The organism is Flavobacterium sp. FlaQc-48 (assembly GCF_044007335.1).
Lineage (GTDB): Bacteria > Bacteroidota > Bacteroidia > Flavobacteriales > Flavobacteriaceae > Flavobacterium.
The window spans coordinates 1-57,671 of the sequence record NZ_JBIPCR010000026.1 but is presented as its reverse complement, the minus strand read 5'-3'; the positions used below and the strand labels follow the sequence as shown (position 1 = coordinate 57,671).

The following is a 57,671-nucleotide window of genomic DNA, read 5'->3' as shown; positions in this document are numbered from 1 at the left end:
GACGTTGTACCTGCTCCTCCGTTGATAGACTGCATTTGACTATCTGTTAAGACAGTAATAACTTTTTTCTTTAAATTTAATTTTTTCATAATGATTTTTAAATTAGTTTTTTGTTATACTATAATCCTGGAAATGGTTTTAATCCTGTATCTCCACCTGGAAACGGAACTGGCTCTTCAACAAGTACCGGAGGATTACAAGCATCATTCATTAAACAGGTAACACCAGCTCCTTCGGATGCGGGAACGCATGGTTTTTGGCTACAACATGCAAATCCGGAACATCCTGAATAAGATGTCGTACCAGCTCCACCATTGATAGACTGCATTTCGCGATCTGTCAAAACAGTGATAACCTTTTTCTTTAAATTTAATTTTTTCATAATAATTTTAATATTAGGTTTTTTTGTAATTATAAAACATCTGACTAATCTTATTTATTCAATCTATAAATCACGTGCACTTGATTTATCTTGAATTTATTCGTTCGTAAGATATTTAGCCCAATATTATAAAAAAAAATAAACAGAACTATTCTTAATTTATAAGTAATTTATTATATTCACACCTATTTTTATAGAAAATATGAATAAAATTGGGATCAGAATTAAAAGAATAAGAATCGAAAAAGGTTTTTCTCAGGAAAACATGGCAACTGAACTGGGTTTAACTCAGCCATCCTATGCAAGATTAGAAAAGGAAGGTGCACAAATTAGTATTAATCGATTAATTAATATTGCTAAAATATTAAATACCTCTGTTTCTGATTTAATAGACGAAAGTATTTTAAAAGTAAAAGATGAAAAGCATTCTGAAAATCTTGAAATAAATAAAGAATATATAGAAACATTAAAAGATGAGATTCGATTTCTGCGAAAATTAATAGAAAGCAGAGAAGTATTAAAATGATCTGTTACATAAAGAATTTGATAAGTTTAGTCTAAAGATAGATTCAAGCAATACTTTGATAAACTATTTTGTCGATATTTCCGTTCGATATGAAATCAAACCTATAAAATATGCAATAAAAAAGACTGCTCAATTGAACAGTCTTTTTTGTTTTAATCAAACTAATAAGTTTAAGCCATAAACAAAGCTCCTTTATTGTAATTGTATAACACCAAATCATAAGGCACTAAAAGTGGCGCTACCTTTTCTGTAGCAGCATTGAATTTGATTCCGTTATGTTTTCTAAACAAATAAATCTCTTTTAGACAATTTGATAAACTTTGATGAATTGAGGTTGTAAATAGTGGCAATGGCTTATCTCCTGCCAATAAATCAATTTGATAATTCGAACTGCTTTTAGACAAATTGTTCCCTATAATTCTTATTGTAAATGTTGTCGATTTTCCGTGTTGTTCACTCTGATACTGTACTACCATAATTTTATTATTAAAGGTTAGAATATTTTTATGATTTAATTTCACAATGCAAATTGATGAATTAAAGTTATGAAAAAAAAGCAAATTCTTAAAAAATACAATCTTAATTGTATATTATTTTTTTTATTGGGAAAAATGACAAAATCAGGACGTAAAAAAACCCTAATGAATTACGGTTTTTAAAGCATTCACTAAATATATTTAATTAACTTTTTCAATGATTGTAAAATTCATTCATAAGCACGGTTAATTTGGGGCAACACTTGTCGTTTCTTTTTCTGTCTTCTCCTCTAATAAAAAAGGAGCTCCTTTTTCATTCAGCATAGTCATATTTAATGAGTCCAGTAAGATTAAGTTTTTAGCAACACTTCCGCTAAATTTATTGTACGAAAGATTTAATTCTGACAAATGATGTAGTTGTTCTATCTCAGTTGGAATTTCACCTTCAAAATTATTACCAAACAAACTCAGGTTCTCCAATACATCAAAGTTTAGTATTTCTTTACTCAGAGTACCTGATAATTTATTGTTATTTAAAAGCAAAACACGCATAGTCCTAATCTTATACAGGGAATCAGGCAAATGCCCTTCAATTTCATTATTAAATAACGAAAGTACCTCAAGCTTACCTAATTTATCCATTTCTGATGGCAATTCGCCGGAGAATTTATTAGAAGAAAAATCTAAAAACCGAAGTTCTTTTAAATTATAAATAGCTTTAGGCAATTGGCCCTGTAACTTGTTTTTATGCAAATCCAGCTTCACTAAACGAGTCAAACTAAAAAAATCGGCCGGTAATTCTCCTTGCAGGTTATTATCTGCTAAATTGAGCGCAATGACTTTACCATTTTCAATCTGGACCCCGTACCAGGTTGCTATCGAAAGCGACAGATCCCATTTTATTTTCCATTGTGTTCCATTGGTCGCATGGTTTAATTGTATTAGCGCGTCTTTCTCCTGATCTGAAACAATATCTGCAAAAATATTAAGAGAAAAACCCAGTGCTAAAAAAAGAGTCAGGAGGCTTTTCATAAAATTTAGTAACTACGTTGTATCTGGCTAAAATTAGATAATTACTCCATATAATGCACGTTGTGTCGATAAAGTGTTGATAAATACCTGAAACGTATTATTTTTACTACTTTTTAAAACAAGAGAAACATTATTCTTTTTTGATTAATTTTGAGACAACTAATTATAAAAACCTAATATTATGCAAATTAACTATTTTACATTCCTCGTTGCTGCCATTGTAACTTTGGCGGTAGGCTTTGTCTGGTATCATCCAAAAGTTTTTGGAACAGTCTGGATGAAAGAAAATAATTTTACACAAGATGATCTTAGAAAAGGCAACATGCTCAAAATATTTGGGTTTACTTACCTTTTCTCTGTTATGATTGCAATGACCTTAATGTGGCTTACTATTCATCAATCCGGTGCAGTGGGCATGGTTGGCGGCCCTCCTTTAATTGCCAGCGCAAAACCCTCTTTTCATGCTTTTATGGCTGATTACGGAACCCATTACCGCACTTTTAAACATGGCGCACTTCATGGTTTTATGTCGGGTTTATTTTTTGCACTTCCAGTCATCGGCATTAACGGATTATTTGAAAGAAAGTCGTGGAAATATATTTTTGTTCATGCGGGTTTCTGGGCGCTTTCACTCACTTTAATGGGCGGCATCATCTGTGCATTTGCATAAATTATCACTATTAAACCCGTTTGAAATAGAAACGCAAACGGGTTTTTCTTAATAATAACTTAAAGGAACCAAGTTCTTGCAAATATTATCTAATTTTGAAAAAATTAGCTCACACTCTTGACTACAACATATTCTTTTCAAATTTACAACAGCGCATCATTACTACCTTTAGAATGGAACTCACTGGCTGTAAATAACATTTTTTTGACGCGTGAATACCTGGAAGTACTGGAGAATTCTTCTCCCGTAAATATGGTTTGTCATTTTATTGGAATTTTTAGCGAAGAAAAACTTGTCGGGATTGTTTTAACACAATTTTTATTTGCCGAAAAACTGGAATCTTTTGGCGAACGCGACCAGTGCTTAAAAACTTCTGTTCGTAATTTTGCGCTTAAAAACTTTGCTTCACACGTATTGTTTATTGGCAACAATATGCTTACGGGACAAAATGCCTTTGCTTTTGATGAAAATATAAAGGATTCAAAAGCCATCAAAACACTTCATAAAGCCATTAACCAGCTTAAAAAAGATTTGAAAGCGATGGGGAAAAAGGTTCACATTACCAGCATAAAAGATTTTACTGCAAAAGAAATTGAACCTTTGCAGGCTGAGTTCAAAAACAATTATACGTTCTCGACCCAACCCAATATGATTTTTGAAATCAATGAAAACTGGAAATCTGAACAGGATTATATTGATGCTTTATCAAAAAAATACCGGGATCAGTACAAGCGTGCCCGAAAAAAATCTGACGGAATCGAAAAACAAAAAATGTCTTTGTCTGATATTAAGCAGTACGAAGATGTTATTTATGATTTATATTTTCATGTGGCTAAAAATGCGCCGTTTAACACTTTTTTCCTGGCCAGAAATCATTTTAGTTTTTTTAAAGAAATCATGAAAGATGACTTTCTTTTTTATGGATATTTTTTAGATGAAAAACTAATTGGATTTAATACGCTGATTAAAAACGGAAATGTAATGGACACCTATTTTCTGGGTTACGACGAAACAATCCAACGCGAGAAAATGTTATACCTCAACATGTTGTACGACATGATTGCCTACTCGATCAATCAGGGTTTTACCGAAATTGTTTTTGCCAGAACTGCTCTTGAAATCAAAAGTTCTGTTGGAGCAAAACCTGTAAAAATGTACGGTTTAATTACCCACAGCAATGCTTTGATCAATCATAATATTGCCCGTTTCTTTAATTATCTGGAACCAAAAACAGATTGGCAGGAACGTAATCCATTTAAATAATAACTCTGACCAATAATTAAAATCAATATCGCTTCTCTGGAGCTATACCCTATTGTGATGTAATTTTTTATACATATTGCACCCTTCCGGGCTAATTCTAAAAGCAACTCCGTAAAAGTGCAATATGTTTAGAAATATAAAATTCATGTTTTCAGTCCCATCGGGGAGACATCGCAAAAACTTTGACTAATTTCATTTTCATTTTACGGAACAGCAATTTTCATCTGCTTATGCAAAATATGTATTTCTAAATTACTTTGGGCCCCGCAATATTCCCCGTCAATTTGAAAACTTACCGGATAATCGGTTGTAATATCGGCTTTATCTGTTGAAATAATTACAACGTCATCAGAATCGATTGGCATATTGCCCGTTATGATTTTTCCAATTAATAATAAATCCAGGTTTTTCAGGATCACCAGCTCAAACTTACCATCATTCATCAATCCATGCGGATTAATGACAACGCCGGTTCCGTACTTTTGAGAATTTGCAATTACAATCATTCGTGCGGTATGTTCGACCGTTTTATTATTGGCAGAAATCGTAGCGACAAAGGGTTCGTTAGATTCTTTTAAGGTGGTAAATGCCTGCAAAGCATAACCCCAGATTCCTCTTACGTCGCTTTGTTCGTAATTCTTAACCAAATCTGCATTGAGTCCTATATCACTTAAATGAATGCTTTTCTTGCCGTTGATGCAAATCATGTCCATTTCGATATAATGATTCAGAAAGGCTATTTTCAGGTTCTCTTCAATTGTTGCAGGCAAGTTCAGGTCGACAGATAAGCCATTTGCAGAACCTGCAGGCAAAACACCTATTATTACATCAAATTGTTCCACAGCTTCTGCAACCATTTTTATGGTTCCGTCTCCACCGGCAACAACAATACGTTCCGGCTTATGTTGATTATACAATGTTTGTATTGCTTTTTGATCGCTTTTACCTGTAGTTTCATAAACTTCCAAAGCAAAATGATTTGTGGTTGCAAACTCCTGTACAGCCTCAATTAAATCTGATTTATCCAGATCTCCTGAAATAGGGTTTACAACAAATATGATATTCTTTTTCAAAATTTTATTTTTAAAGTCAATTAAAATAATTAATTTACAGCATCCATCTATAAATATACGCAATTAATGAAACCAATTTTACAATTATATCGGGGTTATGCCAATGAAGAAGAATTAATTGTAATGGGACATGTTTTTAAAAGAACGTATGATTATGATTTTCAGAAGAAAAACTTTAAAAATGCGACTTCTATTATCAATCAGTTTAGAATAAAGACACTCGAAAATTTTGACATTTACTTAAAATGCGGCAATCAGGAGATTCACACCAAAACATTAGATGACGGTTATTTTAAGTTTTGTATTCCGCTTGAAAAAGAAACACACTTTGGATGGATGGAATACGAGGTAAGTATAAAAGACGAAAATGAAACCATTACTTCAAAAGGCAGTTTTATCAGGCCTCATAAAGGAAAACTTGGAATCATATCTGATATTGACGATACTTTTTTGATCTCGCACACTCAAAATTTCTTAAAAAAAATATACATTCTTTTATTTAAAAACGTCAATGACCGTAAGGTTTTTAAAGATGTTGTACCGCATTATCAGGCTTTGAGCTCTGCAGGGCGAAACAATAAAGAAGAAGAAAATGCCTTTTTTTACGTTTCAAGCAGCGAATGGAATCTGTACCGGTTTATTGTAAAGTTTACCAAAATCCATCATTTACCAAGGGCTGTTATTCTGCTCAAGGATATTAAAAGGGGCGTTACTGATTTTTTTATGAGCGGACGCGGAAATCATGACCATAAGTTTGATAAAATAAAACATGTTTTAGAGTTTTATCCTAATCTTAAATACGTTTTATTGGGCGATGATTCACAACATGATCCTATTTTATATGAACGAATCTGCAAAATATTTCCTGTAACGGTAAAAGCCGTTTATATCAGGCAAACCGGCAAACATCAAAAAGAAAGCACTAAAAAGATCTTAAAAAACATGGAAACCCTGGAAGTTTCTGTTTGTTACTATAAGGACAGTAGCGAAGCTATTATGCATTCAAAATCTATTGGTCTTATTCCATAAATTTTCGGGGAAAATGTCTCTAAAGTACCATTTTTGGCACGCAGATGATGCGGATCTTAAAGGAGGTTTTCGCATGTTCTTATTCTTATTTTTTTATTTCAAACGAATCGGGACTAAAACTATAGCCAACAGACGAAGTACATCGAACCAGAAGTTCCGTATAAACATAAATCCCGCTTATTTAATTTCTAAGTAAAGTCAAAAAACTAAACCTGAAACAAAAAAAAACTCAAAACCTTATTTTTTAGCCCGGATTGAAGAGGAAAGCCCGAAGCAAAAAAATGGCATTTCCTGTTGAAAAAAAGCGACTGAAAGAAGCTCTTTTTGCAACATTAGAAATGCCGTTTTTTTGTGAGGACTTGAAACGAAAAGCTGGATTAGCTCCTAAATCAAATATTAAGCATTAAAATTATCTATCTCTTCCTGAACGATTTCCCAGTCCAGAAGCAATTGATCCAGATCTTTTTTCTTTTTGTTGTATGCGGTGAAAAACGAAGCGTCTTCGATATGTTTGTCATAATTAGAAAGCAGCAATTTATCGTCGTGCTGAATGTCTTTTTCTAATTGTTTGATTTGACTTTCGACTTTACTCAAACGGTTTTGAAGTGCTTTTCCTTTTTTCTGATCTTCGTAGGATGTTTTATTACTTTCTTTTGGAGCGGCAGCTTTTGCAACATCTTTTTTCTCAACTTCACGCATGTTTTCAAGATTGCGCTGCTCTAAGAAATAATTGATATCCCCTAAATATTCTTTGATTTTTTGATCTTTGAATTCGTACACGATATTTGACATTCCCTGAAGAAAATCCCTGTCGTGAGAAACCAATAATAAAGTACCTCCAAATTTTTGAAGTGCAGCTTTAAGAACGTTCTTGGATTTAATATCTAAGTGGTTCGTAGGCTCATCCATCAACAAAACGTTAATAGGCTGTAATAGCAATTTACAAAGTGCCAAACGGTTACGCTCACCTCCTGAAAGTACTTTTACTTTTTTCTCGACATCATCGCCACGGAATAAAAATGAACCCAGCATATCACGAACTTTAGATCGGTTGGTGTCTGTTGCAGCATCTTCCATCGTTTGTAACAATGTGATTTCGCCATCAAGATATTCCGCTTGATTTTGAGCAAAATACCCCAATTGTACATTGTGACCTAATTTGATGTTTCCCTCGTATTCGAATTCGTTTACAATTGCTTTAATGAAAGTAGATTTTCCCTGGCCATTTTGCCCCACAAAAGCAATTTTGCTTCCGCGTTCTACCAATAAATCAATATCTTTTAAAATAACCTTATCTCCGTAAGCTTTTGTAACATGCTCAGCTTCGACTACTACTTTTCCCGGTTCTTTTGAAACAGGAAACGAAATATTCATTACTGAATTATCATCTTCATCAACTTCAATTCTTTCTACTTTATCTAATTTTTTAATCAACGATTGCGCCATTGAAGCTTTTGAGGCTTTTGCACGGAATTTCTCGATTAATTTTTCTGTTTCTTCAATTTTCTTAGCCTGATTCTTTTGAGTTGCCAATTGTTTTTCACGAATTTCATGACGAAGCTCTAAATATTGAGAATAAGGTTTATTGAAATCGTATGCTTTTCCTAATGAAATTTCGATTGTACGGTTGGTCACATTATCCAAAAACATTTTATCGTGTGATACAATCACAACTACTCCGGGATAATTACGCAGGAAACTCTCTAACCAGATGATACTCTCAATATCCAGGTGATTCGTGGGCTCATCCAGAAGCAATACATCATTTGACTGTAATAATAGTTTAGCCAATTCGATACGCATTCTCCAGCCTCCTGAAAAAGTTTCGGTTTGGTTATTGAAAACTTCTCTTTTAAAACCTAATCCTAAAAGAATTTTCTCTGTATCCCCAACATAATTATAACCTCCTAAAAGCTCAAAACGATGTGTATACTCAGATAAGTCTTCGATGATTTGGGTATATTCTTCACTTTCATAATCGGTTCTGGTCACCAACTGATGATTGATATCTGCCAGCTTTTTTTCTACAACTTTAATTTCAGTAAAGGCTTCATAAGCTTCTTCTAAAACTGTTCTTCCACGTTCAAAATCAATATCCTGACGTAAAAACCCCATTCGGATGTCTTTCTCCTGAGAAATAACTCCTGAATCAGGAGCAAAATCTCTTGCCAACATTTTAAGCATTGTCGATTTACCTGCTCCGTTTTTGCCCACAAGACCTACACGGTCGCCGGCGCCTAAACGAAAAGTAACTTCTTCAAATAAATATGTTCCCCCAAAAGAAACCGAAAGATTGTGTATATTAAGCATAATTTCTTGACTATTATTACAGGAAGTAAAGGTTTTAAGTACATTATTTACTTTACTTTTTGAAAGTGCAAAAGTATGATAATTAATTGAAGTTTTGGCGGTCGTTTTAAAAACAAATAGATACGGCGGTTTTTACTCCATAAATCCCTTTTTTGAGTTTCGATATTATTAATTCTGTCAACAATAATCATAAAAAAAACGGATGGAAAATCATTTCGATTCTCCACCCGTTTCTATTGTACTACAACTTTTGTTTTATTCTGCTTCTTTTGGTTCCGGTAATAAAACTGACCAAAGTACTGATATAACCAAAATTCCTCCAATAACGATCAATGAATAGATTGAATCGATATGATAAAATGGAGCAATAATCATTTTAACCCCAATAAATGAAAGGATAATAGCCAATCCGTATTGTAATTTGCTGAATAGGTGAATGAAATTATCCAACAAAAAGAATAAAGCTCTTAAACCTAAGATGGCAAAAATATTAGAAGTATAAAGAATAAACGGATCATTTGAAATAGCAAAAATTGCCGGAATAGAATCTACTGCGAATAGTAAATCTGTAAACTCAATTACCGCTACAACTACTAAAAGTGGCGTTGCTAATTTTTTTCCGTTTTCGAATGTAAAGAATTTATCTCCATCGTATTTATCGCTAACACTGAAAAACTTTCTGATTAATCTTGCTCCTCTTGTATTGTTATAATCTTCGTCATCATCTTCGTCACCTGCAGACCATGATTTGATCCCTGCATAAACCAGGAATAATCCAAAAGCAGTCATGATCAAATTAATATCATATTTGAAACCTTCTATTCCGGCAAGACTTAACAGTTTGTTCAGGTAAGTCAATTCAATTAAGAATGCTCCTGAGAATATAAAAATAGCTCTTAAAACTAAGGCTCCAATAATTCCCCAAAATAAAACTTTATGCTTGTTTTGATTGGCTACATCAAAGAATTTAAAAACTAATATGAATACGAAAAGGTTATCTACAGAAAGTGCTTTCTCAATCCAGTATGCAGACTGGAACTCATAAAATTTGGCAGCCCCTGCAAAGTGATAGATCAAACCACTAAAGATCATTGCTAAACTTATCCAGACTAATGACCAGGTCACTGCTTCTTTATTGGTCACGACATGACTTTTCTTGTTGAAAATTCCCAAATCTAATAATAACATGATCACTACAGCGACCGCAAATACTATTATTAATCCTGGATGTTCTGAAAAAATAGGGTGTTGATTCATTTTTAAATATTAATTAGGTTAAATTTTAAATTATTTATTGGCCATTGTAACCACTATAACTCTGCCTCCTTCTTCTTTCGAAAGCAATATTTTTTTACCATCTGTAAGCTCCAGCATTGTCCCGACAGGAATTTCTTTGTCTTCGGTAACATCTTTTAATGAGGTTAGTTTTTGATTGACAAACACCCACTTATCATTGTAAAATGTAAAATAACCAACCGGCACTTTTTGTTCTGCCGTAAGCTTTTCATTTCTGGCAATATTACGATTAACGTGCCATTGAAACAAGTATTGATCATTATAAACCATCAATCTGTGATTTTCAGGTTTCCAGACGGTTTCCTGAAACTGATAATACAGGTCTAAAACCGGAAGTGTACCTTTGTGCGCCGTATTGCAAAACGGGCATCTTGGTGTATTGGTGTTATCAAAAACATACCATTTTTGTTCGCAGGAAACATTATGGCATTTTTGCATTAAATCGGTTGTTTTGAGCAATGCAATCTCCCATTCTTCGGCATTTGGTCTTTGCATCGGATTGTGTAACCCATCTATGAAAACTTTATCGAACAGGGTTTTTAAATAAGGCCCGGTAATCGTGTAGGGTAACTTTGTAATATCTGCCCAGGGTAAATCCCATTTCGAAACCTGATTGAGTTTGGGTCTGTTTGTTGGATCTGCCGGATGTTCGATAAACATGGCTTTTTCACCCATAGATAACAAATCATCTTTTTCAGTATCAAGATCGTGTACCTTTCCTCCTTTTAACGGATGCCTGTGCAGTAAAAACATATAAATTAAAACCGGTAAAGCGTGCAGATCGGTTAATCTGCTTGGCAACTTTCTATTCGGGTCTGTTTTGTTCAGGTGTTTGGTCGAAAGAACTTCCGGAGCGATAAACTCCGCTGTTCCTATTACTTCGGCCGGAAATAAACCCGGAACCACTAACCCGTCCAAGTCGATCATACAGGCTGATTTACTGACCGGATCTATTAGAACATTATTGTACGACAAATCAGAATGCGCCAATCCCATGGCATGCATCTTTTTTACACCTCGGGTTAAATTAACACAAACCTGAAAATAACTCAGCCAATCGCCCAATTCTGATTTGGCAACACGAAGCGGAAAATGTGGGTTTCTAAATTTTGAACCTGCAAACCATTTTCCGTTCTTTTCTTTTCCCTGAATTAAATCACTGGTTTCGTATCCTTTTTTAAAGAAAAATTTAGCATCATAAATCGGGACGATGATTCCCGTTAACCCTTTATGCTCGATAACATCTGTTGGCCATCGGTACACTTCGTTCAGATAATAATCCCCCGCATCTCCATTTTGAATCTGGGTTAAATATTTATTGGTGATTCTTTGTAACCTTTCTTTTTGATTGAAATCTAATTTATCCCTAAAAATAGCTACAACATATTTTCTGTCCGGACTAAAATAAACATCCTTTACACCACCGCGCATAGGCTCGCCATTATCAACAAATTGATAGGACTTTGCGGTGTCATTAATTGATTTTACTGTAATCGTACTCATACTTAATAAATTATAGCAAGGGTTCTGTCATCGTGATTTCCCGGACTCCAAAAATCCATCCAGTTCGAAAGCTGCTGTGCAATTTCAGTATTTTCTTTATCAAAATCAACTTTAATTCCATCATCATTTTTCCCTTTTAAATCTTCGAGAAATTCATTCCATTTTTCTATTTTTTCCAAATTGGCTTCAACGACAAATTTAGGATCATAAATTCCGTCTGTCATCAGCATTAAATAAGAGAAATCATCAACCAGTTTAAAACCAAATCGTGTTGAAAATTTATCACTTTGAAAAATTTCCGGCATGGTAATAAAACGTGTTCCGCCGCCAAAATCACCAACATCAAGCCAGTTCATTAATTTGATTTCGGTGAGCTCTTTATTTAATAGTCCAATGGGACAATCGCCGATTCCGAACGTTAAAATGGCATAACCAAAATCATATTTCTTAACCAAAGCAAAAATTAAAGTCGCATGAAAATTTTTTAGCTCTGTTTCGCTCTTTATCGCAAATTCTTCTATTTTCTGGTGTGCAAAATGTGCTGCTTTAGAAAGGTTTTGATATACAAAGTGACTTATTTTTTTTGATGTTTCATCGGTTACTTTTTGGTGATGTTCTGCTAAAACCTGATCAAATTCCTTTAAAATTTCAGCATTTAAATTTTCTTCAAAATATTGAACAACAGAATTACAGGCTAAATCTGAACCTTTTCTCGATAATTTTGCAGAACCTGCACCATCTGAAACAGCTAAAACACTCCATCCAATTTGTTTTAGATTTTTAAATGCAAAATCATCTTCTCTAAAAGAGCCTGCGTTGGCATGACTTCTTCCCCTTTTAGAAGCTATTACAATATTTTTATCCAGGAACTTATCTAAAACGGCAACGTTATCCGGTTTCCAGAAAGGATCACTTTTGTCACTTTCCAGGTTCTTCCACAACGATTTTGGATCTGGATTTATAATGAGTGTTAGTATTTTTTCATTTAAAACTGAATCTTCGGGTTCGCCTTCAATTCTAAATAATATTCTTATTTTTAAATCTCCGCTTATTTCAGGGATTCCAATTAATTCATCATTCTGATTAAATTCAAGACCTGTATTTTCTAAACCTTTAATTTCAAAGGAGATAATATCATTCCAGCCCAAAGTATTGAAATCAATCTTTGCCTGATATTTTTTATTTACTGTGCCGTTTGGTATTGAGACCGTTTGTGTCAAAATATCGTCAATTCTGTTTTTCAATATCCAATTCTGCATAATCATTTTTTGGTTTTCCTGAATTATTTTTACTGCATTAACATTTTTCTCACTGGATGCAAATGCAGCAAACAGAGCGGCTTTATCCGAAGAAATATCAATTTTCTTTTGGGATAAAAAAGACTGAATATATCTTTTGGTTTCCTCCATGAAATTATCCTTGCGTTCTGTTTACATCAAATCCTCCTTCACCACTACAACCGTAACTTCCCTGATTGTTACACCACGGACAGGTACTTATATCTTCATCGCCAATACAATGTATTTTACCGCAAACACAAACTGCAAAAGCAATCTGATTGCCACAACACGGACAAGTTGGCCCACCGATAAGTTCATCTGTATTTACTTTGTTATTGAAGTTTCCTGAATCTGCCAGCTCAAAATAAGCATTATCAACCTGATAGGCACCTACTAATTTGTAATTTTTAGACGATAATTCAATTCCGGCATAAATAGATTCCGCAATGGTTTTGCGGTATTTCATTAAATACGGTCTTTTTGTATTCTGACATTTTCCGTTTAAAACCACAAAATTGTCGTCGACATATTGACGATTTGGGGTTTCCTTGGTTAAATCTATTTTTGAAAGTGTTTCCCCATCTAATTTCGCCAGTTCAAAACCACTCGAATTATTTTCGACACTTATGCTGCTTGTTTTTATGGAATCTGTTACCCATTTAAAAAACTCTTTGTACGATTGTACATTGGTATTTTTAAAGTGAAGTACATTCTCTGTAAGTTCGCCTAATAATTTTGTATCGGTTTCGCTCCCAAAAGAGACCGCAATTAAATTGGCTGTTCTTTGCCAGTTTTGTTTCCATTCGTTTATGGCTGCCTGACTGTCATCTGTAGGTACTCCGTCTGTAAATAAGAATACGATAGGTTTCCAGTCGCCTTTTACCTCGTAAGTGGTTTTAACAATATTAGTTCTTAATTCATACATTAAATGTCCTAAACCTTTGCTTAAAGAAGTACCGCTGCCAATTGGAAATTTTGGCGGATAAAAACTCACGATTTCCTGCAAAGGCACTAATGTTTTAGGCTGACCGGCAAATACTATAATGGAAACAAAAACAGTTTCCAGAGCATGCGGATCTGTTTTTAATGCCTGAATAATGGTAGCCAGTCCTTCTTCAACCTGCTGAATAGGTTCTCCAACCATTGATTCCGAAATATCGATTAGAAAGTATATGGGTAATCTTCTCATTTTAAAGGAAATTTAATAACATTAAAAAAATAATTAAAAGTACAATCTGCGTCATATCAACCGCTAAACCTACACCAACCTGAAAGGGTTTTATCATTGTTTTCAGGAAATTGAATACGGGCGAAAAAATACTATTGAAAAAATCAAAAATATTCCGGTATTGAGGATTTAACTTGTCTTTGTATGGTAATAATTTCGAATACAAAAACAGACCAACAATTAAAATCTGAATAAAAATTTTTATAAGATGCATTATGAAACTGCTTTTATTAATTCGTTTGCAATTTCTTTAAATACTTGTTTCTCTTTAGCATTTTTAGTGGCGTAACCATATACAGAGACTCCATTATTTACTTCCATAAAATTAATAGAGAATGACGTTCCGTAGCATTTGTTTCTTCCGTTAAATGGAATATCATGCATTATTTTAATGTAGGCACAATTTTTACGCACTATCACATCCTTAATATCAAAATCTTTCTTAAGATAGTTTTGTTTTAAAGTCTGTTCTACATTTTTTATTAGGAAGTTATCTATTCCGGTTGTTTCATAACATATCGTCAGATTATCAATACTCATACCTTCTAATTTTTGCTCTGTAGTAAGTTCCATTGCCGCAAACTCACCTTCTTTTCCTTCGTAATAGGCTTCATCTGCTGCTTTGGCTACTTTAATCAGTATCTCTGAAAATGTAATTATATTATCAAGCATTTTTTATAGATTATATTACAACTGTTATTTCGCTGGGCGGAGGCGGCAACATCACACTTTCTCCTGTTCCCTGGCTTTTATTTCCTTGTTCGATCGTTTCAGAAACCCATTTAAAAAATTGTTTCAATGTGGAGCTATCAGCTGATGCTAAATGCACAACATTGTCGGTCAATTCTTTTAAAATATCATCATTTGCCATGTGTCCTGCTGCACAACCTACAACAGCGCCAAAACTCAGGTCTCGTATCTCTCTGGTTTTCTCTCTGTAAAACTGAATATCAGAAGGTTTTCCATCTGTAAAAACAAAAAGTAAAGGTTTCCAGTCTCCTTTTTGAGTTGCGGAACCTTTTATAACATCTTTCTTAACTTTTTGAATCACAAAATCCAAACCGGCTCCGGTATTTGTTGGGCCACTTTGCGGACAGGTAATTTCAGGAAGCTGAAAGTGAACCAATTCTGTTAAAGGCACTATTTCTTTTACTTCACGATCATAGGTTATAATACTAATCCAAAGGGAATCCAGCGCCTGAGCATCTGAACGCAAGGTATTAATCATTCCGCTTAAAGCATTATTCAAGGCCTGGATTGGCTCTCCATACATGGAACCTGATGTATCTAATAAAAAATAAACGGGTAGTCTTCTCATAACTTTAAAAATGATTTTAATAAATGGAATTACTGAACTTTAAAAATTAGTTTTAGAAATTCACAGGCATACCTGATTGGTACAGCTTTTCTAAAAAAGATGCAATACAAAAAAATTTATTGAATTAAAATGGTATTATAAACTCCGCCCAGCTGAAATTTAAACGACTATGTTTAGTTCAGATGGCGGCGGAGGTAATTCTTTTAAATTTGTAAATTCTTTACCAAAGTCTTCTACTTTTGTTGATGTTACTCCAATAGAAGCTGTTACCCATTGAAAAAACTTTCCAATACTGGAACTATCGGCGGTATCAAGACTTACTACATTATCTGTTATTCTTTTTAAAATAGCGGTGTCTGCTCCACCACCTGCAGCACAGGCAACTGTAAAAGCTACTTTTGCTTTTTTAAATTCATTAAGACCACTTTCCCAATTATCTGTCGGAATTCCGTCAGTCATAATAAAAACCAATGGTTTCCAGTCTCCTTTTTGCTCTGTTGTTGTTTTGGCAACTTCAGTTTCTATCTTTTGGGCTACTAGTTTCAATGCATCTCCAAGAGCGGTTACTCCGGTTGCTTTAAGATCGACCATTTGAAAAGAAGCCAAATCGGTTAACGGAATAATTTGCTGCGCTGTCGTATCGAAGGTAATGATGCTTAAAAAGGCTGTTTCAATGGCTTGCGGATTTTGTCTTAACGAACTAATCATCATTTGAACGCCATTTTTCACAGCTTCGATAGGCTCACCGGTCATTGATCCGGATGTGTCTAATACTAAATATACAGGCAGTCTTCTCATGGTTATACTTTATTTATACAGGAATATTGTAAGTTGGTGTTTCAGTAGTATTGTTATCCTGATTAGAACTTTCAATACCATTGATATTATATGTATTTGTATTGGCCTCAGGATCATGTTGCGTTAAATGGCTCATAACAGCCTGAGTCAAATCTTTACCACCCACTACGTGATGATAGGCTGAACCTATGGTGTAAATAGGTCCCCACGGAAATCCCCACCAGCCAACAATTAAATTAAGAAACACATAACCATAAGAATACTTAAATGTATTTTCATCTGGTCTGATAAAATAAATATCTGAGCTTCTCTTTAAGGTCATTAATACGAATGAAACAGTGTATGGAAACACCACAAATTTACCTCCCTGATAAACCAGGTCCCGCACCTGCGAAACTCTTAGCCCTTCTATATTCCTGATTTCCATTACAGGTAAGACTGCACTATTTTATGAATAGTCTGTCCTAAGAATGTATCATCTGTTGGGTCACCAATTGCACTGAATTTCCATTCTCCATTGCGTTTGTATAGTTTTCCCATAATGATGGAACGTTTGTTTACGTATTGTGCATCTGCAGATACATTGTACGAAGCAAATTCTGAAACTACTCTTGTCGGAGTCCCTTCATACATTCTGATTTTGGCATAAGGAATTTGAGAGAAATCTTCTTTTCCTGCATTATTTAAAAAGAAAAATATCTGAGTCACTTTGGCATCCACTTTAGAAAGGTCGACAGTAATAATTTCATTATCCAGACCATCATCTCCACCTGTATCACCCGCAAGGTCATCACCAGTGTGTTTTAAAGCACCGTCAACACTCAATAATTTACCTTTTGGCAAACCAAATTGTTGTAACACTTCTACTCTGTATAAAGGAGAATATAGATGATCACAAAGTTTATTCTGATCATCAATTAATATACAACTTAAATCTAAGTCAATATCAATTACATTTTTTGATAATCCTAAAAATCCTTTTTTTTCAATTGCTCCCCAGTTTACACCAACGCAGAAATTAGTTAATGTTTCACCGCTTGATTTTCTTAAATCAATTTTTTGTCCTTTGGTTAAGTTAATTGCCATGGTTAGTTACTAATGTTTATAATTAATTAAATTTATTTAAATAATCCTGTAAGCCGCCTTTCATTCCGATACCAACAGCCTCAAATTTCCATTCGTTATTTCTTTTGTAAATTCTTCCAAACTCAACTGCTGTTTCAATAGAAAAATCTTCATCAAGTTCGTATTTCACTAATTCAGTATTGGTTTGATCAAGAATTCTGATGTATGAATTTCTGATTTGTCCAAAGTTCTGTCTTCTTGTATCAGCATGATGAATCGTTACAACAAATGAGATTTCACTAACGTCCGGAGATATGGTAGACAAATCAATTTGAATCTTTTCATCATCTCCATCTCCTGCACCTGTTAAATTATCTCCTGTATGAATTACGGATCCATCAGGCGATTTTAGATTATTGTAGTAAACAAAATGGTTATCATTTGGAATTTTTCCATTAGCCCCAACTAAAAAAACCGAAGCATCTAAATCAAATCCTTCTCCTGTACTACTTGAATTACTGTCCCAACCCAGTCCTACAGTAAATTTTGGTGCATCAATACTTTGTCTTTGACCTTTTTCTAAATTAATTGCCATTTTATTTATCTTTTACTTTATATTAATATTTAACATTGTTTTTAAAATATTCGTTTGCTCGTCGACATTTTGTAAATCTTCTAAAAAGTCGACCGACGATATTTTATTTAAATAATCTTTTAATACCTCTTGTACACTTTCCTGAAGAGACGTTTTAATAGTGCTTAACTCTAATTCCAGCAAAGTATTTTTCTCCTGCAATTGCGCTATAATTTCTTCTTTTGCAGAATTATTTTTTGAAAAGTCTACTTCTTTTTCCATGTCTTTTTCGATGAAAGAAAAAGATTTTTCGTTTCCAACAAAAATGAACTTATCGTTAGAATCTCTAAATTCGTAAACTTCAATGATTTCATTATTACAGACTAAACCACATAAAAATTTAATCTTAAAATTGAGTATGTTAAGTCGGCCTAAAAGCTTTTTTTCAAACTTAGCATACTTGTTTTCATAATTTTTTTTATCGCCCGAGGTTAGCTTTTCATATTGATCAATACTAATCTCCCTGTAATATTCTGATTTAATTCCATCAGAGAAGGCTATGATATCGTGCCAGTCAAAAAAACTATTATTATCTGATGCAAAAATCTGATACAGTTGTTCAATTTTCTTTGCCATCTTTTGGGCATGGTCCCTTGTTTGTTCAGAGAATTTTTCTTCTCCAATTTCAAACTTCAGTTTCGATATGATATCACTATTGATATATATTTCATCTGAAACGAGATTGTACTGCTGTTCTTTAGACTTTTTAATCTTTTGAAACAAATCAATCAGACTATTTGTAAACTGAATATGGAACAATTCCAGTTTATTAATGTCTAATGTCTGGTTCTTCTGAAAAAGAGAATGAATTACTTTTGTTCTTACCAAAACGCCAACAAAGTCCTTGTGGTTAAAAAAATTGGACAACAATTTTAAAACCACAAGTTTTCTGTTACTATCTTTTATTATTTGAACGTACCTTTCCTCTTCCTCTTGCATTCAATTTATTCCTTCCTTATTCTATTAGCTTACCACTCCTTTTCTTAATTCTGTTTCAAGGCTTTGCAATCCGGCATCCAGCTGTCTTCTTGTTTCTGCTCCCTGATCGTGAATTTGTTTTACTTCGGTTAAAGTATCTATTAATGATTTTGTAGTCATTTTTAAAGTTTCTAAAGACACTACCGTTTTTTCATTTTCTTTAGCTACCTCAATACTGTTTTGTTTTAACATTTCAGCATTTTTCTGCAAGATCGTATTGGTTGTTTCGGATACCCTTCTTTGAACTTCAATATTTTGTTTTTGTCTTTGAAGTGCTACTGCAAGAGTCAATTGGTTTTTCCAGACTGGCATTGTAGTCGTCAGGATAGACTGTGCTTTTTCAGCAATAGAAGTGTTGTTGTTTTGTACCACACGAATCTGCGCTAAAGACTGCAGTAAAATAAAACGGACAATTTTCATATCGGCCAGACGCTTGTCCAGACGATTGATAAAATTTCTTTTATCTGAAATTTGATAATCCTGATACTGTGTTGGGTTTCCTTCCATTACGGCCAGTTCTTCTCCCAATTCCTTAAAGCGAATCTGACCTGCAATAATATGTTTTTCCATTTCTTTAATAAGACCAACATTACCGTCAAACATCGTTTGAAGTGCACTGTTATCTTTTGCAGAATTGATCATTCCGGCCTTAACTTTATTACTGATTTTATCAATATTAACCGTAATTTTATCGTATTGCTGGAATAATTTTTTTACATCTATTACTAATTTATTCAGCAAGGGAACTTTAGACAAAAATCTTTTAAAGGGGCCCTGATCAAGCTGATCAACATCTACATAATTCAATTCTGTCAACAAATCGTTAATCAAAGTCCCAACTTCCCCAGAGTTGTAAGTTCTGACGTTGGTTAAAAAAGTATCACTTTGTTTTGCGATAGAATTCTGAATTTCAGCTCCGTAGTTTAGGATCGAATTCGCATCATTTTCGTTTAACTGATTTGAAATCGATTTAAAACTATTTACTTCCGCTTCTGAGATTGAAGTTAAATTCACATTCCCATCTTTGTCAATCAAAGCGGTATTTTCCTGAGTAACTAATTGATTTTCTTCCATTTTAGTTTATAGATGATTTTGTTGAATTGTAACGATAGTCTGCTCTAACTTTTTATCATTGGTTGGAACTCCAACTGCACTAAATTTCCATTCGTCATTTCTTTTATAAAACACTCCTAAAACCATAGAAACATTTCCGGCAAAAGTTGCATCGTTTGCAATATCAAAACGTGCAAATTCCTGGCTAACTCTTGTAGGTGTTCCTTCGTAAATACGGATAGAAGCAAAAGGGATATCTTTAAAATCCTGTCCTCTGAAACTGTTTATAAAAAATGCAACATGGTTTGCTGCCGGCGTTAATTGCGAAAAATCTAAAGTAATCACTTCATTGTCTAAACCGTCATCTCCATTTAAATCTCCTGTTAAATCATCTCCGCTATGTTTAATAGCACGATCATTTGATATTAATTTTCTGAAATTTACAGAATCAATATGATTTTTTTTATCATCATAAATGGCACAACTTGCATCTAAATCTACCGCTTCTTTTTTGGTCCCAAAAAGTCCTTTTTTCTGAATTGCACCCCAGTTTACACCAACACAAATGTTTTGTAGTTTAGTACCGTTACTTTTTTCAAGATTTATACGTTGTCCTTTTTCTAAATTAATTGCCATGTTTTTAGTTGTATTTATTTAAATAATCTTCTAATCCGCCTTTCATTCCAACGCCCATTGCTTCAAATTTCCATTGACCGTCTTTATTGTAAATTCTTCCAAATTCAACTGCAGTTTCAATAGAGAAATCTTCTTCCAGTTCGTATTTAACCATTTCAGTATTATTGCTGTCATCTACAATTCGGATAAATGAGTTTCTGACTTGTCCAAAATTTTGTTTTCTGGTTACAGCATCATGAATTGTTACTACAATACAAATTTCTTTTACAGCAGGGTTTATTTTAGTCAGGTCAATTTTTACCTGTTCATCGTCTCCGTCTCCGTCTCCGGTTAAGTTATCCCCTGTATGAATAACGGCATCGTCCGGAGATTTAAGGTTATTGTAAAAAACAAAATGAGCATCAGATATAATCTTTCTGTTGTCCCCTAATATAAAAACCGAAGCATCAAGGTCAAAACCTGATCCTGTACTGCTATTGTTGGTATCCCATCCTAAACCAATGGTAAATTTTGGTGCGTTTATATTTTCGCGTTGTCCTTTTTGTAAGTTGATAGCCATAGTTTTAATCTATTTTTATTACATTAATATTTGTTTTATATTCTAAAATCTGGTGATAATTGTTGCTTATCGCCAAATGAAATAATTCATCACTTTTTTTAGAAGAAATATTACTCACTAAAAAACCAAACTCCTCTTCGTTCAAACTTAAAATGAATTTTACTATTCTGGTATTGTATTGAAAATGTTCACTATTGATCACCGAAATGATGTCTTTAACATTTTTAATATCAAAATAATTATAATGGTTTTCAATTTTAGGATGAATGTCCTTATTAGCGAGTTCAGCGAAGTAAACAAAAATAAAATCTCCCTTTACATGATACTGATTCAATATCTTATTTACCGTATGTTCATGACTGCCCGTTATTTTAATGTCATCTACAAAAATGCAGAGTTTATCGTTAATAAAATTGCGATCGATATAATACGTATCATTTGATATAAGATTCACTCTTTCGTTAAAATCTAAATTCCCATAATCGGTAACATAAGTCTGATTTCTGTAGATCTTGGACTCGATACTGGCTTTTTTACCGTTTTTAAACAAAAAGCTGTTTAGTTCTTTTTTGAAATAATAGCATAAAAAATTTGAAGCCGTTGGTATTGACAAATACGGACTTGGTAAAATAACAATCTCTTCATCAGAAAGAAGTAAATCCCTAAACTGATCTACAAATCCGGCAAATAAATCTTTGGCAAATTTTTCAGCATAGAATTTATCCCCAAACTTAAACCGGCTGTATTCTTTCTCCTCAAACGGACAATTATCTTTTTCAAGAATTTTATGTAAGCTATAACTTTTATTCACTTTTAAATTTTTAATAGGTGCGCTTCAAATCCAAAATTGACTGCGCCATTATAATCTGCAATACTGTTATCACCAATATGCAGCACTTCATTTTTCAACACTTTTTTAGATTCATTCAGCTGATCAAAAACCAACTGAAAAATTTCTTTATTTGGTTTTGAGAACCCTGCTTCATCAGAATAAATCTGAAAAGAAATAGAATCTGTCAACTCATAATAAGACAGCAGTTTTCTTAAACTTTTTCCTTTTATGAACCCTGTATTACTCAATATATTAATTGACTTTCCCTGTTCTACTATCTCTTCAAACTGAAGCTTAATCTCCGGAAAAATCAATTCTGGCTTATAATTAAAAAACAAGGCTTCTGTCTGATCATAAAACTCAGCCAATCTCTCTACTCCGTTTGAACTTAAATCTACTTCGAGAGCGCCTAAAATTAGGTAATAAATTTCATACGTACTTAAATTTAACCCTGTTTTTTCGTTAATGTTATTGCACAAAACGTCATAATACCGCACTACCTCGGTTACTTTTTCGATTGGTGCATTTATTTCAAAGAAATCTTTAAATAATAAATTTCTCTTTTGTTTAAACTCAGGATTAGATCGTATTAACGTCAACCATAAATCAAAGGAAAGATGGTGATATTTGTTGTAATTTAATTTCAAAATATGCTTTTAAATATCGAAACATAGTGTTCCTAATGTGTATAATGATACGGCTTTTACTTCGCTGTATTACTTTATTATTTCTCCGGAATAATATTTTTCAAGAAAGAATCCTAAATCTGCTTTATACCCAATCCCTGAAGCTTCAAATCGCCATTGATCATTACGTTTATACAACCTTCCGAATTCAACTCCAGTCTCCACTGAAAAATCTTCATCTAATTCATATTTAGCAATTTCCTGACCATTAGCATCATCCACAATTCTAATATAGGAATTTCTAACCTGACCAAAATTTTGTCTTCTTCTTTCAAAATCTTCAATAGTGACCACAAAAAGAATTTCCTGTACATTGGTATCAATCTTACTTAGGTCTACTTTTATTGCTTCGTCATCGTCACCGTCACTATTTCCCCCTGTCGGATCATCACCGGTATGCTCTAATGCACCATCAGGAGATGTTAAATTATTATAAAAAACAAAGTATTTTTCGCCTAGAAGTTTACGGTCACCATTTATCATTATAGCAGAAGCATCCAGATCAAATTCGTGCCCTGTTCCTTCATTAGGATCCCAGCCCAGGCCTACAGAAATTCTGGACAATCCAATATCAATTTTTTGTCCTTTTTGTAAATTTATTGCCATTATTATAAATCTTATTAAATTTTAAATTATACAATGATACAAAAAAGCATACTAAGTAAAAATGAGGGTTTCCGTAAAAGCAGAAATATTTATTAACAAATTGATGATTTCAGGCAAAAAAACTACCAGAACACTAAAAACTCTATCACTTTTTTCGAATAAGAGTTACAACAAATAAGTATCTTTGCATCTCATCTGCTTTGTAAGATTTATAATTAACAATTCCATCAATATAAGAAAAGGGATTGTTACCTGAAAAAAGAAAAAAATCTTCGATATCACATCAAATAATACTTATACGAATGTTCAACCAAGGATCAAAACTAAACAGCATTTTAACAGGAAGTTGTCCGAGATGCCAAAAAGAAAGCATGTACTCAGACCGAAATCCTCTTCACTTGACTAAGGTGCTAAAAATGAACGAAAATTGCAGCCACTGCGGATTAAGATATCAAATTGAACCTTCATTCTTTTATGGTGCAATGTATGTCAGTTATGGATTAAATGTAGCGGTTGGAATCGCGGCATTTATCATTTCTTTTGTCTTTTTGGGAGCAAGTATAGAAGAATCTTTTATAGCGATAGTGGTAACCTTAATTCTACTGTTTCCATTTGTTTTGCGACTTTCCAGAAATTTATATATTAATATGTTTGTCTCTTATGATCCTAAGGCCGGTCAAAAGTAAGGGTCTTTAAATATTTTTTATGAAATCGCTGAATATTAACTTCAGGACTTAGCGGAATTTCATTTTCTACAAGATCAAACAGCGCTTGCGCCATTGCAGGCCCAAGCATTACACCCCGCGTACCTAAACCGTTAAGAATATGAAGTGATTTGCGTTCATGATGTGTCCCTATTAAAGGCCTTCTGTCTTTAACCGTTGGCCGGACTCCCGCAAAATGCTTTACGATTTCAAAATCACAGGTTATAATCTCTTTTATACGCTCGAGAAGTTCTTGTTTTCCTTCTTCAGTTGGCAGATCTGTTTTATCCTGCCAATTGTAAGTGGCTCCTACTTTAAAAAGATTATTACCCAGAGGCAATATAAAAACACTGGTATTAACAATAACATCCATATCAAGATCGGGAGCTTTTATGATAAACAATTCTCCCTTTGTACCATCTAATGGTAAATAGTTGAAAAACGGATTTTTGTGCAAACCGAAACCTTCTGCAAAAATAACATGGCGCGCTTTGATGTTTTTATACTGAATTCCAAAATCAAAAAACTCAATTAAACAACTGTCAAAAAACTCTTCTAACAATAAATTATTATCTGTCAAATATTGCTTGTAACGATCTAACAACAAAGCAGTATCAACATAACCGGTATGCAAAACTTCACCATAATCGTATGGGGAATCTATACTATTGTATTTTTTAGAAATTATTTTTGTGGATAAAAACGGAGCCAAATTTTTCTTGTCTGAAGCAGCAAACCAATTATTCTGCTCTTCTATCGAAAAGAACTTCCTTAAAATAGGGAGTTTAAAATTAAATTTTGTCTGTAGTTTAGCTTCAACCTGATCATAGAACTCATTCATCAGGATTAATTGCTCTTGCGCATCCCAAACTTCACTAAATCTCTTTAAAATCACCGGATTATACAGGCCTCCTGCTATTCTTGATGAATTTTGAGACTGGTTATCTACCAGTAAAATAGATTTATTGTTTTGAAGTGCAATTTCAGCAAATGAAATCCCTGCTAGTCCAGATCCGACAATTAAGTAATCAAGCATTGTAATAATAGATAAAATAAAAAAACTCTTACTACAAAGGTAGTAAGAGTTTTTGTTATAATGTAATACAGTCCCCTAGTAGTTCCACATATCTTCTTCGAAATTACGAATCTTCTCTTTTACTCTTTCGGATTCTAACAATTGGCTTTGAGCATTATCTTTCATATAATCTTTAATCTCACGATCACCGTACATATTTTCTTCCTTGTAAATTATGGCATTAAAATGCCTAGAATTTAAAATCTGATCAAATGAAATAGGCATTGCCGAATTACTATCATTAAAAGCTTTTGCTTCATTTAAAACGTCACGGGCATTCGGAAAGAAAACCCAGAACAATTCAATAAAATCTTTTTCATCGCTATTCATCGTGTACACATCCGGAGTTACAGGACAAATTCCAAGGAGCCGATATTTCAATTCACTTTGACGTTTATCAAAATACCAATATCCTTTAATTTTATACTGAGAAACATCAGCAGCAGTAAGATCTTGTTTCAAAATGTATTCTGCCGGTACTGTTCTTGTTGGTCCAACCGTTTGATCTACATACGAGACAACTTTCTTTTTACCCGTACCTGTAACTACCTTTTTCTTTACAACACGTGTTTTGTAATCATCAGGATATTGATTAATAAGTTCTCTGCCGGCATCTGTAGTATCAATCCGGGATAATCCACCCTGAATATCTTTCAGTGATTTCTTAGTATTAAAATAACTATCAGCATAGACCTCGGTTATTTTACCCTGTTTTATTGCTTTGGTTAAAACATCATACAGCGAGCGCCTGTCACGTCCAATATTGGCCGTATCAACCGGATAATACAACGGAAAATTAATCTTTTCATTCAAATCAATAATCTCCCAGGTAGTTTTTCCCATCAGCACATCACGATCATCTACATAGCCATACGACAAAGGCTTATCATTATCAGAAATTTCCCTCCCGGCTGACTTTTTACCAATTTGTTCAGCCGTTTTTGCATTAAGTAAATTAGGCTGTGCATAACACATAAAACCTCCTGCAATAAAAACAATAACTACTAAAAAACTTCTCACTTGCACCATAACCTTATCATTTTAAATGTCATAAGGTAAATTTACGCATAAAATTATTATTTTTCTTACATTCGATTATCAAAATAAATTAAAGAACAATTTTAAATGATATTCACAACTTAAAAACAGGGTATTAATTAATTGCAAAATCATATATAAAAGAAAAAGCTCTTACTACACAAGGCAGTAAGAGCTTTTCTTATAATGTAATTCAGATACTTAGTAGTTCCACATATCTTGTTCGAAGTTACGAATCTTCTCTTTTACTCTTTCAGATTCCAACAATTGGTTTTGTGCATTATCTTTCATGTAATCTTTGATCTCACGATCTCCGTACAAGTTTTCTTCTTTATAAAGAACAGCGTTAAAACGTCTTGAATTTAATATCTGATCGAATGAAATTGGAAGCGCAGAATTACTGTCGTTAAACGCTTTTGCTTCATGTAATGCTTCTCTCGCATTAGGGAAGAAAACCCAGAATAACTCAATATAATCTTTCTCGTCACTATTCATTGTATAAACATCCGGAGTTACAGGACAAATTCCAAGCAAACGATATTTCAGTTCACTCTGACGTTTGTCAAAATACCAGTATCCTTTAATTTTATATTGTGTAACATCTGCCGAAGTTAAATCTTGTTTCAGAATATATTCTGCAGGTACCGTTCTTGTTGGACCAACAGTTTCCTCAACATAAGAAACAACTTTCTTTTTACCTGTACCGGTCACTACTTTTTTCTTCACAACACGTGATTTATAGTCATCCGGGTATTGGTTGATTAATTCTCTACCGGCATCCGTTGTATCAATACGAGATAATGCACCTTGAATATCTTTCAAAGATTTTTTAGTATTGAAATAACTGTCGCTGTAAACTTCAGTTATTTTGCCGCTTTTAACAGCTTTCGTCAATACGTCATAAAGTGAACGTCTATCAGAACCAATATTAGCCGTATCTACCGGAAAATATAACGGAAAGTTGATTTTTTCATTTAAATCAATGATTTCCCAAGTAGTTTTCCCCATCAAGATATCTCTATCATCTACGTAACCATAAGCTAAAGGCTTATCGTTATCGGAGATAAGTTGCGCAGGAGTTTTAAGTCCTATCTGAGCAGGTGTTTTCGCGTTTAGCAAATTAGATTGCGCATAAGAAGAAAAACCTCCAGCGATAGAAACAATAGCTATTAAAAAATTTCTTACTTTCATCATGATATCATTATAAGATATTGAATGTAGTTTTACCTACTTTATTTATTGTATTTCATAAATTACCGGAGCAGTTCTTGGCAATAAATAACTACCAGCTCCAACAAGTTTAGTTTTAATTTCAGAAATAGTAACCTGATCTCCTTTTCCAGCTCTTGAAAGAATTGATTTACATTGAGCATTCAATTTATTTCCAGAAACTACCACTGTAGGTTGTCCTGCAATTTTTAAATTAAATCCAACAACATCTAAACCAACTTCAAAATCAAAGTCAAGTAATTTAGCGCCAATAGTAGCAATTTCTAAGTTAGATTTAGGTCCTTTTACAACACCCATTTCTCCTCTAATTGTTCCTGTTGGACCAGGAATACCTTTAATTCTGAAAACTTTTTTATCAGATACTGCTTTACCATCAGGTAATTTAGCCGTAACATTTATTGACACTTCAGTTCCTGAACCCGGGCTCATTTGGTATTTTCCGCTTCCTGTTTTTGTTAATCCTGGTGCAGACGCAACAACATCTTTATCAGATACTCCTGCAAATGAAATTGTTAACGGGTTAACAACACCTCTATAAACCACATTCATTTTATCAGCAGAAATAGTAGCTGAGTTTGGTCTTGGTACTACAACATATTTTCCTTCAAATTTAAGTGGAATAGTTTTACCATCTTCTAAGAATGTAAACTGTCCATTAATATTTTGCTCTCCAATACCACCAGCTGTCATCGAGATGATCGCTTGTCCGTTAGCATCAATTTTTCCAGGTCCGGTGAATGATGTAGGTTTTGTATTTTCGTCATAACGACCTAAAACCACTTTACCAGTTACAGGATCACCCTGAAAATATGCGTTTTTATCTAAAACTACAATTGCTTTATAGTTGCTGTAAGACGCAGCAGCAACAGCCGCTTTTCCTAAAGCACGGCTATAAACATCAGATTCTACTTTTTGAACGTCATTTTGCCAAGCAGAAAGCTTTGCAGCTGAAGCGATAGCAGGAAATCCTTTAAAGTGATAAGCTAAGTATTTTTCTTTTATACCTTCTTTGTTTTTTACATCAGAAACATCAAATTTTTTCTCAACTTCAGAAATAATATCAGCATATTTTTTATCTGTACCTAAAGCAGCTTTAATATCTGATTTGTATTTTTCAATTTTAGAAATGATCTGATTACCTTTTGCAGTGTAACCATCTCCTGTAAACCAATCATCAATATTATCACCTCTGTCCATAGACTCGTAAGGTAATTTTCCAGTTTCTTTATCAATTTCGAAACCTTTTACTGCTTGTGTTTTTAAACCTCCAATGTAAGTATAAAAATCTTTTGTAATTGCTTCAACTTTGTGAGCAGTTACTGCTGCCTGAGCAAATTCTCCTTTTGCCTCAGCTGCTTTTTGATCTAAAGATGTTAATAAATCTGCATTTGTTGTAACTGAAGAAGTATTAGCTGCTTCAAATTTTTCATTCATCAAACCAAAAGCCGAAATAACTTCTTTTGATACGTTCATTGCCAACATTGCGATGAAAACCAGATACATCAGGTTAATCATCTTCTGTCTAGGGGTTAATTTTCCTCCTGCCATTTTTTCTAATTAGTTCTTATTAATAAATTTAATATAATAGTTAAAAACTAATTATCCTTTGTTACTCATTGCAGAAAGCATACCACCGTAAACGCTGTTTAAAGAAGCGATATTAGCAGTCATTGATTGCATTTGTTCTTTTAATTTAGAAGCATTTTCAGCGATTTCACTGTTTGCCTGTGCATTTCTTGAAGCACTTTCTAATTGAACTTTGTATAAACTGTTCAATGATTCCATTTGCGCAGCAGCAAGAGACATTTCTTCAGCATATTTCTTTTGTCCTGCAATAGAATCTACTGTTGGAGAAATTGCTTTTGCAGCTCCTTCGAAGTTTTTGATAGAGTTTCCTAAACTTGACATCAATTCTCCGTCAATTTTAGCTTCTTTCAACATAACATCTAATTTTTGAGACAACAATCCTTGGGCGTCAGATGGAGTTTCAACTTTGTCAGTTTTTTTTCTAGCCTGACCATTAGCTAATTCAGGGTAAACAAGAGTCCAGTCTAATTCGTCTTCAACTGGTTCGAAAGCAGAAAGAGCAAAGATTAATGCCTCAGTTACCAATCCTAATGATAACATCAAAGTTCCTGTTAATGGTCCAATCTCAAAGTGAGTAATTTTGAATAAAGCTCCAATAATTACTACTGCCGCTCCCATACCATAAGCGAAATTCATTGCTTTTTTACTTAATAATGCCATAATACTTTTTTTTAGGTTTTAATTTTAAATAGATTTGATTTGGTTATTGAATTGAATTTAATTATTTACTTTTCTTTTTACCGCTTCCGGTTGTTTGGGTTCCCATGTAATCCTGTACAGTTCTGAAACCAATATAACTCCTTGCAGAATCTGCATATTCGTGGTCACGTGTACTTACTTGTAAGAAGTAGGCAACATCTTTCCATGATCCTCCACGAACTACTTTTCTTTGATTGTTTCCGTCAATTACGTTAGGGTTCATAGTAGAAACGTACTCATAAGCATTTGGATTGTAAGCTGAATCTGTCCACTCTGAAACGTTTCCTGCCATATTGTATAATCCGTAACCATTTACTTCGTAAGACTTAGCTTCTACTGTATACAAAGCTTCATCAGCAGCGTAATCTCCTCTGCTTGGTTTAAAGTTTGCTAAGAAACAACCTCTGTCACTTTTAGTGTAAGGACCTCCCCAAGGGTAAGTAGCAGATTCCAGACCTCCTCTTGCAGCATACTCCCATTCTGCCTCAGTTGGCAATCTGAATGCATTTACTAAATCACGTCCTTTTTTCTTAGATTTAATGTAGCTGTTTTTGTTCAAGGTTCTCCAGGCACAGAATGCTTTAGCTTGTTTCCATGTTACTCCTACTACAGGATAATCTCCATAAGCTTTATGCCAGAAATAATCATTGTGCATTGGCTCATTATATGAATAAGCGAAATCTTTGATCCAAACGGTTGTATCAGGATAAACGCTAACTTGTTCTGTTTTAACGAAGTCTTTTCTTTTTCCAACTTTAGCTTTTGCAGCAGCCTGAATATCCATCCAAGAATAACGGAATTTCAATTTATTTACATCAATTGTTCTTAAACCATTGTATGATTCTTCAATTGGCAAATACATAGAATCCATTACTTCAGCGTAATACTCATCCGGATAAGCTTTAGTATCTTTAATTAACTTCACTTTTTTGTTTAACTTTCTTCCAGCATAAGGATCGTCTTTTGTTCCTACACTATAATAGTTATCATACATATATTTATCATAAGCCGTCATTTTGTCCGGCTCTGAATCATTAAATGCATAATCTGAAATACTACCGCCCTTTTTACCTTTATCACCAGTCGATTTTTGTCCGGTTTCATCAGCTAAAATTGCAAGACGTACTCTCATTGTAGAATCTTTTACCCATTCTACGAACTGACGATATTCGCTGTTAGTAATCTCAGTTTCATCCATGTAAAATGAACGAACTGTTACTGTTTTAGTCGGAGCATCTTCTACATTAGCTAAATCAGCATCTGATTTACCCATAATAAAAGACCCACCTGGAACCAATGTCATTCCATAAGGCTTTTCAGGATGCCATTTACCTCCTGTAACACCAACCAACTCACCTTTGTCTCCTGACTTACCACAGCCAATTACTAGTGTTAACATTGCTGCAAATGCAATAAACTTCTTCATATAAATTTGGGATTATCTATTCATTATTATACGTCCGTAAACGTATTTATTATTTATCTAAAAAACAATACTAGTTGCGAAATTTATTTTACCGTTCAAAAATAATGTTAAATAAAATAAAAAAAAAATATTTCATCGATAAACTAACACAAAAAATCGACGTAAAACGTTAAATTTTATACTATATATTTATTTTCCTACTAATTTTTATTAACAATTTTTTAGAAATTTTAAAAAATTATGATTTTCGCTAAAATTTTGCGCTATAAAGCATTTTTTCGCTGTGCTTTCCACCATCGTTCTGGCAATTCCTGGTTACAAGCGCTCAAATATTCGTCGTAAGAACACGGTAATAACGTGTTTCTTTTTAATTTATTGTGACCATTAGATTCAAACGGAATTTCGATCCACCAACGATCTGTTTTGTCACTTTTATAAAAAACAAGTTCTTCCTCTTCGAGCGGAACAATATATTTTAAATACGTTGCTCTGCTACCAAATGGATATTCTTTAGAACGATAATGATATCCTTCTATAAAATACCAGATCATTTGGGCAATAATTACCGCCTCAGGTGCCGTACTATGATGATTAAAAATTCCAAAACAAGAAACTTTATCACTAATTCCTGCATATCTGGCTAACGAACAAATCTCTTTTCCATTGAAACCATTTGGCTCAAAAGACACCATATTACCTGATTCTGATGATTTTACCGAATTTAAATCAATACTAACCAAATCAGCATCCCTAAAAACAGGTTCTGCCAATGCAATATTGTTTGAGATTTCACCTAAACGATAGGCATCAAAAAATAATTTCTCGATCAGATCAATCTCTTCCTGTGAATTATAATAGGTCTGATACCCTACATTACAATAGTTAAAAAGATTATTAGGTTCATCTATAATAATTTTAGTCAGATAAGAATTAGCCGAAACTGTTTCATTCTCTTTCCCAAAATCAAACTTATTATCTACTGCAACCATGTTTACCATTTGCTCTAAATCATCATAAGCACGATACAAAGCATAGGTCAAATCCTGCGAACCTCCCAGGACTATAGGAATTACTTTATTCTTAATTAATGCAGACGTTACCTTTTTTAATGCAAAGTAAGTATCCTCTACAGAATCACCTGGCAGAATATTTCCCAGGTCAGCAATAGAAGCATCCCAGTTTCCGGGAAACATACTATACAATCTCTTGCGAACTGCATTTAAATTAACCTCGTTAATCACATTGCTGTTACGACGATCTTCTAAAACGCCAACGATCGCAATTGTAATTTTACTAATATCAGGAAACTGATCTTGTGTATGCAAAACAATCTTGCTACCCAATTCTTGTGAAGACAACGAATCAATGAATTTTAAAATCCCTTCATTAACTGGTTCTAAAAAATCAAACTCCATTTTTTATTTCTTTTTAGCAGCTGTTTTTTTAGCCGGAGCTTTCTTTGTGGTTGCAGCTTTTTTTGCTGGTGCCTTTTTTGCCGGTGTCTTTTTAGCAATCATTTCCTGAACTTCTGCTAATGTTAATTTTGTAGCATCAACATCTTTACTTAATTCAATTTTAATTTTACCTTTTGTAATAACCGAGCGGCCCCAACGAGCCTTTTCAACCAAAATCCCTTCGTCTTCCCAATTGTGAAGTACTTTATCTATATTTTTTTGTAACTTATCTTCAATTAGTTCTTCTACTTCCTGTTGTGATAAATTATCGAAATTGTATTTTTTACTTACATTGATAAAAATACCGTTCCATTTGATGAACGGACCAAAACGCCCTACACCTTTTTGAACCCCTTCGCCTTTGTAAACTGCTATTGGCGCATCTGCAATGGCTTTTTCGTCAATTAACTCCTGCGCTCTTTCTTTAGACAAACTTAGAGGATCTTCTCCTTTTGGCAATGAAATAAACACACTTCCGTGACGAACATAAGGACCGTAACGACCATTACTAACTTCAACTTCTTCTCCTTTATATTCCCCTAAGTTTTTAGGCAATAAAAACAAGTTCAATGCTTCTTCCAGCGTAATGTTTCCGATATTCTGATCAGACATTAAACTGGCAAACTTTTTATCTTCATCGTCTGCTTCTCCAATTTGAGCCATTGGACCAAATTTTCCTAAACGAACTGAAACCTGTCTTCCGTCAGCATCTTTTCCTAAGATTCTTTCTCCGCTTTCGCGCTCTGCATTTGCTTCAACCTCTTTTACATTTGGGTGAAATTTATTGTAAAACTCCTGCATCATGATCGCCCAGTCGATATTTCCTTCGGCAATTTCATCAAAATCCTGCTCTACTTTTGCAGTAAAGTTATAATCTAAAATATTTCCGAAATTCTTTACTAAGAAATCCGTAACGATTGTCCCGATATCTGTTGGAACTAATTTCCCTTTATCTGAACCTGTATTTTCTTTAAGCAGCTTTTCCCCTACTTTACTATTTTGTAATGTAAGTTGGGTATAATTACGTTCCTGTCCTTCAAGAGTTCCTTTTTCAACATAATTTCTGTTGATGATAGTCGAAATAGTTGGTGCATAAGTAGACGGACGTCCAATTCCTAATTCTTCTAATTTTTTTACCAGCGAAGCTTCTGTATATCTTGCCGGAGGTCTTGAGTATCTTTCGGTTGCTGTAATATAATTATTGGCCAGTTTTTCGTTTACTTTCAAGGCAGGCAACATTCCTTCCTGTTCTTCCTCATCATCATCGTGACCTTCTAAATATACTTTTAAGAAACCTTCAAAAAGTAAAACTTCTCCTGAAGCTGTAAAAATTTCATCGTGATTATGCGCTTCGATTTTTACATTTGTTCTTTCTAATTGTGCATCACTCATTTGAGATGCCAATGTTCTTTTCCAGATCAAATCATACAAACGAGCCTGGTCACGATCGATATTTACCGTGTGACGTGACATATCAGTCGGACGAATTGCTTCGTGCGCTTCTTGTGCTCCTTTGCTTTTATTGGCAAAAGTTCGGGGCTTTGAAAATTCTTTTCCGTATGATTTTATGATTTCAGCTTCAGCGGCATCCATTGCATCTTTAGAAAGGTTTACACTATCGGTTCTCATATAGGTAATAAGTCCCGCTTCGTATAAACGTTGTGCAAGTTGCATGGTGATTCCAACTGGCAAATACAATTTTCTGGCTGCTTCTTGTTGTAAAGTAGAAGTTGTAAAAGGCGCTGTTGGTGATTTTTTGGTAGGCTTAGTTTCTAAATCGGCTACCTTATATTGTGATCCGATGTTTTTATTTAAAAAATCTTCGGCTTCTTTTTTAGTATTGAAGTTTTTTGGCAATTTGGCTTTGAAAGCTTTTCCTGCTTCATTTACAAATTCTGCTACAATTGAATAACTTGCAACTGCATTAAAGTTTTGAATTTCGCGTTCTCTCTCTACGATCAAACGAACTGAAACTGATTGTACACGACCTGCAGACAAACCTCCTTTAATTTTTCTCCATAAAACCGGAGACAGTTCATACCCTACCAAACGGTCTAAAACACGACGTGCCTGTTGTGCGTTTACTAAATTATAATCAATTTCTCTCGGGTTGTCGATTGCTTTAAGAATCGCAGACTTTGTAATTTCGTGAAAAACAATTCGTTTCGTTTTTTTAACATCTAGTTTTAGTTCTTCCGCCAGGTGCCATGAAATAGCCTCCCCCTCGCGGTCCTCATCACTTGCTAACCAAACCATTTCGGCATTCTTAGATAGTGTTTTCAATTTGCTGACCAAAGCTTTTTTATCCGGAGAAACTTCATATTTAGGTTTAAAACCATTCTCTACATCTACTCCTATTTCCTTTGATGGTAAGTCAGCTATATGTCCGTAGCTAGACTCTACCTGAAAATCACTTCCCAGAAATTTCTCTATCGTTTTCGCCTTTGCAGGTGACTCCACTATTACTAAATTCTTTGCCATTGCTCTATTTTTCTGCAACAAAAGTATCTATTTTTTTTAAATATCAACCTCGTGAATGCATTTTTGAGTTATTTTAATATTATGTTTCCTAAAATTACAGATTTATCTGTATTCGCACTTATTATATATATAGGTATAATTTTAAAAGGTTTATAACCGAGAAATGTTCTTTTTAAAACCCTAAATCCCTGGCCCGGATTACTTCACTATATTTCATTTTAAGCGGAGTTCAGTGAATTTCATTTAAAGTAAAAAGCCCGGAGTAAAAATGCAAAAGTTTCTTGTTTTAAAAAAGCAACCAAGGGAAGCTCTTTTTAAAACATTAGGACCTTTGCGGTTTTTATGAGGACTTGTAACGGAAAGCCGGAAATCGCTCCTTATTATTTTTATTGCAGATTTTAGAGTTAAGATTTTAGATTTTCATAGCAGCTCTTAAAAAAAACTTGTCTTCAGCTACATTTCAACAATCTAAAATCTAAATCTAAACTCTAAAATTTCTTTTCTGCCATCTTGTCATCTTTATACCTTTTACGTTATCTTTGCACTTTGAAATTATACAATGGAAAAGATTATTGAAGAAAGCAAGCAGGGTGAAAGTCTTGTTTTAGAAAATAAACCTGAGAATACTAAAAAACTTTTTATAGAAAGTTACGGTTGTGCGATGAATTTTTCGGATAGTGAAATCGTAGCTTCCATTTTATCCATAAACGGATACAATACGACACAAACTCTTGAAGATGCCGATTTGGTTTTGGTAAACACCTGCTCGATCCGGGATAAGGCGGAACAAACTATTCGCAAACGTCTGGAAAAATATAATGCTGTAAAACGTATTAATCCAAAAATGAAGGTGGGCGTCTTGGGCTGCATGGCCGAGCGTTTAAAAAGTCAGTTTTTAGAAGAAGAAAAGATAGTAGATCTTGTTGTTGGGCCTGATGCTTACAAAGATTTACCTAATTTACTGGCAGAAGTTGAAGAAGGTCGTGATGCCATCAATGTTATTTTATCGAAAGAGGAAACATACGGAGATATTTCACCTGTTCGTTTGATGAGTAACGGAATTACAGCATTAGTTTCGATCACTCGTGGTTGTGACAATATGTGTACGTTTTGCGTTGTCCCATTTACACGTGGCCGCGAGCGTAGCCGTGAACCTCAAAGCATAATGTCTGAAATTCAGGATTTATGGGACAAAGGTTTTAAGGAAATTACACTTTTAGGTCAAAATGTTGACAGCTATCTTTGGTACGGAGGCGGCTTGAAAAAAGATTTCGTAAATGCCTCAGAAATGCAAAAAGCAACTGCCGTTGATTTTGATCAGTTGCTTGAAATGGTTGCAATTGGATTTCCTAAAATGCGTATTCGGTTTTCGACTTCTAATCCTCAGGATATGCACGAAAGTGTATTGCATGTTATTGCGAAACATCCAAATATTTGTAAACACATTCACTTACCGGTTCAATCGGGAAGTAACAGAATCCTAAAAGAAATGAATCGTTTGCATACCCGTGAAGAATATATGACTCTGATTGACAAAATCAGAACAATTATTCCGGATGCTTCGATTTCACAGGATATGATTGCCGGTTTCCCAACAGAAACAGAACAAGATCATCTGGATACAATGAGCTTAATGGAATACGTAAAATACAATTTTGGTTATATGTATTCGTATTCTGAACGCCCGGGAACTTTGGCCGGAAGAAAAATGGAAGATGATGTTCCGGAAGAAACCAAAGCCCGAAGATTACAGGAAATTGTCGATTTGCAACAAAAACATGCCTGGTACAGAAGCGAGGAATTCGTGGGTCAAACGGTTGAAGTTTTAGTCGAAAAAGTTTCAAAAAAATCAACTGAGGAATTTTCAGGAAGAAACTCCCAAAGCATCACGGTAGTTTTTCCAAAAGAGAATTATAACATTGGAGATTTCGTAAACGTAAAAATCGAAAGCTGTACTTCAGGAACACTAAAAGGAAAAGCAGTTGGGCTGAGTAGCATGAATTAAATTGTTTCAGGTTTCAAGTTTCAGGTTATTTGTGTAACTTGAAACATTAAACTTAAAACAAAAATATAAGCACGAGGTTAAAAGTTAAATTTCAGTTTTTAATGAGAAGCTGAAACAAACAAAAACTTGAAACAAAAATTTACATGGAAACAGTTCAAGCAATAAAACAGCGATTTGAGATTATTGGAAATGATCCAAAATTAAATCGCGCCATTGAAAAAGCCATTCAGGTTGCTCCTACTGATATATCAGTAATGGTAACCGGGGAAAGTGGTGTTGGTAAAGAAAACATTCCAAGAATAATCCATTCGCTTTCTCACAGAAAGCATGGTAAATATATTGCTGTAAACTGTGGAGCAATTCCGGAAGGAACTATTGACAGTGAACTTTTTGGTCACGAAAAAGGTGCTTTTACAGGTGCTACAAGCACACGTGAAGGATATTTTGAAGTAGCAGACGGCGGAACTATTTTTCTGGATGAAGTTGGTGAATTACCCCTAACAACACAGGTTCGTTTGCTTCGTGTACTTGAAAATGGCGAATTTATAAAAGTAGGTTCGTCTCAGGTTCAAAAAACCAATGTTCGAATTGTAGCGGCTACAAACGTAAACTTATTCAACGCTATTGAAAAAGGAAAATTCCGTGAAGATTTGTATTATCGTTTAACTACTGTCGAAATTACTTTACCCCCTTTACGCGAAAGAAACGAAGACATTCATTTATTATTCCGGAAATTTGTTGCCGATTTTGCGCATAAATATAAAATGCCTCCGTTAAAGTTAGATGATGATGCCGTACAGCTTTTGCAAAAATTCAGATGGAACGGAAACATTCGTCAGTTGCGAAATGTAGCAGAACAAATTTCGGTTTTAGAAACCAATCGCGACATTACGCTTGCTACTTTACAATCATATTTACCAACTGAAGGGACTAATTTACCTTCGGTAATTAGTGATAAGAAAAAAGAAAGCGACTTTAGCACTGAAAGAGACATTTTGTACAAAGTTCTTTTTGATATGAAAAGTGATTTGAATGATTTAAAAAAACTCACTTTAGAATTGATGAAAAACGGAACAAAAGTACAAGACATCAATCCCAATTTGATTCAGAAAATATACGGCTCACAGGAAAACGACAGTGAAATAGATTTTGAAGAAGAACCAGGAACAGCTGTGATGACTCCGGCAACGCGCGAAGACAATTATCAGATGCAGGACGATAATTATTTGTTTGCCGAAACGATTGAAGAGGAAGAAGTATTACGTTTAGAACAAAAAGAAATCGAAATGATCAAAAAATCATTAGAAAAAAATAAAGGAAAACGAAAAGCAGCAGCTGATGAACTGGGTATTTCGGAACGAACTTTATACCGAAAAATTAAACAATTTGACCTATAATTAAGAAATTCCAAAAAAAACAGATTCCAAATTGCTTCGCCAGCGACCGGTCCAAATAGTTATATTTGAAAAAAAATGGAATTTTATTACTACAATGATTTTATGAAAAAAATATATTCTTTATTAGCCTTAATGAGCCTCTTTTTACTAAGCGGCTGCGGAGTTTACAACTTTACAGGAAGAGCAGGGCAAATCGACGCCAAAACTTTTCAGGTTAATTTTTTCCAGAATAATGCCGACCTGATCGAGCCGGGAATCGACAGACAATTTACATTGGCTTTGCAGGATTTAATTCAAAATCAAACCAATTTGAATTTAGTAAGCAATAGCGGGGATTTGGTTTATGAAGGAGAAATTATCGATTACAGAATAACCCCAATGACCGCAACTGCTGTAACAACAGGCAGTGAAGCGGGGGCAGCTCAAAACCGTTTGACGATTCGTATAAATGTTCGATTCACTAACAAAAAGAAGGAAACAGATGATTTCGAAAAATCTTTCGAATTTTATTATGATTTCGCCGGAAACTCGTTACCAACACCTGCCATCTTAAGTACTGCGATTCAGACTATTTTTGAGCGAATTACACAGGATATATTTAATGAGTCCTTAGCCAAGTGGTAAAATAGTGCTGATTTGTTTACTAATCACAGACAATGGGTTTTATAAACGATTAAAAAGAACAGACAAAGATTTAAAACAAGAATAAAAAATGAATGTTACTGATTATACCTACTTAATGAACAAACCCGATGCGATCAGAGAAAAGCAGGCGGACGCATTAGGAAGTGTTTTGAATGAATTTCCGTATTTTCAAAGTGCCAGAGCATTACGATTAAAAGGACTATACAATCAAAATAGCTTTAAGTATAATTATGCCTTAAAAGTTACAGCTGCCCATACCACTGATCGTGCAGTTTTATTTGATTTTATCACTTCAGAGGCTTTTACCTCTATTCAGAGTGAGTATTACGATCAAAAGTTAAAAGATCTTTTAGAAATTAAAGTTTTTGACAGTGAGATCGTTTCATTTGAAGAAATCAGGAAAACAGGCGAAATTAAAATCGACCCAATCGAGCAGTCTATTCTGAATTCGATAAGAGAAGCGACAAGTACAACTTTTGAAGAACCTGTAAAAATAGCAGAGCAACCAATTGAGTTAATCGATGAACAATCCTTTTTAGATTCTTTTAAAGAAGTGACAACTGTAACTTTTGAAGAGCCTGCAAAAATTGAAGAGCCTAAAATTGAGCCCATTACAGTAGAATCTATTTTAGATTCGTTTAAAGAAGTGGCAACAGTAACTTTTGAAGAACCTGTAAAAACAGACGAACCTAAAATTGAGCCAATTACAGAGCAATCTATTTTAGATACTTTTAAAGAAGTAACACCAACAACTTTTGAAGAACCAGCAAAAACAGAGGACAACTTAATTGTTGAACAAACCATCTTAGACTCGATCAAAGAAGCTTCAACAGTTACTTTTGAAGAACCTTCAAAAATTGAGGAGCCAAAAACTGAACCTATTGCAGAACAACAACCTATTAAAGAAACTATGCCTACCTTTTTTGAAGAAATAGTCGAGGATGAAATTCCGGAAGTACAAGTTGATCCTATAGAAGAATCTGTATTAATTTCTATTAAAGAAGCTACAACAGTAGTTTTTGAAGAACAAAAAGCCAAAGAAGAAGCAAAAACGGAAGAAGAACCAAAAGAAATGGAGGTTCCGGAAACAGTAAAAACTGCCGAAGAAAATCTCGAAATAGGAAAACCATTGGATTTTTCTGTCAATGAAAAACATTCTTTTCAGGAATGGCTGCAACTATCCAGAACTGAACCTATTGACCGAACTGATGACGTTTCGAATGATAACGTCATGCCAACAGTAGCTGAAGCTGAAAAAATAGAGGAAGAGAAAAAGAAAAAGGCAGAAATAATCGATAAATTTATCGAAACAAACCCAAAAATTTCACCTATAAAACAGACTGCAATTACCCCTGCAGTACAATTTGACCTAAATAAAGAAGATAATTCTTATTTAATGACAGAGACTTTGGCCAGAGTATATTTGGAACAAAAAAAATATACAAAAGCAATACAAGCATATGAAATATTAATTTTGAAATATCCAGAAAAAATTAGTTTCTTTGCAGACCGCATTTCGGATATAAAGATTTTACAACAAAATAACAATAATAATTAAGCAATGAGCACATTTTCAATTTTTTTAGTTTTAATCACAATAGTTTGTTTTCTATTGATCGTAGTAATCATGGTTCAAAACCCTAAAGGAGGCGGATTATCGTCTACAATTAGTGGAACTCAAATGTTAGGCGGAGTACAAAAAACGACAGACTTTTTAGACAAAAGTACCTGGACATTGGCTACTATTTTGATTGCTTTAATTTTACTTTCAAGCTTAAGCTTTACAGGATCATTAAACGATACAGGATCTAAAATTATTGAAAAAACTGAAGCGCCTGCAACTACGCCAGCTGCTCCAGTGCAACAAACACCTGCTCCGGCAGCTCCTGCAGCAAAATAATAAATTTAAAATAAAATTAAAATGCCAGCCTGTCAAAGCTGGCATTTTTTTTAAGAAATAATGTCAGTTTTAAGAGCATGGCACAATTTCTGAAAGTTAACAGAGCATAAAAAAACGTATAACTATAATAATATAAAATCATGGCCTTAAACATTAAACCGCTTTCAGATCGCGTACTTATCGAGCCTGTTGCAGCTGAAACTAAAACTGCCTCAGGGATTTTTATTCCGGATACTGCCAAAGAAAAACCACAAAAAGGAACTGTCGTTGCAGTAGGAAACGGATCTAAAGATCACACTATGACCGTAAAAGTTGGTGATACTGTTCTTTATGGTAAATATGCCGGAACAGAATTAAAACTGGAGGGAACTGATTATTTGATCATGCGTGAGGATGATATCCTTGCAATTATCTAAAAAACAAGTATTAAGTTCTGAGTACTAAGAATTAAGACTGCGGTAACTTGAAACAAACAAAACTTTAAACAAAATTTAAAAAAATGGCAAAAGATATAAAATTTGATATTGAAGCACGTGACGGATTAAAACGTGGTGTTGACGCATTAGCAAATGCTGTAAAAGTAACTCTTGGACCAAAAGGTCGTAACGTAATTATCGGAAAATCATTTGGTGGACCAACCGTTACTAAAGATGGTGTTTCTGTTGCAAAAGAAATCGAATTAAAAGACCCATTAGAAAATATGGGCGCGCAAATGGTTAAGGAAGTTGCTTCTAAAACTAATGATCTGGCGGGTGACGGAACTACAACTGCTACAGTTTTAGCTCAGGCTATCGTTAAAGAAGGTTTAAAAAACGTTGCTGCAGGAGCAAATCCAATGGATTTGAAACGTGGTATCGATAAAGCTGTTGAAGCTATCGTAGCTGACCTTGCAAAACAAGCTAAAGTAGTTGGAAGTGATTCTGATAAAATCAAACAAATTGCTTCTATCTCTGCAAATAATGACGAAGTGATTGGTGAACTAATCGCTACTGCTTTTGCAAAAGTGGGAAAAGAAGGTGTTATTACTGTTGAAGAAGCTAAAGGAACTGACACTTTCGTGGATGTTGTTGAAGGTATGCAGTTTGACAGAGGATATCTTTCTCCATACTTCGTAACAAACCCTGAGAAAATGGAAGTTGAATTAGACTCTCCATACATCTTATTATACGACAAAAAAGTATCTTCTTTAAAAGAATTACTTCCGGTTTTAGAGCCAGTTGCTCAATCAGGAAAACCATTATTGATTATTGCTGAAGATGTTGACGGAGAAGCTCTTTCAACTCTTGTAGTAAACAAATTGAGAGGTGCCCTTAAAATTGCTGCTGTAAAAGCTCCTGGTTTTGGAGACAGAAGAAAAGCAATGCTAGAAGACATCGCAATCTTAACTGGCGGAACGGTAATTTCTGAAGAAAGAGGATATACTTTAGAAAATACAACTATCGAAATGTTGGGAACTGCAAAAAGAGTTTCTATCGATAAAGACAACACTACTATTGTAAGTGGTGCCGGTGAAGCTGACATTATCAAAAACAGAGTAAACCAAATTAAAGCTCAGATGGAGACTACTACATCTGATTATGATAAAGAAAAATTGCAAGAACGTTTGGCTAAATTAGCTGGTGGTGTTGCTGTTCTTTATGTTGGTGCTGCTTCTGAAGTTGAAATGAAAGAGAAAAAAGACAGAGTAGATGATGCTTTACATGCAACTCGTGCTGCTGTTGAAGAAGGAATCGTTGCTGGTGGTGGTGTAGCATTATTAAGAGCAAAAGCTGCATTAGCGGATCTTAAAGCTGACAACGCTGACGAAGCAACCGGAATTCAGATTGTATCCCGCGCTGTTGAATCTCCATTAAGAACTATTGTTGAAAATGCAGGCCTTGAAGGTTCTGTAGTAGTAGCAAAAGTAGGTGAAGGTTCTGGTGATTTTGGATACAATGCCAAAACTGATGAATATGTAGACATGCTTAAAGCAGGAATTATCGATCCTAAAAAAGTAACTCGTGTAGCATTAGAAAATGCTGCCTCTGTTGCCGGAATGATCCTTACTACAGAATGTGCATTAATTGATATTAAAGAAGAAAGCGCTGGCGGAATGCCAATGGGTGGCGGTATGCCGGGAATGATGTAATCGTTCTTTACTTCTTACTTATAAACGCCAGATCTGATCTGGCGTTTTTTTTTTGCCGCAGATTTTCAAAGATTAAAAAGTTTTTTTTTCTCCACGACACAAGCGATAATGAACGGACAAAGTAATTTCACGCATTTTTACGAATTATTTTTTTAAGCCTTATCCATAAAATTAGCACTAATCTGTAGTAGCTTTTAGCTTTTAACGAGCCAAAGTTTTTCTTTAGTTTAACATTCTCTTTTTAATTAAAAAATCGTTTATCAGTAAATTTGCAGTTCTATAAAATTGCAAAATGAGAAAATTCACAACTCACCTATTACTTTTTACATTCTTACTTCTTACCACCTTTTCATATTCTCAAACCAATAAAGATGCTTATGTCGTTTTAGTTTCTATGGATGGATTTCGCTGGGACTACCAGAAACAGTTTAATCTCCCAAATCTAAAACAAATTGCAAAAGAAGGTGTTCATGCCAAGTCAATGAAACCTTCCTATCCCAGTAAAACTTTCCCGAATCATTATGCTATTGTAACAGGGCTTTATCCGGATCATCACGGTATTATTAATAACGTCTTTTATGATGCACAACTAAACGAATCGTTTTCATTGTCATCGAACGCCAAAAATGATTCACGCTTTTATGGTGGAAATCCCATTTGGAATGTGGCCGAACAACAAGGCGTAAAAACAGCTTCTTTCTTTTGGCCGGGATCTGATATTGACAAAAGAAATCCTGGTATTTATAAAAATTACGACAATAAAATTCCGTACGGAGCCAGAATTGATACGGTTCTAAAATGGCTACAGCTTCCTGAGAAACAACGTCCGCATTTGATTACTTTATATTTTGATGAACCCGATCATACCGGACATAATTTTGGACCGCTTTCTCCCGAAAATAAAAAAATGGTCATTAAAATGGATTCGATTATGGGGCAATTATCCCGAAGATTAGATCAATTGGCCATTAGAAAACAGATCAATTTAATTATTGTTTCAGATCACGGAATGGCGGATATTAGCAACGATAAAAAAGTAGCGGTTCTGGATTACCTAAAACCGGAATGGTTGGGTTATAAAGATGTAATCAATCCTATTATGAGCCTTCAGGCAAAACCGGGTTATCAGGATTCTATTGCAAAAGCTTTAAAAAAAGTACCACATATTAAGTTCTGGAAATCCAGCGAAGTTCCTAAAAGATTGCATTACGGAACTAATCCGCGTGTGCATGATTTTGTTATTGAAGCCAAAAAGGGGTATAGTCTGGCAAAAGACAAAACTCAAAATATAAAAGGCGGAACGCACGGTTATGATAATAACGAGAAAGACATGCATGCTATTTTTTATGCAAAAGGCCCGGCTTTTAAAGTAAACAAAGAAGTAAAAACGTTTCAGAATGTTTCGGTTTATCCTTTAATTGCACATATTTTAAACCTTAAAATTGATGACGTAGACGGGAAGTTTAGAGAAGTAAAGAATATGCTGCTAAATTAGAGAATGCATTAATTAGATAATTTGTCAATTGCATTAATTGTAGACAACATAAATAGACTCCAGCTTTAACTGGAGTTATTCGATGAGGCAAAAAAAGGCTTTAGCCGAACTTTAAAGTTTGGCTAAAGCCTTTTTCATAGCTCATTTATTCCTCCAGTTAAAACTGGAGTCTATCCAACATTACATATATAGAATAAATTCAAATTTGACGTTTTTCATTATTTGACATCAAACATATTCTATTGTAAATAAACCATCTAGCGCATTAATATATTTCCTAACTTTAATACATCTTACAAAAAAAAGTCTTTATTGCTGCATTCAAAATTCTAAACAAATGAAAAAAACATTTACATTATTCATCATTCTTATTTTAGTTAGTTGCAAAAAAGAAGTTACAAATCCTGCCGATGCTATTTATTTTGACGGTGATATTATTACAATGGAAGGCGACAAACCCAATTATGCAGAAGCTGTTGCAATAAAAGATGGCAAAATCATTTTTGTTGGATCAAAGTCAGAAGCAGAGAAATTTCATGGCGATAAAACCCAACTAAATGATCTAAAAGGCAACACACTACTTCCTGGGTTTATAGATGCACATGGACATGTTTGGAATGCTGGTTTTCAGGCTGTATCTGCCAATTTACTTCCGGCACCAGATGGCACTGGCAATGATATCCCTACCCTTATTTCCTTACTAAAAGAATGGAATATTAAAAATCCAAAAGCAGTTGGTAAATACGGCTGGATTGTTGGTTTTGGTTATGACGATGCTCAATTGAAAGAAAAACTCCCTCCTACTGCTGATGATTTAGACAAAGTATCTACAACAGTTCCTGTATTAATTATTCATCAATCAGGGCATTTGGCCGTTATGAATCATAAAGCTTTAGAATTTGCAGGCTATACTTCAGCTTCAAAAGATCCCGCCGGCGGTGTGATTCGAAGAAAAGAAGGAACCACGGAACCCAATGGTGTTCTTGAAGAAATGGCCATGTTTATTCCGTTATTCAAAATAATGGGAACGTTGGATCAGACTGCGAATGTAAAAATTGCCGAAGCAGGAATTGCTGCTTACACCAAATTTGGATTTACAACAGCGCAGGAAGGCCGCGCCAGCAGTGATGCCTGTAACACTTGGAAAAAACTGGCTGATGAAGGTAAACTTACTATAGATGTTGCCGCTTATCCGGACATTCAAAGTCAAATGGCATACATGAAAGCAAATGGAGTTCAAAAAGAATATAAAAACCACTTTAGGATTGCCGGTGTAAAACTTTCCTTTGACGGATCTCCACAAGGCAAAACGGCCTGGTTAACTAAACCCTACAAAGTTCCGCCACCCGGAAAACCAAATACTTATGCAGGCTATCCCGCTTTTCCAAAAGAAAGTGACGCTATCGCTTTGGTAGATTCAGCTTATGCTAATAACTGGCAAATTTTAGCACATTGTAATGGGGATGCTGCTATTGATGAATATATAAAAGCAGTGCGAAATGCCACTAATTTATACGGAGCAAAAGACCGAAGATCTGTTGCTATTCATGCCCAAACAGCACGTTTTGATCAGCTTGATTCTATGAAAGTTCTAAAAATTATACCTTCCTTTTTCGGAATGCATACTTATTATTGGGGTGATTGGCACAGAGACGAAACTTTAGGAAAAGAACGAGCTTATCGCATTTCGCCAGCTGCAACGGCATTAAAAAAGGGAATGATTTTCACAGAACATCATGATGCACCTGTGGCTTTACCTAACAGTATAATGATATTATATTCGACCGTAAACAGAATCAGCAGATCCGGTGATGTTATTGGTCCCCAAGAAAGAATAAGTCCTTATGATGCTTTGCGATCTATAACGAGCTGGGCGGCTTATCAATATTTTGAAGAGAAAACAAAAGGCTCTATCAAAACAGGAAAGCTAGCCGATTTTGTTATTTTGGATAAAAATCCGTTAAAAGGCGATCCGAAAAAAATAATTGATATTCAGGTTTTGGAAACTATTAAAGAGGGAAAATCAGTTTATAAAAAAAATTAGGAATGGGATCATTAGAGAATGTGCCAATTAGAAAATTAGATAATTTGTCCATTGAATTAAATTGTAGATAACATCAATAACCTCCATCTTTAGCTGGAGTCTATTCAAAAAAATTTCATTTTTAAGACACCGTAATTAATTATCTAATTGGCACATTTTCTAATTATCGAATTAAAACCCTGTCGAAACAGAAACCGTTTTCCAGTTCTTTAAATCCTCCTGAACAGTTTCTATTTTTAGGTTTGCCATATCATATGCATCTTGTCCTAAGAATAAATGCAAAGGAGGATTTTCTTCGTGGCTAATTTTTATTAAAGCTTCTGCTAATTTTTCAGGATCTCCCGGTTGATTTTGGTTGATATCGTCTTTGTGCGCACTTTCAGATTGTCTTACCTCTTTATAATCTGCAATTGGATTTTGAGGCAATAATAACGAACTGTCTTTTAAGAAATCAGTTCTAAAATAACCCGGATATACAATAGTGGCATTGATCCCGAATGGTTTTACTTCTGCTGCCAATGATTCTGTTAAACCTGCAACTGCAAATTTTGTCGAACAGTAAATTCCCCAACCCGGAAAATTACCCGAATAACCCCCAACAGATGAAATATTAAAGATTTGTCCCGATAGATTGGCACGCATATACGGAACCGTATTTCTAATTACGTTCAACAATCCGAAAACATTTACCTCATAGTTTTTTCTGGCTTCGGCATCTGTTAATTCTTCTAATGCACCTAATAATCCGTAACCTGCATTGTTTACTAAAACATCAATTGTTTTAAAATGACTTACGGCTACTTCAATTGCATTTTTTACACTTCTTTCATCAACTAAATCCATTTCCAGCGGAAGAAAGTTTTCTGATGGATTTCCAAGTACTTTAATCAAGACGTCTTCACTTCTTGATGTTGCAGCTACTTTGTAACCTTCATTCAATAATTTTTTAGCCAATTCTAATCCAAGTCCTTTTGAAGCACCTGTAATAAACCAAACTTTGTTATTTTCCATGATTTTAAATTTTTACGTTTTAATTACAGGACAAAGGTATTGGCGAAGTGCTTCTAAAAAATTAAAGGAATCAAACAAGAAGTTACAAAAATCAAATAATTTCAGTCACGCGATAGGTTTTAGGTGAAACCTGAGTGTTTTTCTTGAAAAAATTAATAAAATGAGACAATTCTTCAAAGCCAAGACAAAACGCAATTTCATTAATATTCCAATTGGTTTGTTTCAGCAGTATCATCGCTTCCTGAACAATCCTTTCGGATATAATCTGCGAAGTGGTTTTTCCGGTCGTTTCTTTTAGAGCTTTATTGAGATGATTCACATGAACATTTAACTGATTCGCAAATTCTGAAGGGGATCGAAAGTTAATTTGCTGCGAAATAGATTCAATAGGAAACTGTCGTTCCAGCAATTCCATAAATAAAGAAGACACTCTTATTGTAGCATTCGATTTACTGTATAATGAAGCAGTTACCGTTTGAGTTTTCAGCGCGAGATGTATAATTTCAAAAACCAGATTTCGAAGCACATCATATTTAAAGGCATAATCTGAGTTGATTTCATCAAACATTTTGAGATACACCTTTTTTAAAGACTCTGCTAATTCTGTTGAGACCGGAACAATCGGATTTCCTCCGGGCTGAAACAAAGGATATTCTTTTAAATTCCCAAACTGACTAAAAAAAGCATCGGTAAAAATGCAGAAAAATCCGGTTTGATTTTCATCAATATGTTCCCAACTGTACGGAATTTGAGGATTGGCAAAAAACAAAGCCTGATCTTCAATCGATACAACTTTATCAGCATAATGTACTTTGTTCTTCCCTACGATCAGACTTATTTTGTAAAAGTCCTTTCGGGTATAAGGCAATGGATTACAAGTGCTTCCGATATAGTCATCGAGTTTAAAAACATTAAAATGTCCGATTTCTTTTTTAAGGTTCTCAGGCATTCCTTTTATTTTCACCGTATAAAAATCTTCGAGGGTTTCTTTCAGTTTCATGTGGCAAAGTTACAAAAATCAATCTTTCTAATTAAATAATCTGGCAATGAGAAAATGTGATAATGATAAGGCGATACAGAAAACAGGAAAGAATCTTTGATTTGGTATTAATCAATTTTCTAATTAACTAACCACTTTATATGTAGGATCTTCAATCACATTTACTTTAATTACGGCTTCGGCATTTTTAAGTAATGTAATACAATCCGGACTTAAGTGTTCCAGTTCGATTACTTTATTGATCTCACTGTATTTCCTGGTCAGATTATTCAACGCTTCAATTGCCGACATATCTGCAACACGGCTTTCTTTAAAATCGATAATCACATGTTCGGGATCGTTTGCAATATCAAACTTTTCTGTAAAAGCAGCAATTGAACCAAAAAACAACGGTCCGTAAATGTAGTAATGTTTTACTCCTGCTTCATCGATAAAATGTCTTGCGCGAATGTGTTTGGCACTTTCCCAGGCAAAGACCAAAGCCGAAATGATTACGCCAATCAAAACCGCCAAGGCCAGATTGTGCAGCACAATAGTAACCACAGCAACTAAAATACCCACAAAAATATCATGTTTGGGCATTTTATTGATGATCCTGAAACTTGCCCATTCAAAAGTGGTAATGGCAACCATCATCATTACGCCAACTAAAGCCGCCATGGGCAATTTACCAATTACGGGGGCTCCAAAAAGAATGATGATCAAAATCGTCAAAGAAGCAATAATTCCCGAAAGTCGGGCCCTTGATCCCGCCGACAGGTTCACTAAAGTTTGGGCAATCATTGGGCAACCCCCCATTCCGAAAAAGAAACCGTTTAAGATATTCGAACTTCCCTGAGCGATACATTCACGATTGCTGTTTCCGCGTGTTCCTGTAATCTCATCAACCAGATTCAGCGTAAGCAAACCTTCGGTTAAGCCAACCGCGGCAACTATTACAGAATACGGAAATATCACTTTAAAAGTCTCTGCAGAAATTGGAATATCAGGGATGTGAAACGGAGGAAATCCGCCCTGAACAGATGCGATATCTTCTACCGTTTTGGTTTCGATATTAAAAATCAGTACAATCGCAAACACCACCATTATAGCGACCAATGAAGCCGGAACTGCTTTTGTGATCTTTGGAAAAAGCAACACAATACTAATCGTAAGTGCAACCAAACCTAGCATAATATACAATGGCGTTCCCTGTAACCAGGTCGTTTCGCCATTTACAATGGTTTTAAACTGTTCTAACTGCGACATAAAAATAACAACCGCCAGACCGTTTACAAAACCAAACATAACGGGTTGCGGCACTAACCGAATAAATTTACCAAGTTTAAAAAGCCCGATACAAATTTGTATTACTCCACCAAGTGCAACGGCAGCAAAAACGTATTCGATTCCGTGCGACTTCATCAGGGCGATCAAAACAATAACCGTTGCTCCTGCCCCGCCGGAAATCATTCCGGGCCTTCCGCCAAAAATTGCCGTAACCAAACCTGCTATAAAAGCGGCGTACAAACCTACCAAAGGTGGAAATCCGGCCAAAATAGCAAACGACAACGATTCGGGAATCATGGTCATCGCAACAGTAAAACCGGCTAAAATTTCATTTTTGTAATTGACTTTTTGGGTAAAATCGAAGAGTTGGAAAGCTTTTTTCATAAGTGGCAAAGGTAGAAAATAATGACTAAAAAGAGCATTAACCTTTTTCAAATCTGAGAAAGCTTTATTAAAAAACAAGCCTGTAAACCATTAATCTAAAACAGGTTTTTAAACAGCAAAACCAAAAGCGTAAGGATAAAATTTATCATAATAAGATTTTATTTTGAGAAGCAATATTCGCACAAAATTATTTATAAAACAGTATATAAACCTGCGTATTTATACCTGTTTTAAAAAATTAACACTGTTCAACCTGAATACCGTATTAATCGAGTATATTACAGGTATAGCCCAGACATTTTACATATTCAATAATCTGATTCGATTGTAAATCAGCACCTTCGACACGCAGGATTTTATCACAATCTTCTAAATCAAAATTAACTTTATACGTTGGGAACTCTCTTTGAATGATGGCGATAATATAATTTGTATCCGTTTCTTTCTGAACGTTTGTTTTAAAAACTTCAACCATGATTTTTAATTTTATTACAATTCTTTTAAATCAGTACTATTTATTCCTTAAAACGGATTATACGAAATTCCAATTCTAAAATAGCCCTGAGCATCTTCCTTTTGATCATAAATGTAGTTAGACGTTCGTTCCCCCCTTTCTGTTACACGCGTACTCAAAACATTATTAACACCGGCTTTAAACAACCCGATTATTTTTGGTGCAAAACGATATTCATAGGTAATTCCGGATTTTAATTCTAACTGATTCAATTCGTAAACCCCTTTTAGCCGGGCATTGTTTAAGTTGAGATAAAAATTCTCCGGATTCAGTTCGGTTCCTAAGCCTATGCGTCCGTTTTCCAGCAATTCTCTTCTAAACAAAAGGCGTTGCGGCAAAATAAAATCAATATCCCATTTAGAGTTTTCGAACTTATGGTTGTATGTAAAAAGTGGTGTAATTGGGATAATCGAAGAAGGATCCAGCATCGCCAGGGCACCAATAGTAATCGTGGTACTGGCCGTTCTTTTTAGTACAATACTTGCGGTTACAAAACCTTTAACACGTTGCACATTGTCCTGATTTCCGTCAACCGTTGCAGTAGCATTGTAAATAATAGGTTTATGAAAAAGAGTCGACATATAAGTAGCGCTTAAAGCCGCTGCAAAAAAATGAATTTCTTCTTTTTCTCTCGTGTAAGGAACAGCCGAGTTTACGTTGTAAATATCTCCAAACTCATACGTTTCGTATTTATAACGAAGCGAACTCGTCAAAACAAAACGTTTCGATTGTGAAGCAAAAAAGGGCACATTGACAGAAGCTTTCAGTCGATTATGGCTTTCGATCCTGCCCCTCTCAAAACGATCTCCAAAAAGTTTCGAATCAAAATTGGCGGGTCCTAATTGTTCGTATTGTACATCTATAATTCGGGTTGTCGGAAACTTATCGGTTACCGCTTTTACAACGCTTTTTATTGGGGCCTCTTTTTCCTGAGCCATTGTTCGTACAGACGCACATATAATTAAAACATAGATGATTTTTGTTTTCATAAACCCGTATATTAAAATTTGTTTTTTTAGAAGATTAAAACCCGGAGCAAATGTAATGGGCAAGTCTTTATTATAATAGCACAATTATACCAATGGCGTATCATTTATACCAATGGCGTTCGTATAATTTATCCTTCACAACCTATTAAAAACTATAATATTACCCTAATTTTGCCGTTATGAAGATCCTTAAAATTTATCAGAACTTTTTTCTCCGGAACATCTTTGTAAACACCATCATTTATGGTATTATCCTGGCTTGTATTTATGATGAAGTCAGGCTTGACGGACGCAGCTGGAATTATATTCTGAGTAAAATTGCCATTGGGTATTTCCCGTGCATTATCTGGATTACCGTTTTTAATATGTGCATTATTAAGCCTTTTTTGTTCCGGAAAAAGCTTAAACTTTTTTTTGCACTTATGATCGTGTACTGGACGGGTTTTTATTTTTTTATGAACTGGTTTTTTCCAATGGCAGGGCTCGGAAACTTAAAAACGCTTCAGATATTATCGCTTATTATCAACGGAACTTTCTTTTATTTTATTCATATTGTCATCACGAAAAAAGTCTCTGAAACCAACAAAGAAATCATTAATTTCAAGTCAGAACTTTCGTTTTTGAAACAACAGCTTAATCCGCATTTTTTACTGAATGCAATGAATAATCTGTACGGAGAATCGTTGTCTGATCCCGATAAATTGCCGGACAGAATCCTGAATCTTTCAGACATGCTGCGCTACCAGATTGAAGCAACCAAAAAAGATTATGTTTTACTGGAAGAAGAAATTGCGTTTATTAAAAAATACATTGAATATTACACTTTCCAGAACGAACGTCTTGAGGTAACGCAACATTTTGAAGGCGATTTTGATAATATCGATATTCCGCCTTTGTTCTTTTTGCCTTTGGTAGAAAATGCCGTTAAATTCTCGGCCGAAACTGCTGCGCCTTTTATTATTGTAGATGTAAAAGTAAAATGCAACCAACTGACTTTTACTTTAAAGAACAATTATTTAGAATCGGGTTCGCGGCTTTCGAGCACAGGAATTGGGATCGAAAACCTAAAAAGACGTCTTGAAGTCTACGGTTTACGACATGAACTCGACTGCAAAAAAGAAAAGAATACCTTTATCGTAAAATTAAAAATATGGCAATTACCTACCGCTGTCTTATCATAGACGATGAATCGCCGGCACATAAAGCTTTGGCCTCGCACATCTCTAAATTTGACGATCTGGAACATTCCGGAAGTGCTTTTAGCGGTATGGAAGCTGTAAAAATGCTCAACGAAAACACCTACGACATTATTTTTCTGGATATTAATATGCCCGTAATTTCGGGTGTCGAATTGATGGAACTACAACCCAAAAGGCCGCTTACGATTGTCACCACAGCTTATTCTGATTTTGCGCTTTCGGCCTACCAAAACGATGCTATCGATTATTTACTCAAACCTATTTCGTTCGAAAAATTCTCGAAAGCCATCGAAAAAGCCAAGATTTATTTCTCTGGAAATAGTGTAAAAAAGGAAAGTTCAACAACCGAAAAAACATTCTCATATCGCGCCAACGGACAGGTTTTCGACACGCTTTTAAGCGATATTCTCTATATCGAAAGTCTGGGCAACTACATGAAACTGTACAGCAAAAAACTAAAATCGCCTATAATTATCTACGGTTCGCTCTCAAGCATTGCCACAGAAATTGACAACACCAATTTCATACAAATACATCGCTCTTATATTGTAAATATCCGCGAAATTACAGCGGTAACGTTTAAATCGCTTACCATGTCGAATACCGCAATTATTCCGGTGGGAAGAAAATATCAGATTTTACTAGATAATTTGATAATTAGATAATCTAAGAAAATTAGATAATTAGATTATTTGAAAAGCTCAACTTTTATGGTTGGGCTTTTTTTGTTTTGGGTTTTCAATAAACAAAAAAAGAGACTTTTCACAAAGTCTCTTTTTAAAATATATCGTCTACAAAAAATTATTCCTTTTTAAACAATTTCTCTAAATACTCCACTTTATCTTTCTCTGCCTGAACTAAACGTTCATAAAGTTCTACTACTTTGTCTAACGGATTGAAAGTACAATTATTATTTAATGTTCCTTCAGTACCAAAGTTACTGCTCGAAACTGTCTCATTAAAAGTATTGAAATAATTAATTACAGCATCATCACTATAATTTTTAATGGCTTCGGCAGAAACGCCTAATGCTTCGGCGATGGCTTTTAGTTTTTCTTCATCCACATTTTCAGTTCCTTCAATAATAGAAATAGATTGCTGACTTGTACCAATTGCAAATGCCAGTGCTTCTTGTTTCATTCCTCTAAGTTCTCTGATTCGGCTAATATTTCTGCCAATATGTTTTGGTTTTGTTGCTGTGCTCATAATTCAAAGATATTTAAAATTCTGTAAAATTTCCTGTTTTGGTAAAATACAAGTCGGCAATGGTGAGATACAATTTTCAATCTCCTGCGTACTTGTGGTGTATGAAACAAAAATACAATTTTTCGGACAAGTATAAATTAAAAAGTCAAATTATGAAAAGTGCAAACTTCGTTTATTTGATTTTTTTTATACGTTTTCGATAATCTTAAATCTCTTAAACAATTTTAGCTATTTTTAACCATTCAAATCAAACCCCAAAACATAAACCAATCTTTAATGGCTAAAATAAAGTTAACCTTATTAATTCTTGCCTGTTTCTCATTTTTATTGTCGATAGCTTTAGCAGGAAGCAATTTGACTTTTTATTTTAAGCATAAGGAACTATTTCAAAATCCAAAGCAGTATACCAAAGAATACGTTTTAATAGATTCTACTTATACCAAAACGGTAGGATCTAAAACAAAACGAGATTATACGTATGGTTTTTCTAAAACATTCGACAACTACAACACTACTTTTGATTTGAATGTGCCTGACGGAAGCGCTCTTATCGAAAATGATATTATTGTGGAACCCATTCAGGATCCGTCAAACGAATCTATCTTTCATTACTATGCCTGGGTAAACAAACAACAGAAAATAGGTTATATCGCCAATGAATATGAAGAGTCGATTCAGGACAATTGGATTTTTTTAGATCAAATTCTATATATTAAACTCAATATGTACTGTTTAATTTTTTCGATTGTTGTTTTTATTTGGCTCAAATTATATAAGGTTTTTTCAAAACGAGAATAAATCGTTATGATAAAAGCTGTTTTCATGAACAAAAAAGTTCAAAACTTCGTGCTTTTGAGCCTTTGTGGCAAACAAAAATAAGGTCTTCCTAAATTTCCTTCCAAAAAAAAATCCTCAAAAATGATTTTTCTTACATAAATAATTATCTTAGCGCAGCCACTAATCGTTAATAATAATTGTAGAAAAATGACCCTTTTTAAATTACTATTTGGAGAATCAAAATTAGAATGCCCCAGATGCCTCGGAAAAGGATTTGTTGACTGGGACGACATCCGACGCTTAAACAATCAGCTAAAATGGACACCCGCACCCTGCGCTTATTGTAATGCCACCGGAAAGGTTACCAAAGAAATGCTCTCAAAAGTTGCCGTAAATAATGTCTACCTAACCATTGATTTGCCCGAATCTGAATTGGAAAAAATAAAAAATGGCGATGAAGAAACCTTAGAAAAAGCCAGATTACACGAGCTTTTTATCGATAATCTCATCAAATATGTCCAGCATCACTACACCACCCAAAACATGGATCCCCAAAGCATCGCCGATTTATACCTAAGTACAGAAGATGAATCAGCTCCGTTTTCAGTAGAAAGAGGAAACCTCATCAGCTACATCGAAAAAATAATTAACTCAAAAAGATCCGACCAGAATTAACCTCCCAGTCTGTCATCCTGACGCAGGAAGGATCACACAAGAAACCCGACAAAGTATTGTACTCAAAGTAACTCCGCAAAGATTACACACCAACATAACCTCCCAGTCTGTCATCCTGACGAAGGAAGGATCACACAAGAAACCCGACAAAGTATTGTACACAAAGTAACTCCACAAAGATTACACACCAACATACCCCCGCCCAGTCTGTCATCCTGACGAAGGAAGGATCACACAAGAAGCTCTACAAAGTATTGTACACAAAGTAACTCCACAAAGATTATATCCAGAATAACTTATTCAAAGCGATAATTAAGAAATTCAAAACCTGAATTAAAATTTTTTATTAATTCTATTTTTTTATCCCTTTTCCATCCTTTTAATTCTTTTTCCCTTGCAATTGCCTCGTTGATCCAAGTAAACTTTTCATAATATACTAAAAATTCAACATTATATCTGGACGCAAATGTCTTTGTTCCTGTCTGAATATTCTCTTTGTGTTTTCCCAATCTTTTTTGCAGATTGTTTGTTACGCCAATATAAAAAGTCGATCTATGCTTATTTGTGATGATATAGACATAATAAGTATGATAACCATTTTCTAAATTTATCATTTTTTTTATGCGAATATACTTACTTTTATTGTTTGTTTTGCTGATTTTTTGGGATTTCTTTGCGGAGTTTTCTTGTGTGATCCTTCCTTCGTCAGGATGACAAACTGGGCGGGGGTATGTTGGTGTGCAATCTTTGCGGAGTTTCTTGTGTGATCCTTCCTGCGTCAGGATGACAAACTAGGGGGTATGTTGGTGTGCAATCTTTGCGGAGTTTCTTGTGTGATCCTTCCTGCGTCAGGATGACAAACTGAGGGGTATCTTGGTGTGCAATCTTTGCGGAGTTTCTTGTGTGATCCTTCCTGCGTCAGGATGACAAACTGGGGGGTATGTTCGTGTGCAATCTTTGAGGAGTTTCTTGTGTGATCCTTCCTGCGTCAGAATGACAAAACGAAACCACTTTGATCCTTTGAACCTTTGATCCTTTGAACCTTTGATCCTTTGAACCTTTGAACCTCAAAAGAAAAAAACAGGTATAAATACGGGGTGTCAGAACTTTTTATAGTGGTATTATTGCCCTGAATAATTTTTACTTTAGAATTTAGTTTTCCCCTATGGAAAATTGTTAATGATGCTACATTTTTTTTGGAACAAATTAAGTGGGATTTTAATCTGTAAAACGATTAAAATCCCATTTTTTATTTATGCTTATCCAAAACATACTTTTACATTTAATACTCGCCTTTAAGCGATATTTTCTAATCCGCCGGGGAAAGGTCTGTAGGCGTAATAATGTAAAACTTCTTCGATAGCAAATTTCAGTGCTTCATTAATAGGGAGCAAAATAACTCCCATTTTAAGATCAATCTGAGCCAGTCGCATATAATAATCAGAAAAAACAGGAACGTATTGTCCCTTGTTCATGGATTCTTCGGCATTATTGAAATTTTGGTTTTGCTCTTCTTTTATAATTTTACAAGTGGCTAATCGTAGTTTTCCAAATTTGTCGGTATTGGCGGCATATCCAAAAAGCCGGCATATTAAGCCGCGATAGCGGTAATTGCTACAGCTTCCTCTATGTTGTTCTAAAACGGAAAGCGGGCGGTATAAAAGACAGTTTTTAGTAGTGCTTTTGCTTAATTCGGTTAAGGTTTCCTCGGCTTTGCCATTTAAAAACAAATGAAATGCCCAAGGCAAAAATTCCAAAGGCGAAGCGTCTATACTGGGCGTAGAACAGCATTTGCCACAGCCTGCATTACAATACAAATGAGTCTGGGATTTAAAGGCAGTAATTTCAAATTCAAGACGATCAAACAATGCTTCAACCTGTCTAACCTTCTGTTCTATGTCCATTGTTTTTCTTGTAAGGTAGGCTAATAGAAATGGATCAGGCCAGAACGGTGATTTTATTGTGAATAGTTTGGGGAAGTTTCAGGTTTCAGGTTTCAGGTTTCAGGTTTCAGGTTTCAGGTTTCAGGTTTCAGGTTTCAGGTTTCAGGTTTCAGGTTTCAGGTTTCAGGTTTCAGGTTTCAGGTTTCAGGTTTCAGGTTTCAGG

Annotated in this window: 57 protein-coding genes (1 of these 57 running past the window's edge); 18 read left to right on the top strand and 39 right to left on the bottom strand. The window is 34.5% G+C overall.

The features are described 5' to 3' along the window. Both ACHRWY_RS26060 and ACHRWY_RS26055 read right to left on the bottom strand, forming a co-directional pair. A protein-coding gene (locus ACHRWY_RS26060) for a class I lanthipeptide (RefSeq protein ID WP_395358678.1) crosses the window boundary here: on the bottom strand, positions 1–89 show its beginning. The gene continues 169 nt to the left of window position 1, outside the view; 89 of the gene's 258 nt are visible here — the first part of the coding sequence; it begins with the start codon at positions 87–89; the stop codon falls past the left edge of the window. A gap of 29 nt (positions 90–118) precedes the next feature. Further along, positions 119–382, bottom strand: a complete 264-nt coding sequence (locus ACHRWY_RS26055; RefSeq protein ID WP_395358676.1) for a class I lanthipeptide — start codon at positions 380–382, stop codon at positions 119–121. A gap of 202 nt (positions 383–584) precedes the next feature. Here ACHRWY_RS26055 and ACHRWY_RS26050 point away from each other — a divergent pair, with 202 nt between their 5' ends. After that, positions 585–908, top strand: a complete 324-nt coding sequence (locus tag ACHRWY_RS26050) for a helix-turn-helix domain-containing protein (protein ID WP_395358674.1) — start codon at positions 585–587, stop codon at positions 906–908. 170 nt (positions 909–1,078) lie between these two features. Here the strand turns inward: ACHRWY_RS26050 and ACHRWY_RS26045 are convergent, their stop codons facing one another. After that, positions 1,079–1,384 (bottom strand): hypothetical protein, encoded by a 306-nt coding sequence (locus ACHRWY_RS26045; RefSeq protein ID WP_395358672.1) that lies wholly within the window; start codon positions 1,382–1,384, stop codon positions 1,079–1,081. Between the two features lie 246 nt (positions 1,385–1,630). Then, positions 1,631–2,416 carry a Two component regulator three Y domain protein gene (locus tag ACHRWY_RS26040; protein ID WP_395358670.1) on the bottom strand — a complete coding sequence of 262 codons (786 nt, stop codon included), beginning with the start codon at positions 2,414–2,416 and terminating at the stop codon, positions 1,631–1,633. Between the two features lie 181 nt (positions 2,417–2,597). Between ACHRWY_RS26040 and ACHRWY_RS26035 the strand changes: the two genes are divergently transcribed. Both ACHRWY_RS26035 and ACHRWY_RS26030 read left to right on the top strand, forming a co-directional pair. Further along, on the top strand, positions 2,598–3,086 hold the full coding sequence (locus tag ACHRWY_RS26035) for a DUF1761 domain-containing protein (protein ID WP_395358668.1): 489 nt from the start codon (positions 2,598–2,600) through the stop codon (positions 3,084–3,086). Positions 3,087–3,203: 117 nt separating this feature from the next. Continuing rightward, positions 3,204–4,349, top strand: a complete 1,146-nt coding sequence (locus ACHRWY_RS26030; RefSeq protein WP_395358666.1) for a peptidogalycan biosysnthesis protein — start codon at positions 3,204–3,206, stop codon at positions 4,347–4,349. Positions 4,350–4,552: 203 nt separating this feature from the next. On the opposite strand, the gene ACHRWY_RS26025 is transcribed toward ACHRWY_RS26030, so the two are convergent. Then, positions 4,553–5,422, bottom strand: a complete 870-nt coding sequence (locus ACHRWY_RS26025; RefSeq protein ID WP_395358664.1) for a diacylglycerol/lipid kinase family protein — start codon at positions 5,420–5,422, stop codon at positions 4,553–4,555. A gap of 66 nt (positions 5,423–5,488) precedes the next feature. On the opposite strand from ACHRWY_RS26025, the gene ACHRWY_RS26020 reads away from it, so the two are divergent. Further along, on the top strand, positions 5,489–6,451 hold the full coding sequence (locus ACHRWY_RS26020) for an App1 family protein (RefSeq protein WP_395358662.1): 963 nt from the start codon (positions 5,489–5,491) through the stop codon (positions 6,449–6,451). Between the two features lie 396 nt (positions 6,452–6,847). Here the strand turns inward: ACHRWY_RS26020 and ACHRWY_RS26015 are convergent, their stop codons facing one another. The 18 genes from ACHRWY_RS26015 to ACHRWY_RS25930 form a co-directional block, all read right to left on the bottom strand. Beyond that, entirely contained in the window at positions 6,848–8,761 is a 1,914-nt protein-coding gene (locus ACHRWY_RS26015) for an ABC-F family ATP-binding cassette domain-containing protein (protein WP_395358660.1), read from the bottom strand. 255 nt (positions 8,762–9,016) lie between these two features. Continuing rightward, on the bottom strand, positions 9,017–10,018 hold the full coding sequence (locus tag ACHRWY_RS26010) for a TerC/Alx family metal homeostasis membrane protein (protein ID WP_395358658.1): 1,002 nt from the start codon (positions 10,016–10,018) through the stop codon (positions 9,017–9,019). Between the two features lie 30 nt (positions 10,019–10,048). Then, entirely contained in the window at positions 10,049–11,560 is a 1,512-nt protein-coding gene (locus ACHRWY_RS26005; protein WP_395358656.1) for a helix-hairpin-helix domain-containing protein, read from the bottom strand. Between the two features lie 2 nt (positions 11,561–11,562). Next, complete coding sequence (locus ACHRWY_RS26000; RefSeq protein ID WP_395358654.1) at positions 11,563–12,969, bottom strand: PP2C family serine/threonine-protein phosphatase; 1,407 nt, start codon at positions 12,967–12,969, stop codon at positions 11,563–11,565. A 4-nt stretch (positions 12,970–12,973) separates the two neighbouring features. Beyond that, on the bottom strand, positions 12,974–14,029 hold the full coding sequence (locus ACHRWY_RS25995) for a TerY-C metal binding domain-containing protein (protein ID WP_395358652.1): 1,056 nt from the start codon (positions 14,027–14,029) through the stop codon (positions 12,974–12,976). A gap of 252 nt (positions 14,030–14,281) precedes the next feature. Beyond that, positions 14,282–14,740, bottom strand: coding sequence for a hypothetical protein (locus ACHRWY_RS25990; protein ID WP_395358650.1), 459 nt, complete (start codon positions 14,738–14,740; stop codon positions 14,282–14,284). A gap of 10 nt (positions 14,741–14,750) precedes the next feature. Then, on the bottom strand, positions 14,751–15,386 hold the full coding sequence (locus ACHRWY_RS25985) for a VWA domain-containing protein (RefSeq protein ID WP_395358648.1): 636 nt from the start codon (positions 15,384–15,386) through the stop codon (positions 14,751–14,753). Positions 15,387–15,545: 159 nt separating this feature from the next. Further along, complete coding sequence (locus tag ACHRWY_RS25980; protein ID WP_395358646.1) at positions 15,546–16,184, bottom strand: VWA domain-containing protein; 639 nt, start codon at positions 16,182–16,184, stop codon at positions 15,546–15,548. A 13-nt stretch (positions 16,185–16,197) separates the two neighbouring features. Further along, positions 16,198–16,611 (bottom strand): hypothetical protein, encoded by a 414-nt coding sequence (locus tag ACHRWY_RS25975; protein WP_395358644.1) that lies wholly within the window; start codon positions 16,609–16,611, stop codon positions 16,198–16,200. Next, positions 16,611–17,270 (bottom strand): TerD family protein, encoded by a 660-nt coding sequence (locus tag ACHRWY_RS25970; protein WP_395358642.1) that lies wholly within the window; start codon positions 17,268–17,270, stop codon positions 16,611–16,613. The genes ACHRWY_RS25975 and ACHRWY_RS25970 overlap by 1 nt, the downstream gene beginning before the upstream one ends. 22 nt (positions 17,271–17,292) lie before the next feature. Further along, positions 17,293–17,844 (bottom strand): TerD family protein, encoded by a 552-nt coding sequence (locus ACHRWY_RS25965; protein ID WP_395358640.1) that lies wholly within the window; start codon positions 17,842–17,844, stop codon positions 17,293–17,295. Between the two features lie 12 nt (positions 17,845–17,856). Then, positions 17,857–18,822 carry a hypothetical protein gene (locus tag ACHRWY_RS25960; protein ID WP_395358638.1) on the bottom strand — a complete coding sequence of 322 codons (966 nt, stop codon included), beginning with the start codon at positions 18,820–18,822 and terminating at the stop codon, positions 17,857–17,859. Positions 18,823–18,846: 24 nt separating this feature from the next. Next, positions 18,847–19,935, bottom strand: a complete 1,089-nt coding sequence (locus tag ACHRWY_RS25955) for a toxic anion resistance protein (RefSeq protein WP_395358636.1) — start codon at positions 19,933–19,935, stop codon at positions 18,847–18,849. A 6-nt stretch (positions 19,936–19,941) separates the two neighbouring features. Beyond that, positions 19,942–20,550 (bottom strand): TerD family protein, encoded by a 609-nt coding sequence (locus tag ACHRWY_RS25950; RefSeq protein WP_395358634.1) that lies wholly within the window; start codon positions 20,548–20,550, stop codon positions 19,942–19,944. 4 nt (positions 20,551–20,554) lie between these two features. Then, positions 20,555–21,109: a TerD family protein gene (locus tag ACHRWY_RS25945; protein WP_395358632.1), complete on the bottom strand. Its 555-nt coding sequence runs from the start codon at positions 21,107–21,109 to the stop codon at positions 20,555–20,557. A gap of 4 nt (positions 21,110–21,113) precedes the next feature. Continuing rightward, positions 21,114–21,920, bottom strand: coding sequence for a phosphoribosyltransferase family protein (locus tag ACHRWY_RS25940; RefSeq protein WP_395358630.1), 807 nt, complete (start codon positions 21,918–21,920; stop codon positions 21,114–21,116). Positions 21,921–21,922: 2 nt separating this feature from the next. Then, complete coding sequence (locus tag ACHRWY_RS25935; protein ID WP_395358628.1) at positions 21,923–22,588, bottom strand: HAD family hydrolase; 666 nt, start codon at positions 22,586–22,588, stop codon at positions 21,923–21,925. Between the two features lie 69 nt (positions 22,589–22,657). Beyond that, complete coding sequence (locus ACHRWY_RS25930) at positions 22,658–23,233, bottom strand: TerD family protein (protein WP_395358626.1); 576 nt, start codon at positions 23,231–23,233, stop codon at positions 22,658–22,660. 302 nt (positions 23,234–23,535) lie between these two features. On the opposite strand from ACHRWY_RS25930, the gene ACHRWY_RS25925 reads away from it, so the two are divergent. Further along, complete coding sequence (locus ACHRWY_RS25925) at positions 23,536–23,919, top strand: DUF983 domain-containing protein (RefSeq protein ID WP_395358624.1); 384 nt, start codon at positions 23,536–23,538, stop codon at positions 23,917–23,919. Here ACHRWY_RS25925 and ACHRWY_RS25920 read toward each other — a convergent pair. The 8 genes from ACHRWY_RS25920 to topA all read right to left on the bottom strand — a co-directional run bounded on the left by ACHRWY_RS25920 (position 23,900) and on the right by topA (position 34,927). Beyond that, entirely contained in the window at positions 23,900–24,973 is a 1,074-nt protein-coding gene (locus ACHRWY_RS25920) for an NAD(P)/FAD-dependent oxidoreductase (RefSeq protein WP_395358622.1), read from the bottom strand. The genes ACHRWY_RS25925 and ACHRWY_RS25920 overlap by 20 nt on opposite strands. Positions 24,974–25,048: 75 nt before the next feature. After that, complete coding sequence (gene gldN, locus ACHRWY_RS25915) at positions 25,049–26,038, bottom strand: gliding motility protein GldN (RefSeq protein ID WP_395358708.1); 990 nt, start codon at positions 26,036–26,038, stop codon at positions 25,049–25,051. A gap of 213 nt (positions 26,039–26,251) precedes the next feature. After that, positions 26,252–27,241 carry a gliding motility protein GldN gene (gene gldN, locus ACHRWY_RS25910; RefSeq protein ID WP_395358706.1) on the bottom strand — a complete coding sequence of 330 codons (990 nt, stop codon included), beginning with the start codon at positions 27,239–27,241 and terminating at the stop codon, positions 26,252–26,254. Positions 27,242–27,286: 45 nt separating this feature from the next. Continuing rightward, complete coding sequence (gene gldM / locus ACHRWY_RS25905) at positions 27,287–28,828, bottom strand: gliding motility protein GldM (protein WP_395358620.1); 1,542 nt, start codon at positions 28,826–28,828, stop codon at positions 27,287–27,289. 51 nt (positions 28,829–28,879) lie between these two features. After that, positions 28,880–29,527: a gliding motility protein GldL gene (gene gldL / locus ACHRWY_RS25900; protein WP_395358618.1), complete on the bottom strand. Its 648-nt coding sequence runs from the start codon at positions 29,525–29,527 to the stop codon at positions 28,880–28,882. A gap of 61 nt (positions 29,528–29,588) precedes the next feature. Further along, positions 29,589–30,992, bottom strand: coding sequence for a gliding motility lipoprotein GldK (gene gldK / locus ACHRWY_RS25895; RefSeq protein ID WP_395358616.1), 1,404 nt, complete (start codon positions 30,990–30,992; stop codon positions 29,589–29,591). 263 nt (positions 30,993–31,255) lie between these two features. Then, on the bottom strand, positions 31,256–32,407 hold the full coding sequence (locus ACHRWY_RS25890; RefSeq protein WP_395358614.1) for a formimidoylglutamase: 1,152 nt from the start codon (positions 32,405–32,407) through the stop codon (positions 31,256–31,258). A gap of 3 nt (positions 32,408–32,410) precedes the next feature. Next, complete coding sequence (gene topA / locus ACHRWY_RS25885) at positions 32,411–34,927, bottom strand: type I DNA topoisomerase (RefSeq protein WP_395358612.1); 2,517 nt, start codon at positions 34,925–34,927, stop codon at positions 32,411–32,413. Positions 34,928–35,486: 559 nt separating this feature from the next. Here topA and miaB point away from each other — a divergent pair. The 9 genes from miaB to ACHRWY_RS25840 all read left to right on the top strand — a co-directional run bounded on the left by miaB (position 35,487) and on the right by ACHRWY_RS25840 (position 46,541). Continuing rightward, entirely contained in the window at positions 35,487–36,932 is a 1,446-nt protein-coding gene (miaB, locus tag ACHRWY_RS25880) for a tRNA (N6-isopentenyl adenosine(37)-C2)-methylthiotransferase MiaB (protein WP_395358610.1), read from the top strand. A 143-nt stretch (positions 36,933–37,075) separates the two neighbouring features. Further along, the gene (locus ACHRWY_RS25875) at positions 37,076–38,329 is read left to right on the top strand and encodes a sigma-54 interaction domain-containing protein (protein ID WP_395358608.1); all 1,254 of its coding nucleotides are present in this window, start codon (positions 37,076–37,078) and stop codon (positions 38,327–38,329) included. Positions 38,330–38,431: 102 nt separating this feature from the next. Continuing rightward, entirely contained in the window at positions 38,432–38,953 is a 522-nt protein-coding gene (locus ACHRWY_RS25870) for an LptE family protein (RefSeq protein WP_395358606.1), read from the top strand. Between the two features lie 88 nt (positions 38,954–39,041). Further along, complete coding sequence (locus ACHRWY_RS25865; RefSeq protein ID WP_395358604.1) at positions 39,042–40,532, top strand: hypothetical protein; 1,491 nt, start codon at positions 39,042–39,044, stop codon at positions 40,530–40,532. Between the two features lie 3 nt (positions 40,533–40,535). After that, positions 40,536–40,874 (top strand): preprotein translocase subunit SecG, encoded by a 339-nt coding sequence (gene secG, locus ACHRWY_RS25860; RefSeq protein ID WP_395358602.1) that lies wholly within the window; start codon positions 40,536–40,538, stop codon positions 40,872–40,874. A gap of 140 nt (positions 40,875–41,014) precedes the next feature. Then, positions 41,015–41,290 carry a co-chaperone GroES gene (gene groES / locus ACHRWY_RS25855; RefSeq protein WP_012023920.1) on the top strand — a complete coding sequence of 92 codons (276 nt, stop codon included), beginning with the start codon at positions 41,015–41,017 and terminating at the stop codon, positions 41,288–41,290. An 83-nt stretch (positions 41,291–41,373) separates the two neighbouring features. Further along, on the top strand, positions 41,374–43,002 hold the full coding sequence (groL, locus tag ACHRWY_RS25850) for a chaperonin GroEL (RefSeq protein ID WP_395358600.1): 1,629 nt from the start codon (positions 41,374–41,376) through the stop codon (positions 43,000–43,002). Between the two features lie 292 nt (positions 43,003–43,294). After that, a complete protein-coding gene (locus tag ACHRWY_RS25845; RefSeq protein ID WP_395358598.1) occupies positions 43,295–44,497 on the top strand; it encodes an ectonucleotide pyrophosphatase/phosphodiesterase in 1,203 nt (400 codons plus the stop codon). A 337-nt stretch (positions 44,498–44,834) separates the two neighbouring features. Continuing rightward, positions 44,835–46,541: an amidohydrolase gene (locus tag ACHRWY_RS25840; RefSeq protein WP_395358596.1), complete on the top strand. Its 1,707-nt coding sequence runs from the start codon at positions 44,835–44,837 to the stop codon at positions 46,539–46,541. Positions 46,542–46,712: 171 nt separating this feature from the next. On the opposite strand, the gene ACHRWY_RS25835 is transcribed toward ACHRWY_RS25840, so the two are convergent. From ACHRWY_RS25835 to ACHRWY_RS25815, 5 genes are all read right to left on the bottom strand, one after another. After that, positions 46,713–47,552: an oxidoreductase gene (locus ACHRWY_RS25835; RefSeq protein ID WP_395358594.1), complete on the bottom strand. Its 840-nt coding sequence runs from the start codon at positions 47,550–47,552 to the stop codon at positions 46,713–46,715. A gap of 91 nt (positions 47,553–47,643) precedes the next feature. Next, complete coding sequence (locus ACHRWY_RS25830) at positions 47,644–48,552, bottom strand: helix-turn-helix domain-containing protein (protein ID WP_395358592.1); 909 nt, start codon at positions 48,550–48,552, stop codon at positions 47,644–47,646. A gap of 123 nt (positions 48,553–48,675) precedes the next feature. Next, the gene (locus ACHRWY_RS25825) at positions 48,676–50,205 is read right to left on the bottom strand and encodes a SulP family inorganic anion transporter (RefSeq protein ID WP_395358590.1); all 1,530 of its coding nucleotides are present in this window, start codon (positions 50,203–50,205) and stop codon (positions 48,676–48,678) included. Positions 50,206–50,470: 265 nt separating this feature from the next. After that, positions 50,471–50,680 (bottom strand): hypothetical protein, encoded by a 210-nt coding sequence (locus ACHRWY_RS25820; RefSeq protein ID WP_395358588.1) that lies wholly within the window; start codon positions 50,678–50,680, stop codon positions 50,471–50,473. 47 nt (positions 50,681–50,727) lie between these two features. After that, positions 50,728–51,708 carry a hypothetical protein gene (locus ACHRWY_RS25815; protein WP_395358586.1) on the bottom strand — a complete coding sequence of 327 codons (981 nt, stop codon included), beginning with the start codon at positions 51,706–51,708 and terminating at the stop codon, positions 50,728–50,730. A gap of 179 nt (positions 51,709–51,887) precedes the next feature. On the opposite strand from ACHRWY_RS25815, the gene ACHRWY_RS25810 reads away from it, so the two are divergent. Beyond that, positions 51,888–52,889, top strand: a complete 1,002-nt coding sequence (locus ACHRWY_RS25810; RefSeq protein WP_395358584.1) for a sensor histidine kinase — start codon at positions 51,888–51,890, stop codon at positions 52,887–52,889. After that, positions 52,859–53,572 (top strand): LytR/AlgR family response regulator transcription factor, encoded by a 714-nt coding sequence (locus ACHRWY_RS25805; RefSeq protein WP_395358582.1) that lies wholly within the window; start codon positions 52,859–52,861, stop codon positions 53,570–53,572. Before ACHRWY_RS25810 ends, ACHRWY_RS25805 begins: the two co-directional genes overlap by 31 nt. Before the next feature lie 136 nt (positions 53,573–53,708). Here ACHRWY_RS25805 and ACHRWY_RS25800 read toward each other — a convergent pair whose 3' ends face one another. Then, positions 53,709–54,113 (bottom strand): helix-turn-helix domain-containing protein, encoded by a 405-nt coding sequence (locus ACHRWY_RS25800; protein ID WP_395358580.1) that lies wholly within the window; start codon positions 54,111–54,113, stop codon positions 53,709–53,711. Between the two features lie 276 nt (positions 54,114–54,389). Between ACHRWY_RS25800 and ACHRWY_RS25795 the strand changes: the two genes are divergently transcribed. Further along, positions 54,390–54,911, top strand: a complete 522-nt coding sequence (locus tag ACHRWY_RS25795; RefSeq protein ID WP_395358578.1) for a hypothetical protein — start codon at positions 54,390–54,392, stop codon at positions 54,909–54,911. Between the two features lie 186 nt (positions 54,912–55,097). Then, positions 55,098–55,565: a hypothetical protein gene (locus tag ACHRWY_RS25790; RefSeq protein ID WP_395358576.1), complete on the top strand. Its 468-nt coding sequence runs from the start codon at positions 55,098–55,100 to the stop codon at positions 55,563–55,565. Between the two features lie 296 nt (positions 55,566–55,861). Here ACHRWY_RS25790 and ACHRWY_RS25785 read toward each other — a convergent pair whose 3' ends face one another. Further along, the gene (locus ACHRWY_RS25785; protein ID WP_395358574.1) at positions 55,862–56,179 is read right to left on the bottom strand and encodes a GIY-YIG nuclease family protein; all 318 of its coding nucleotides are present in this window, start codon (positions 56,177–56,179) and stop codon (positions 55,862–55,864) included. Between the two features lie 681 nt (positions 56,180–56,860). After that, the gene (locus ACHRWY_RS25780) at positions 56,861–57,469 is read right to left on the bottom strand and encodes a YkgJ family cysteine cluster protein (protein ID WP_395358572.1); all 609 of its coding nucleotides are present in this window, start codon (positions 57,467–57,469) and stop codon (positions 56,861–56,863) included. Positions 57,470–57,671 lie beyond the last annotated feature (202 nt).

Coding starts and splice junctions, on each gene's coding strand:
- ACHRWY_RS26055 (WP_395358676.1), bottom strand. CDS start 382: ATGAAAAAATTAAATTTAAAGAAAAAGGTTATCACTGTTTTGACAGAT.
- ACHRWY_RS26050 (WP_395358674.1), top strand. CDS start 585: ATGAATAAAATTGGGATCAGAATTAAAAGAATAAGAATCGAAAAAGGT.
- ACHRWY_RS26045 (WP_395358672.1), bottom strand. CDS start 1,384: ATGGTAGTACAGTATCAGAGTGAACAACACGGAAAATCGACAACATTT.
- ACHRWY_RS26040 (WP_395358670.1), bottom strand. CDS start 2,416: ATGAAAAGCCTCCTGACTCTTTTTTTAGCACTGGGTTTTTCTCTTAAT.
- ACHRWY_RS26035 (WP_395358668.1), top strand. CDS start 2,598: ATGCAAATTAACTATTTTACATTCCTCGTTGCTGCCATTGTAACTTTG.
- ACHRWY_RS26020 (WP_395358662.1), top strand. CDS start 5,489: ATGAAACCAATTTTACAATTATATCGGGGTTATGCCAATGAAGAAGAA.
- ACHRWY_RS26015 (WP_395358660.1), bottom strand. CDS start 8,761: ATGCTTAATATACACAATCTTTCGGTTTCTTTTGGGGGAACATATTTA.
- ACHRWY_RS26010 (WP_395358658.1), bottom strand. CDS start 10,018: ATGAATCAACACCCTATTTTTTCAGAACATCCAGGATTAATAATAGTA.
- ACHRWY_RS26005 (WP_395358656.1), bottom strand. CDS start 11,560: ATGAGTACGATTACAGTAAAATCAATTAATGACACCGCAAAGTCCTAT.
- ACHRWY_RS26000 (WP_395358654.1), bottom strand. CDS start 12,969: ATGGAGGAAACCAAAAGATATATTCAGTCTTTTTTATCCCAAAAGAAA.
- ACHRWY_RS25995 (WP_395358652.1), bottom strand. CDS start 14,029: ATGAGAAGATTACCCATATACTTTCTAATCGATATTTCGGAATCAATG.
- ACHRWY_RS25990 (WP_395358650.1), bottom strand. CDS start 14,740: ATGCTTGATAATATAATTACATTTTCAGAGATACTGATTAAAGTAGCC.
- ACHRWY_RS25985 (WP_395358648.1), bottom strand. CDS start 15,386: ATGAGAAGACTACCCGTTTATTTTTTATTAGATACATCAGGTTCCATG.
- ACHRWY_RS25980 (WP_395358646.1), bottom strand. CDS start 16,184: ATGAGAAGACTGCCTGTATATTTAGTATTAGACACATCCGGATCAATG.
- ACHRWY_RS25975 (WP_395358644.1), bottom strand. CDS start 16,611: ATGGAAATCAGGAATATAGAAGGGCTAAGAGTTTCGCAGGTGCGGGAC.
- ACHRWY_RS25970 (WP_395358642.1), bottom strand. CDS start 17,270: ATGGCAATTAACTTAACCAAAGGACAAAAAATTGATTTAAGAAAATCA.
- ACHRWY_RS25965 (WP_395358640.1), bottom strand. CDS start 17,844: ATGGCAATTAATTTAGAAAAAGGTCAAAGACAAAGTATTGATGCACCA.
- ACHRWY_RS25960 (WP_395358638.1), bottom strand. CDS start 18,822: ATGCAAGAGGAAGAGGAAAGGTACGTTCAAATAATAAAAGATAGTAAC.
- ACHRWY_RS25955 (WP_395358636.1), bottom strand. CDS start 19,935: ATGGAAGAAAATCAATTAGTTACTCAGGAAAATACCGCTTTGATTGAC.
- ACHRWY_RS25950 (WP_395358634.1), bottom strand. CDS start 20,550: ATGGCAATTAATTTAGAAAAAGGACAACGTATAAATCTTGAAAAAAGT.
- ACHRWY_RS25945 (WP_395358632.1), bottom strand. CDS start 21,109: ATGGCTATCAACTTACAAAAAGGACAACGCGAAAATATAAACGCACCA.
- ACHRWY_RS25930 (WP_395358626.1), bottom strand. CDS start 23,233: ATGGCAATAAATTTACAAAAAGGACAAAAAATTGATATTGGATTGTCC.
- ACHRWY_RS25925 (WP_395358624.1), top strand. CDS start 23,536: ATGTTCAACCAAGGATCAAAACTAAACAGCATTTTAACAGGAAGTTGT.
- ACHRWY_RS25920 (WP_395358622.1), bottom strand. CDS start 24,973: ATGCTTGATTACTTAATTGTCGGATCTGGACTAGCAGGGATTTCATTT.
- gldN (WP_395358706.1), bottom strand. CDS start 27,241: ATGAAAGTAAGAAATTTTTTAATAGCTATTGTTTCTATCGCTGGAGGT.
- gldM (WP_395358620.1), bottom strand. CDS start 28,828: ATGGCAGGAGGAAAATTAACCCCTAGACAGAAGATGATTAACCTGATG.
- gldL (WP_395358618.1), bottom strand. CDS start 29,527: ATGGCATTATTAAGTAAAAAAGCAATGAATTTCGCTTATGGTATGGGA.
- gldK (WP_395358616.1), bottom strand. CDS start 30,992: ATGAAGAAGTTTATTGCATTTGCAGCAATGTTAACACTAGTAATTGGC.
- ACHRWY_RS25890 (WP_395358614.1), bottom strand. CDS start 32,407: ATGGAGTTTGATTTTTTAGAACCAGTTAATGAAGGGATTTTAAAATTC.
- topA (WP_395358612.1), bottom strand. CDS start 34,927: ATGGCAAAGAATTTAGTAATAGTGGAGTCACCTGCAAAGGCGAAAACG.
- miaB (WP_395358610.1), top strand. CDS start 35,487: ATGGAAAAGATTATTGAAGAAAGCAAGCAGGGTGAAAGTCTTGTTTTA.
- ACHRWY_RS25875 (WP_395358608.1), top strand. CDS start 37,076: ATGGAAACAGTTCAAGCAATAAAACAGCGATTTGAGATTATTGGAAAT.
- ACHRWY_RS25870 (WP_395358606.1), top strand. CDS start 38,432: ATGAAAAAAATATATTCTTTATTAGCCTTAATGAGCCTCTTTTTACTA.
- ACHRWY_RS25865 (WP_395358604.1), top strand. CDS start 39,042: ATGAATGTTACTGATTATACCTACTTAATGAACAAACCCGATGCGATC.
- secG (WP_395358602.1), top strand. CDS start 40,536: ATGAGCACATTTTCAATTTTTTTAGTTTTAATCACAATAGTTTGTTTT.
- groES (WP_012023920.1), top strand. CDS start 41,015: ATGGCCTTAAACATTAAACCGCTTTCAGATCGCGTACTTATCGAGCCT.
- groL (WP_395358600.1), top strand. CDS start 41,374: ATGGCAAAAGATATAAAATTTGATATTGAAGCACGTGACGGATTAAAA.
- ACHRWY_RS25845 (WP_395358598.1), top strand. CDS start 43,295: ATGAGAAAATTCACAACTCACCTATTACTTTTTACATTCTTACTTCTT.
- ACHRWY_RS25840 (WP_395358596.1), top strand. CDS start 44,835: ATGAAAAAAACATTTACATTATTCATCATTCTTATTTTAGTTAGTTGC.
- ACHRWY_RS25835 (WP_395358594.1), bottom strand. CDS start 47,552: ATGGAAAATAACAAAGTTTGGTTTATTACAGGTGCTTCAAAAGGACTT.
- ACHRWY_RS25830 (WP_395358592.1), bottom strand. CDS start 48,552: ATGAAACTGAAAGAAACCCTCGAAGATTTTTATACGGTGAAAATAAAA.
- ACHRWY_RS25825 (WP_395358590.1), bottom strand. CDS start 50,205: ATGAAAAAAGCTTTCCAACTCTTCGATTTTACCCAAAAAGTCAATTAC.
- ACHRWY_RS25820 (WP_395358588.1), bottom strand. CDS start 50,680: ATGGTTGAAGTTTTTAAAACAAACGTTCAGAAAGAAACGGATACAAAT.
- ACHRWY_RS25815 (WP_395358586.1), bottom strand. CDS start 51,708: ATGAAAACAAAAATCATCTATGTTTTAATTATATGTGCGTCTGTACGA.
- ACHRWY_RS25810 (WP_395358584.1), top strand. CDS start 51,888: ATGAAGATCCTTAAAATTTATCAGAACTTTTTTCTCCGGAACATCTTT.
- ACHRWY_RS25805 (WP_395358582.1), top strand. CDS start 52,859: ATGGCAATTACCTACCGCTGTCTTATCATAGACGATGAATCGCCGGCA.
- ACHRWY_RS25800 (WP_395358580.1), bottom strand. CDS start 54,113: ATGAGCACAGCAACAAAACCAAAACATATTGGCAGAAATATTAGCCGA.
- ACHRWY_RS25795 (WP_395358578.1), top strand. CDS start 54,390: ATGGCTAAAATAAAGTTAACCTTATTAATTCTTGCCTGTTTCTCATTT.
- ACHRWY_RS25790 (WP_395358576.1), top strand. CDS start 55,098: ATGACCCTTTTTAAATTACTATTTGGAGAATCAAAATTAGAATGCCCC.
- ACHRWY_RS25785 (WP_395358574.1), bottom strand. CDS start 56,179: ATGATAAATTTAGAAAATGGTTATCATACTTATTATGTCTATATCATC.
- ACHRWY_RS25780 (WP_395358572.1), bottom strand. CDS start 57,469: ATGGACATAGAACAGAAGGTTAGACAGGTTGAAGCATTGTTTGATCGT.